Annotated in this window: 59 protein-coding genes (1 of these 59 only partly in view); 40 read left to right on the plus strand and 19 right to left on the minus strand. The window is 70.3% G+C overall.

Annotation, left to right across the window (positions count from 1 at the left end; all coding sequences use genetic code 11):
• Window positions 1-211: 211 nt before the first annotated feature.
• Window positions 212-844, minus strand: a complete 633-nt coding sequence (locus ACK4S2_RS03555) for a TetR/AcrR family transcriptional regulator (protein ID WP_409620386.1) — start codon at window positions 842-844, stop codon at window positions 212-214.
• Between the two features lie 128 nt (window positions 845-972).
• Between ACK4S2_RS03555 and ACK4S2_RS03560 the strand changes: the two genes are divergently transcribed.
• The 3 genes from ACK4S2_RS03560 to hydA all read left to right on the plus strand — a co-directional run bounded on the left by ACK4S2_RS03560 (window position 973) and on the right by hydA (window position 4,237).
• The gene (locus tag ACK4S2_RS03560; protein ID WP_409620388.1) at window positions 973-2,223 is read left to right on the plus strand and encodes a Zn-dependent hydrolase; all 1,251 of its coding nucleotides are present in this window, start codon (window positions 973-975) and stop codon (window positions 2,221-2,223) included.
• Window positions 2,224-2,385: 162 nt separating this feature from the next.
• Window positions 2,386-2,670, plus strand: a complete 285-nt coding sequence (locus ACK4S2_RS03565) for a GIY-YIG nuclease family protein (protein WP_409620390.1) — start codon at window positions 2,386-2,388, stop codon at window positions 2,668-2,670.
• Window positions 2,671-2,785: 115 nt separating this feature from the next.
• On the plus strand, window positions 2,786-4,237 hold the full coding sequence (gene hydA, locus ACK4S2_RS03570) for a dihydropyrimidinase (protein ID WP_409620392.1): 1,452 nt from the start codon (window positions 2,786-2,788) through the stop codon (window positions 4,235-4,237).
• On the opposite strand, the gene ACK4S2_RS03575 is transcribed toward hydA, so the two are convergent.
• Window positions 4,234-4,629: a cupin domain-containing protein gene (locus ACK4S2_RS03575; protein WP_409620394.1), complete on the minus strand. Its 396-nt coding sequence runs from the start codon at window positions 4,627-4,629 to the stop codon at window positions 4,234-4,236. The genes hydA and ACK4S2_RS03575 overlap by 4 nt on opposite strands.
• Window positions 4,630-4,697: 68 nt before the next feature.
• Here ACK4S2_RS03575 and ACK4S2_RS03580 point away from each other — a divergent pair, with 68 nt between their 5' ends.
• Complete coding sequence (locus ACK4S2_RS03580) at window positions 4,698-5,393, plus strand: SDR family oxidoreductase (RefSeq protein WP_409620396.1); 696 nt, start codon at window positions 4,698-4,700, stop codon at window positions 5,391-5,393.
• A 5-nt stretch (window positions 5,394-5,398) separates the two neighbouring features.
• On the opposite strand, the gene ACK4S2_RS03585 is transcribed toward ACK4S2_RS03580, so the two are convergent.
• Complete coding sequence (locus ACK4S2_RS03585; protein ID WP_409620398.1) at window positions 5,399-5,530, minus strand: hypothetical protein; 132 nt, start codon at window positions 5,528-5,530, stop codon at window positions 5,399-5,401.
• Between the two features lie 135 nt (window positions 5,531-5,665).
• Here ACK4S2_RS03585 and ACK4S2_RS03590 point away from each other — a divergent pair, with 135 nt between their 5' ends.
• Genes ACK4S2_RS03590 through ACK4S2_RS03605 form a run of 4 tightly spaced genes read left to right on the plus strand, consistent with a single transcriptional unit; the run spans window position 5,666 to window position 9,219 of the window.
• Window positions 5,666-6,466 (plus strand): ABC transporter ATP-binding protein, encoded by an 801-nt coding sequence (locus ACK4S2_RS03590; RefSeq protein ID WP_409620399.1) that lies wholly within the window; start codon window positions 5,666-5,668, stop codon window positions 6,464-6,466.
• A gap of 3 nt (window positions 6,467-6,469) precedes the next feature.
• On the plus strand, window positions 6,470-7,354 hold the full coding sequence (locus tag ACK4S2_RS03595; RefSeq protein ID WP_409620401.1) for an ABC transporter permease: 885 nt from the start codon (window positions 6,470-6,472) through the stop codon (window positions 7,352-7,354).
• A complete protein-coding gene (locus tag ACK4S2_RS03600; RefSeq protein ID WP_409620403.1) occupies window positions 7,351-8,202 on the plus strand; it encodes an ABC transporter permease in 852 nt (283 codons plus the stop codon). The genes ACK4S2_RS03595 and ACK4S2_RS03600 overlap by 4 nt, the downstream gene beginning before the upstream one ends.
• 24 nt (window positions 8,203-8,226) lie before the next feature.
• The gene (locus ACK4S2_RS03605) at window positions 8,227-9,219 is read left to right on the plus strand and encodes an ABC transporter substrate-binding protein (protein ID WP_409620405.1); all 993 of its coding nucleotides are present in this window, start codon (window positions 8,227-8,229) and stop codon (window positions 9,217-9,219) included.
• A 140-nt stretch (window positions 9,220-9,359) separates the two neighbouring features.
• Here ACK4S2_RS03605 and ACK4S2_RS03610 read toward each other — a convergent pair whose 3' ends face one another.
• The 3 genes from ACK4S2_RS03610 to ACK4S2_RS03620 all read right to left on the minus strand — a co-directional run bounded on the left by ACK4S2_RS03610 (window position 9,360) and on the right by ACK4S2_RS03620 (window position 11,932).
• On the minus strand, window positions 9,360-10,346 hold the full coding sequence (locus ACK4S2_RS03610; RefSeq protein WP_409620407.1) for an adenosine kinase: 987 nt from the start codon (window positions 10,344-10,346) through the stop codon (window positions 9,360-9,362).
• Window positions 10,343-10,987 (minus strand): endonuclease III, encoded by a 645-nt coding sequence (gene nth / locus ACK4S2_RS03615; protein ID WP_409620409.1) that lies wholly within the window; start codon window positions 10,985-10,987, stop codon window positions 10,343-10,345. Before nth ends, ACK4S2_RS03610 begins: the two co-directional genes overlap by 4 nt.
• A gap of 426 nt (window positions 10,988-11,413) precedes the next feature.
• Window positions 11,414-11,932, minus strand: coding sequence for a helix-turn-helix domain-containing protein (locus ACK4S2_RS03620; protein ID WP_409620411.1), 519 nt, complete (start codon window positions 11,930-11,932; stop codon window positions 11,414-11,416).
• 275 nt (window positions 11,933-12,207) lie between these two features.
• On the opposite strand from ACK4S2_RS03620, the gene ACK4S2_RS03625 reads away from it, so the two are divergent.
• From ACK4S2_RS03625 to ACK4S2_RS03690, 14 genes are all read left to right on the plus strand, one after another.
• Entirely contained in the window at window positions 12,208-12,633 is a 426-nt protein-coding gene (locus tag ACK4S2_RS03625; protein ID WP_409620413.1) for a hypothetical protein, read from the plus strand.
• Between the two features lie 5 nt (window positions 12,634-12,638).
• Window positions 12,639-14,126 (plus strand): transposase domain-containing protein, encoded by a 1,488-nt coding sequence (locus ACK4S2_RS03630; protein WP_409620415.1) that lies wholly within the window; start codon window positions 12,639-12,641, stop codon window positions 14,124-14,126.
• Between the two features lie 75 nt (window positions 14,127-14,201).
• Entirely contained in the window at window positions 14,202-14,951 is a 750-nt protein-coding gene (locus ACK4S2_RS03635; RefSeq protein WP_409620417.1) for a hypothetical protein, read from the plus strand.
• On the plus strand, window positions 14,948-15,448 hold the full coding sequence (locus tag ACK4S2_RS03640) for a hypothetical protein (RefSeq protein ID WP_409620419.1): 501 nt from the start codon (window positions 14,948-14,950) through the stop codon (window positions 15,446-15,448). Before ACK4S2_RS03635 ends, ACK4S2_RS03640 begins: the two co-directional genes overlap by 4 nt.
• Window positions 15,445-15,864 carry a regulatory protein GemA gene (locus tag ACK4S2_RS03645; RefSeq protein WP_409620421.1) on the plus strand — a complete coding sequence of 140 codons (420 nt, stop codon included), beginning with the start codon at window positions 15,445-15,447 and terminating at the stop codon, window positions 15,862-15,864. The genes ACK4S2_RS03640 and ACK4S2_RS03645 overlap by 4 nt, the downstream gene beginning before the upstream one ends.
• Before the next feature lie 176 nt (window positions 15,865-16,040).
• Window positions 16,041-16,547, plus strand: coding sequence for a Mu-like prophage major head subunit gpT family protein (locus tag ACK4S2_RS03650; protein ID WP_409620423.1), 507 nt, complete (start codon window positions 16,041-16,043; stop codon window positions 16,545-16,547).
• A complete protein-coding gene (locus ACK4S2_RS03655) occupies window positions 16,450-17,097 on the plus strand; it encodes a Mu-like prophage major head subunit gpT family protein (RefSeq protein ID WP_409620425.1) in 648 nt (215 codons plus the stop codon). The genes ACK4S2_RS03650 and ACK4S2_RS03655 overlap by 98 nt, the downstream gene beginning before the upstream one ends.
• A gap of 64 nt (window positions 17,098-17,161) precedes the next feature.
• Window positions 17,162-17,536, plus strand: coding sequence for a hypothetical protein (locus tag ACK4S2_RS03660; protein ID WP_409620427.1), 375 nt, complete (start codon window positions 17,162-17,164; stop codon window positions 17,534-17,536).
• Between the two features lie 8 nt (window positions 17,537-17,544).
• Window positions 17,545-18,564 carry a phage protease gene (locus tag ACK4S2_RS03665; RefSeq protein WP_409620429.1) on the plus strand — a complete coding sequence of 340 codons (1,020 nt, stop codon included), beginning with the start codon at window positions 17,545-17,547 and terminating at the stop codon, window positions 18,562-18,564.
• Window positions 18,565-18,908: 344 nt separating this feature from the next.
• Window positions 18,909-19,082, plus strand: a complete 174-nt coding sequence (locus ACK4S2_RS03670) for a helix-turn-helix domain-containing protein (RefSeq protein WP_409620431.1) — start codon at window positions 18,909-18,911, stop codon at window positions 19,080-19,082.
• Window positions 19,079-19,468: a hypothetical protein gene (locus tag ACK4S2_RS03675; RefSeq protein WP_409620432.1), complete on the plus strand. Its 390-nt coding sequence runs from the start codon at window positions 19,079-19,081 to the stop codon at window positions 19,466-19,468. Before ACK4S2_RS03670 ends, ACK4S2_RS03675 begins: the two co-directional genes overlap by 4 nt.
• Window positions 19,469-19,580: 112 nt before the next feature.
• Window positions 19,581-20,438: a methylated-DNA--[protein]-cysteine S-methyltransferase gene (locus ACK4S2_RS03680; protein ID WP_409620434.1), complete on the plus strand. Its 858-nt coding sequence runs from the start codon at window positions 19,581-19,583 to the stop codon at window positions 20,436-20,438.
• 127 nt (window positions 20,439-20,565) lie between these two features.
• Window positions 20,566-21,216: an OmpA family protein gene (locus ACK4S2_RS03685; protein ID WP_409620436.1), complete on the plus strand. Its 651-nt coding sequence runs from the start codon at window positions 20,566-20,568 to the stop codon at window positions 21,214-21,216.
• 80 nt (window positions 21,217-21,296) lie between these two features.
• Complete coding sequence (locus ACK4S2_RS03690; RefSeq protein ID WP_409620438.1) at window positions 21,297-22,064, plus strand: FadR/GntR family transcriptional regulator; 768 nt, start codon at window positions 21,297-21,299, stop codon at window positions 22,062-22,064.
• Between the two features lie 819 nt (window positions 22,065-22,883).
• Here ACK4S2_RS03690 and ACK4S2_RS03695 read toward each other — a convergent pair.
• Entirely contained in the window at window positions 22,884-23,615 is a 732-nt protein-coding gene (locus ACK4S2_RS03695) for an SDR family NAD(P)-dependent oxidoreductase (RefSeq protein WP_409620440.1), read from the minus strand.
• A gap of 195 nt (window positions 23,616-23,810) precedes the next feature.
• On the opposite strand from ACK4S2_RS03695, the gene ACK4S2_RS03700 reads away from it, so the two are divergent.
• The 5 genes from ACK4S2_RS03700 (at window position 23,811) to ACK4S2_RS03720 (ending at window position 28,291) form a co-directional block, all read left to right on the plus strand.
• A complete protein-coding gene (locus tag ACK4S2_RS03700) occupies window positions 23,811-24,068 on the plus strand; it encodes a hypothetical protein (protein WP_409620442.1) in 258 nt (85 codons plus the stop codon).
• A gap of 94 nt (window positions 24,069-24,162) precedes the next feature.
• Entirely contained in the window at window positions 24,163-25,035 is an 873-nt protein-coding gene (argB, locus tag ACK4S2_RS03705; RefSeq protein WP_409620537.1) for an acetylglutamate kinase, read from the plus strand.
• Window positions 25,036-25,085: 50 nt separating this feature from the next.
• A complete protein-coding gene (locus ACK4S2_RS03710; protein ID WP_409620539.1) occupies window positions 25,086-25,679 on the plus strand; it encodes a ferredoxin in 594 nt (197 codons plus the stop codon).
• Window positions 25,676-26,185, plus strand: a complete 510-nt coding sequence (locus tag ACK4S2_RS03715; protein WP_409620444.1) for a SixA phosphatase family protein — start codon at window positions 25,676-25,678, stop codon at window positions 26,183-26,185. Before ACK4S2_RS03710 ends, ACK4S2_RS03715 begins: the two co-directional genes overlap by 4 nt.
• A 123-nt stretch (window positions 26,186-26,308) precedes the next feature.
• On the plus strand, window positions 26,309-28,291 hold the full coding sequence (locus ACK4S2_RS03720) for a BTAD domain-containing putative transcriptional regulator (protein ID WP_409620446.1): 1,983 nt from the start codon (window positions 26,309-26,311) through the stop codon (window positions 28,289-28,291).
• 202 nt (window positions 28,292-28,493) lie between these two features.
• Here the strand turns inward: ACK4S2_RS03720 and ACK4S2_RS03725 are convergent, their stop codons facing one another.
• From ACK4S2_RS03725 to ACK4S2_RS03735, 3 genes are all read right to left on the minus strand, one after another.
• The gene (locus tag ACK4S2_RS03725) at window positions 28,494-28,958 is read right to left on the minus strand and encodes a hypothetical protein (protein ID WP_409620448.1); all 465 of its coding nucleotides are present in this window, start codon (window positions 28,956-28,958) and stop codon (window positions 28,494-28,496) included.
• Between the two features lie 85 nt (window positions 28,959-29,043).
• Window positions 29,044-30,696 carry a peroxidase family protein gene (locus ACK4S2_RS03730; protein WP_409620450.1) on the minus strand — a complete coding sequence of 551 codons (1,653 nt, stop codon included), beginning with the start codon at window positions 30,694-30,696 and terminating at the stop codon, window positions 29,044-29,046.
• 21 nt (window positions 30,697-30,717) lie between these two features.
• Window positions 30,718-31,395, minus strand: coding sequence for a hypothetical protein (locus tag ACK4S2_RS03735; RefSeq protein WP_409620451.1), 678 nt, complete (start codon window positions 31,393-31,395; stop codon window positions 30,718-30,720).
• Window positions 31,396-31,563: 168 nt separating this feature from the next.
• On the opposite strand from ACK4S2_RS03735, the gene ACK4S2_RS03740 reads away from it, so the two are divergent.
• Window positions 31,564-32,562 carry a YcaO-like family protein gene (locus ACK4S2_RS03740; RefSeq protein WP_409620453.1) on the plus strand — a complete coding sequence of 333 codons (999 nt, stop codon included), beginning with the start codon at window positions 31,564-31,566 and terminating at the stop codon, window positions 32,560-32,562.
• 4 nt (window positions 32,563-32,566) lie between these two features.
• Here the strand turns inward: ACK4S2_RS03740 and ACK4S2_RS03745 are convergent, their stop codons facing one another.
• Both ACK4S2_RS03745 and ACK4S2_RS03750 read right to left on the minus strand, forming a co-directional pair.
• Window positions 32,567-33,784 (minus strand): porin family protein, encoded by a 1,218-nt coding sequence (locus ACK4S2_RS03745; RefSeq protein WP_409620455.1) that lies wholly within the window; start codon window positions 33,782-33,784, stop codon window positions 32,567-32,569.
• A 95-nt stretch (window positions 33,785-33,879) separates the two neighbouring features.
• Window positions 33,880-34,563 (minus strand): hypothetical protein, encoded by a 684-nt coding sequence (locus tag ACK4S2_RS03750; RefSeq protein ID WP_409620457.1) that lies wholly within the window; start codon window positions 34,561-34,563, stop codon window positions 33,880-33,882.
• Between the two features lie 195 nt (window positions 34,564-34,758).
• Between ACK4S2_RS03750 and ACK4S2_RS03755 the strand changes: the two genes are divergently transcribed.
• The 6 genes from ACK4S2_RS03755 (at window position 34,759) to ACK4S2_RS03780 (ending at window position 39,702) form a co-directional block, all read left to right on the plus strand.
• Window positions 34,759-36,945, plus strand: coding sequence for an ATP-binding protein (locus tag ACK4S2_RS03755; RefSeq protein WP_409620459.1), 2,187 nt, complete (start codon window positions 34,759-34,761; stop codon window positions 36,943-36,945).
• Window positions 36,942-37,592, plus strand: coding sequence for a response regulator (locus ACK4S2_RS03760; protein WP_409620461.1), 651 nt, complete (start codon window positions 36,942-36,944; stop codon window positions 37,590-37,592). Before ACK4S2_RS03755 ends, ACK4S2_RS03760 begins: the two co-directional genes overlap by 4 nt.
• A gap of 103 nt (window positions 37,593-37,695) precedes the next feature.
• Window positions 37,696-37,914, plus strand: coding sequence for a translation initiation factor IF-1 (gene infA / locus ACK4S2_RS03765; protein ID WP_409620463.1), 219 nt, complete (start codon window positions 37,696-37,698; stop codon window positions 37,912-37,914).
• Window positions 37,914-38,489: a Maf family protein gene (locus ACK4S2_RS03770; RefSeq protein ID WP_409620465.1), complete on the plus strand. Its 576-nt coding sequence runs from the start codon at window positions 37,914-37,916 to the stop codon at window positions 38,487-38,489. The genes infA and ACK4S2_RS03770 overlap by 1 nt, the downstream gene beginning before the upstream one ends.
• A complete protein-coding gene (locus tag ACK4S2_RS03775; RefSeq protein ID WP_409620466.1) occupies window positions 38,486-39,526 on the plus strand; it encodes a ribonuclease E/G in 1,041 nt (346 codons plus the stop codon). The genes ACK4S2_RS03770 and ACK4S2_RS03775 overlap by 4 nt, the downstream gene beginning before the upstream one ends.
• Window positions 39,523-39,702, plus strand: a complete 180-nt coding sequence (locus ACK4S2_RS03780; protein WP_409620468.1) for a DNA gyrase inhibitor YacG — start codon at window positions 39,523-39,525, stop codon at window positions 39,700-39,702. The genes ACK4S2_RS03775 and ACK4S2_RS03780 overlap by 4 nt, the downstream gene beginning before the upstream one ends.
• Before the next feature lie 4 nt (window positions 39,703-39,706).
• Here the strand turns inward: ACK4S2_RS03780 and ACK4S2_RS03785 are convergent, their stop codons facing one another.
• Both ACK4S2_RS03785 and ACK4S2_RS03790 read right to left on the minus strand, forming a co-directional pair.
• Window positions 39,707-41,566: an adenine deaminase gene (locus ACK4S2_RS03785; RefSeq protein ID WP_409620470.1), complete on the minus strand. Its 1,860-nt coding sequence runs from the start codon at window positions 41,564-41,566 to the stop codon at window positions 39,707-39,709.
• Window positions 41,559-41,738 (minus strand): hypothetical protein, encoded by a 180-nt coding sequence (locus ACK4S2_RS03790; protein WP_409620472.1) that lies wholly within the window; start codon window positions 41,736-41,738, stop codon window positions 41,559-41,561. Before ACK4S2_RS03790 ends, ACK4S2_RS03785 begins: the two co-directional genes overlap by 8 nt.
• Window positions 41,739-41,874: 136 nt before the next feature.
• Between ACK4S2_RS03790 and ACK4S2_RS03795 the strand changes: the two genes are divergently transcribed.
• Both ACK4S2_RS03795 and ACK4S2_RS03800 read left to right on the plus strand, forming a co-directional pair.
• Window positions 41,875-42,786, plus strand: coding sequence for a nucleoside hydrolase (locus ACK4S2_RS03795; protein ID WP_409620474.1), 912 nt, complete (start codon window positions 41,875-41,877; stop codon window positions 42,784-42,786).
• Window positions 42,783-43,472 carry a phosphoribosyltransferase gene (locus tag ACK4S2_RS03800; protein ID WP_409620476.1) on the plus strand — a complete coding sequence of 230 codons (690 nt, stop codon included), beginning with the start codon at window positions 42,783-42,785 and terminating at the stop codon, window positions 43,470-43,472. Before ACK4S2_RS03795 ends, ACK4S2_RS03800 begins: the two co-directional genes overlap by 4 nt.
• On the opposite strand, the gene crtB is transcribed toward ACK4S2_RS03800, so the two are convergent.
• Together crtB and ACK4S2_RS03810 are read right to left on the minus strand one after the other, a co-directional pair.
• Window positions 43,457-44,467, minus strand: a complete 1,011-nt coding sequence (gene crtB / locus ACK4S2_RS03805) for a 15-cis-phytoene synthase (RefSeq protein WP_409620478.1) — start codon at window positions 44,465-44,467, stop codon at window positions 43,457-43,459. The two genes, ACK4S2_RS03800 and crtB, sit on opposite strands and share 16 nt — an antisense overlap.
• Window positions 44,464-46,032: a phytoene desaturase gene (locus tag ACK4S2_RS03810; RefSeq protein ID WP_409620480.1), complete on the minus strand. Its 1,569-nt coding sequence runs from the start codon at window positions 46,030-46,032 to the stop codon at window positions 44,464-44,466. Before ACK4S2_RS03810 ends, crtB begins: the two co-directional genes overlap by 4 nt.
• Before the next feature lie 155 nt (window positions 46,033-46,187).
• On the opposite strand from ACK4S2_RS03810, the gene crtA reads away from it, so the two are divergent.
• From crtA to bchO, 4 genes are read left to right on the plus strand one after another with little or no spacing between them, the layout of a single operon-like run.
• A complete protein-coding gene (gene crtA, locus ACK4S2_RS03815) occupies window positions 46,188-46,907 on the plus strand; it encodes a spheroidene monooxygenase (RefSeq protein WP_409620482.1) in 720 nt (239 codons plus the stop codon).
• On the plus strand, window positions 46,904-47,905 hold the full coding sequence (gene bchI / locus ACK4S2_RS03820; RefSeq protein WP_409620484.1) for a magnesium chelatase ATPase subunit I: 1,002 nt from the start codon (window positions 46,904-46,906) through the stop codon (window positions 47,903-47,905). Before crtA ends, bchI begins: the two co-directional genes overlap by 4 nt.
• A gap of 44 nt (window positions 47,906-47,949) precedes the next feature.
• Window positions 47,950-49,632: a magnesium chelatase subunit D gene (locus ACK4S2_RS03825; RefSeq protein ID WP_409620486.1), complete on the plus strand. Its 1,683-nt coding sequence runs from the start codon at window positions 47,950-47,952 to the stop codon at window positions 49,630-49,632.
• Window positions 49,629-50,519 (plus strand): alpha/beta fold hydrolase BchO, encoded by an 891-nt coding sequence (bchO, locus tag ACK4S2_RS03830; RefSeq protein ID WP_409620488.1) that lies wholly within the window; start codon window positions 49,629-49,631, stop codon window positions 50,517-50,519. Before ACK4S2_RS03825 ends, bchO begins: the two co-directional genes overlap by 4 nt.
• 13 nt (window positions 50,520-50,532) lie before the next feature.
• Here bchO and idi read toward each other — a convergent pair whose 3' ends face one another.
• The 3 genes in view from idi to ACK4S2_RS03845 are tightly spaced (at most 2 nt apart) and all read right to left on the minus strand, a layout consistent with a single transcriptional unit that may run on beyond the window.
• Window positions 50,533-51,084, minus strand: a complete 552-nt coding sequence (gene idi, locus ACK4S2_RS03835; RefSeq protein ID WP_409620490.1) for an isopentenyl-diphosphate Delta-isomerase — start codon at window positions 51,082-51,084, stop codon at window positions 50,533-50,535.
• On the minus strand, window positions 51,081-52,262 hold the full coding sequence (locus ACK4S2_RS03840) for a geranylgeranyl diphosphate reductase (RefSeq protein ID WP_409620492.1): 1,182 nt from the start codon (window positions 52,260-52,262) through the stop codon (window positions 51,081-51,083). The genes idi and ACK4S2_RS03840 overlap by 4 nt, the downstream gene beginning before the upstream one ends.
• Before the next feature lie 2 nt (window positions 52,263-52,264).
• On the minus strand, window positions 52,265-53,325 hold the 3' portion of the coding sequence (locus ACK4S2_RS03845) for a BCD family MFS transporter (protein ID WP_409620494.1). Its footprint extends 217 nt past the window's final position; only the last 1,061 of its 1,278 coding nucleotides appear in the window; its start codon lies off the right edge, out of view; the stop codon is at window positions 52,265-52,267.

Here is a 53,325-nt window from a genome sequence, read left to right on the forward strand (position 1 = left end):
CCCCGCGCCCCCCCGCCCGCCGCCCCGCGGGTGCCCCCAAGGCCCACCGGCCTGCGCCTGCCCGGGCGGGCGCTACTCGCCCGCCCGGGCAGGCGCTGGCCTCTGTCACTCTCGCTGACACGGTCCGGCTGCACCGTGGTCGCGGCGGGCGGGGAAAGGCAGTGCCTTTCCTGATCCGCCCGGACGCGGTTTGCCAGGTGGCAGCCCCCCCTCACCCCACCCCGATGCCGCGCAGGATGATCGCCTTGACCGAGGCCTTGGCCTCGGCCCATTGCCGGTCCGACAAGGGCTTGCCGCCGTTCAGCGTTTCGATCTGGTGGCCGAAGTCGGCATAGTGCTGCGTCGTTGCCCACAGCATGTAAAGCAGGTGCCGCGGATCGACCGGCGCCATCTGGCCGGCGTCGATCCAGCGGCGGATCACCGCGACACGGCCTTCGGTCCAGTCGCGCAAGGTGGTTTCCAGGTAATCCTGAATCACCGGCGCGCCGTGCATCACCTCGGATGCCCAGACCTTGGACCCGAACGGGTGGCGGCGGCTGATCTCCATTTTCGCGTCGATATAGGCGGCAATGCCTTCGGCCGGGCCGGGGGCTGCGTCGAAGGCATCGGCCGCGTGCAGCCAGATCTCGAAGATGTCGCGCACCACGCGGCGATAGAGCTCCTCCTTGGTGGCGAAGTAATAGTGCAGGTTGGCCTTGGGCAGCCCCGCCATGTCGGCGATCAGCTGCATGGTGGCGCCGCCGAACCCGGCCTCGGCAAAGACTTTTTCCGCTGCCTGCAAAATGAGCCGCTCGTTCTGCTGGCGAATGTCCTGGCGCCGCAGCGGGCGGGCGGGGTCGGTCATGGCGCCGGTGTCCTCAAGAAAATCGTTGACCGTCTGGTCAGGTTGTGGTGCCTTTACGTTGACCATACGGTCAGGATCGGATTCGGGGCAAGGGGCGAGAAAAGACCCCGGCCCACAGGGAGAAAACGATGGTACCAGCAGGACAGAACCTGCGGATCGATTCCGCGCGGCTGTGGGACAGCCTGATGGAGATGGCGCAAATCGGCCCCGGCATCGCCGGGGGCTGCAACCGCCAGACCCTGACCGATGCCGATGGCGAAGGCCGCCACCTGTTCGCCGCCTGGTGCAAGGCCGCCGGCCTGACCATGGGCGTGGACAGCATGGGCAACATGTTCGCCACCCGCGCAGGGACCGACCCGGAGGCCTTGCCCGTCTACATGGGCAGCCACCTCGACACCCAGCCCACGGGCGGCAAGTACGATGGCGTGCTGGGCGTTCTGGGCGCGCTCGAGGTGGTGCGCACGATGAACGACATGGGGGTGAAAACCCGCCGCCCCATCGTCGTCACCAACTGGACGAACGAGGAAGGCACCCGCTTCGCCCCCGCCATGCTGGCCTCGGGCGTCTTTGCCGGAATGCACACGCAGGACTGGGCCTATGACCGCCGCGATGCCGAGGGCAAGCGCTTCGGCGACGAACTCGCCCGCATCGGCTGGGTCGGGGACGAACCTGTCGGCGCGCGAAAGATGCACGCCATGCTGGAGCTGCACATCGAACAGGGCCCGATCCTGGAGGCGATGGGCAAGCAGGTCGGCGTCGTCACCCACGGGCAGGGCCTGTGGTGGTTGCAGATCACGCTGACCGGCAAGGATGCGCATACCGGATCGACCCCGATGCACATGCGGGTGAACGCCGGCCTCGGCATGGCGCGCATCACCGAACGCGTCCACCAGATCGCCATGAGCCACCAGCCGAACGCCGTGGGCGCCGTCGGGCATGTGCAGGTGTTCCCGAACAGCCGCAACGTGATCCCCGGCAAGGCGGTGTTCACCGTCGATATCCGCAGCCCCGACCAGACCAAGCTCGACACCATGCGCGCCGAGGTGGAACGCGCCGCCCACGCGGTGGCCCGCGAACTGGGCGTGGGGTGTGAGGTGGAGCCCGTGGGCCACTTCGACCCCGTCACCTTCGATGCGGGCCTGGTCAAGGTGGTGCGCGGCGCGGCCGAGCGGCTGGGCTACAGCCACATGGACATCGTTTCGGGCGCCGGCCACGATGCCTGCTGGATCAACCGCGTGGCCCCCACGGTGATGATCATGTGCCCCTGCGTGGACGGCCTGAGCCACAACGAGGCCGAGGAGATCAGCCCCGAATGGGCCGCGGCCGGCACGGATGTGCTGCTGCACGCCTGCCTCGAGGTGGCGGAGGTGGTGGGGTGAGGCACCACGGCAACCCCGCCCCGGGCTCGACCCGGGGCCCCGCCCCGGGCCTGAACCGGGGCCCCGCCCTTCGCGCCTCGGGCCAGGGTGCAGCCGGAGGCCCCGGGTCGAGCCCGGGGCGGGGTTTACCCGGCATTAACCGTTCTGCACCAGACTGCCGGCATGGCGCAGTTCGTTTACATCATGGCCTCTCGCCCTGCCGGGGCGATCTACATCGGCCGCACCGGCAACCTGACCGCCCGCGTCGCGGCGCATCGCGCCGGTCTGTCTGCGCACACGGCGAAATACAACATCCGCACGCTGGTCTGGTTCGAAGTGCACGAGGATTTCGCCACCAGCCTGAAGCGCGAACGCGCGATCAAGCGCTGGCCTCGCGCCTGGAAGAACGCCCTGATTGCCGAACGCAATCCGCATTGGCAGGACATCAGCGGACACATTCCGTTCTAGGGCGCGCCCGCCCCGGGCTCGACCCGGGGCCTCGCCCCCTGCCGCGCGCCCGCCCGAACCACAGGCCCCGGGTCCAGCCCGGGGCGGGTATTTCCCTCCCCTGCAGGAGCCGCCCATGACCACCATCATCCGCAACGGCACCATCGTCACCGCCGACCTGACCTACAAGGCCGATGTCCGCATCGAGAACGGCACGATCGCCGAGATCGGGCAAGGCCTCAAGGGCGGCACCGAACTCGACGCCACCGGCTGCTATGTCATGCCCGGCGGGATCGACCCCCACACCCATCTGGAAATGCCCTTCATGGGCACCTACAGCGCGGATGACTTCGAATCCGGCACCCGGGCTGCGCTGGCGGGCGGCACCACGATGGTGGTGGATTTCGTGCTGCCGGGGCAGGGCCAGGGCCTGATGGATGCCGCGCAGATGTGGCACAACAAGTCGGGCCGGGCGACCTGCGACTACTCCTATCACATGGCCGTCACCTGGTGGGGCGAAAAGGTGTGGGAGGACATGGCCGCCAGCGTCAAGGCCGGCATCACCAGCTTCAAGCACTTCATGGCCTACAAGGGCGCCCTGATGGTGAACGACGACGAGCTGTTCGCCAGCTTCCGCCGGGTGGGCGATCTGGGTGGCCTCGCCATGGTGCACGCCGAAAACGGCGATGTGGTGGCGGAACTCACCGCCAAGCTGCTGGCCGAAGGCAACCGCGGCCCCGAAGGCCACGCCTATTCCCGCCCCCCCCAGGTCGAAGGCGAGGCGACGAACCGCGCCATCATGATTGCCGACATGGCCGGCGTGCCGCTCTATGTCGTCCATGTCTCGTGCGAGGATGCGCACGAGGCGATCCGCCGGGCGCGGTCGCTTGGCAAGCGGGTCTGGGGCGAACCGCTCATCCAGCACCTCACGCTGGACGAATCCGAATACTTCCACCCCGACTGGGACCATGCCGCGCGCCGCGTGATGTCGCCCCCCTTCCGCAACAAGCAGCATCAGGACAGCCTGTGGGCCGGGCTGCAATCGGGCTCGCTCTCGGTCGTGGCGACCGACCATTGCAGCTTCACCACCGAACAGAAACGCTTCGGACTGGGCGATTTTTCCAAGATCCCCAACGGCACGGGGGGCCTTGAGGACCGGATGCCGATGCTGTGGACGCATGGGGTGAACACCGGGCGGCTCACGCCCAACGAATTCGTCGCCGTCACCAGCACCAACATCGCCAAGATCCTGAACTGCTATCCGAAGAAGGGCGCGGTTCTGGTGGGGGCGGATGCCGACCTGGTGGTGTGGGATCCCGAAAAGGAAAAGGTCATCGGCGCGGCCAGCCAGCAATCCAGGATCGACTACAACGTGTTCGAAGGCCAAAGGGTCAAGGGCCTGCCGCGCTTTACCCTCACCCGCGGGCATGTGGCGATTCACGATGGCGAGCTGCGCACCCGCGAAGGCCACGGCCAGTTCGTCGGCCGCGAGGCGCGCCCCGCGGTGAACCGCGCGCTGAGCGCCTGGAAAGACCTCACCGCCCCGCGCCCCGTGGTGCGCACCGGCGTGCCGGCAACGGGGGTCTAGGGCACCAGATGCTCCAGCTCGGGCAGCAGCACCACGCTTTCCTGTTCGTTCGGGTCGGTCCGGGCGATCACGGCCGTCACCGGATCGGGGCCGGGGTTGACGGGCAGGTGCGGCACATCGGCGGGAATGTAGATCAGGTCGCCCGCCTCGGTGTCCATCCGGTGTTGCAGCCGGTCGCCCCAATACATCACCGCCCGGCCCGAAAGCTGGTAGATCGCGGTTTCATGGCTGGCGTGCTTGTGCGCGCGGGCACGCCCGCCGGGCGGCACCGTCAGCAGATGCATGCAGATGCCCGCCGATCCGGCACTTTCGCGCGAAATGCCTTGCAGATAGGCAAATCCCTGCTTGCCGTCATGGGCGGTGTGGGGGCGCAGCTTGCGGCATTCGGTCATGGTGCGGTCCTTTCGCGGGCACACGGGTCGCGGGCATCCGGGGCAGCATGGCACGGAAAGGCAGGGGCATGAAGGTCGCTCTGGTCATCGGCGGCGGGTCCGGCATGGGCGCAGCTTCGGCCCGGGCGCTCGCGGCCGACGGGTTTGCGGTGGGCATCCTGACCGCCTCGGGCAAGGGGGCGGCGGTGGCCGAGGCGCTGGGCGGAATCAGCGTGCAGGGCACCAACCGCAACGAATCCGACATCCGTGCGCTGGTCGATGCGGCGCTGGCGCGCTGGGGGCGGGTGGATGCGCTGGTCAACAGCGCCGGCCACGGGCCGCGCGCGCCGCTGCTGGAGCTGACCGATGAGCAGTGGCACGAGGGGGTGGAGGTCTATTTCCTCGGCGTCGTGCGCGCGGCGCGGGTGGTGACGCCGGTGATGGCGGCGGGCGGGGGTGGGGCGATCGTCAACATCTCTACCGCCTGGGCCTTCGAGCCGAGCCCCATGTTCCCCACCTCGGCTTTCGCGCGGGCGGGGCTGGCCAGCTTTACCAAGCTTTACGCCGACGAATATGCCGGCCAGAACATCCGCATGAACAACGTGTTGCCCGGCTGGATCGACAGCCTGCCCCGGCAGGAGGCCCGCGCCGCCGGCGTCCCGATGCGCCGCTACGGCACGGCCGAGGAAATCGGGCGCACCGTGGCCTTTCTGGCCTCGGACGGGGCAGGCTACATCACCGGGCAGAACATCCGGGTGGATGGCGGCCTGATGCGGGGGGTATGATGCGCCTAGGGTTCGCCCTGTTCGGGTTCCTCGACCGCTTCGGGGTCGGCGGGCAAGGCCAGGATCGGCGCCTCGAAATAGTATTCCTCGAGGTCGTCCGGCTGCGGGGCGAAGGCGAGGGTGGTTGTCGTGGTCATTGAATCCTCCTGTGGCGCCAAGGTGGGAACAGGGTCGAAACGGCGCAACCATGACGCGCAGATGCAACGGCGATGTGAAGACCGCCCGGCCCGCGCCCACGATGGCGTGAACGGCCCCGCGGCAAGGGTGACAGGATGAAGGACATGGCCGAAACGGCCCCCCCCGTGATCGAGGCCAAGGGCCTGAATCTGGTGTTCGAAACCGCCGACGGCCCGGTGCAGGCCCTGCGCGACGTGAACCTGACGATCCGCAAGGGCGACTTCGTGTCGTTCATCGGGCCGTCGGGCTGCGGCAAGACCACCTTCCTGCGCTGCGTGGCCGCGCTGGAGCACCCGACCGGCGGCACGCTTACCGTCAACGGCCTGACCCCGGACGAGGCGCGCCGCAAGCGTGCCTACGGCTATGTCTTTCAGGCCGCGGGGCTTTACCCCTGGCGCACCATCGCCGGCAACATCAAGCTGCCGCTGGAGATCATGGGCTTTTCCCGCGACGAACAGGACGCCCGCGTTGCCCGCGTGCTGGAGCTGGTCGAGCTGAAGGGCTTCGGCAACAAGTTTCCCTGGCAGCTATCGGGCGGCATGCAGCAGCGCGCCTCCATCGCCCGCGCGCTGGCCTTCGACGCCGACATCCTCCTGATGGACGAACCCTTCGGCGCGCTGGACGAAATCGTGCGCGACCGGCTGAACGAGGAACTGCTCAAGCTCTGGGCCGCCACCGGCAAGACCATCGGCTTCGTCACCCATTCCATCCCCGAGGCGGTGTATCTTTCGACCAGGATCGTGGTCATGTCGCCGCGCCCGGGCCGCATCACCGACGTGATCGACAGCCCCCTGCCGCGCGAACGCCCGCTCGACATCCGCGACAGCCGCGAATTCATCGAGATCGCCCACCGCGTGCGCGAAGGCCTGCGCGCCGGCCACGGCGACGAGGTCTAGGCCATGACCCGCAGCTTGCCTGTCCTGACCGTGCTGGGGCTGATCGTGGCGATCTGGTATGCCGGCGCCGTGCTGATGAACATGGCCTGGACGCTGGATCAGGCCGCGCGCTCGGGCCAGGATCTGACCTTCGGCCAGATCGTCGCCGATACCATGACCCAGCGCCGCCCCCTGCTGCCCCCGCCGCATCAGGTGGCCCAGGCGCTGTGGGATGGCGTGGCGGGCGAAGCCGTCACCTCCAAGCGCAGCCTCGTCTACCACGCGCTCATCACGGTCGAGGCCACGCTGTCGGGCTTCGTGCTCGGCATCGTGGTGGGCATCGCGCTGGCGGTGGCCATCGTCTATTCGCGCGTCTTCGACGCCTCGGTGATGCCCTGGGCGGTGATCTCGCAGACCATCCCCATCGTGGCGCTGGCCCCGATGATCGTGGTGCTCTCGAACTCGCTGGGCCTGGGCGAACGGCTGGGGCTCGACAACCGCCTGGTCTCCAAGACCATCATCGCCGCCTACCTCAGCTTCTTTCCGGTGCTGGTCGGCATGGTCAAGGGCCTGCGCAGCCCCGACGCGATGCAGACCGACCTGCTGGCGACCTGGAACGCCACCGGCTGGCAAAGCTTCGTCAAGCTGCGCCTGCCGGCCTCGATGCCCTATTTCTTCGCCTCGCTGAAGGTCGCCATCGCCGCCGCGCTGGTGGGGGCCATCGTCGGCGAATTGCCCACCGGCGCGGTCGAGGGCCTGGGCGCGCGGATGCTGGTCGCCAGCCAGTTCGGCCAGCCGCTCTTGATGTGGGCCTCGCTGTTCATGGCGGCAATCGTGGCGGGGCTCTTGATCCTCGCCGTGGGCGGGATCGAACGGGCGGCCAACCGGCGCATGGGGGTGCGGGCATGACGGGCGCGGCAGCACAACCCGGCTGGCTGTGGGGCGCGCTGGCGGTCTGGCTTGCGCTCTGGGCGCTCAACGCATGGCTCGCGCGGCGGATGCCCTGGCCGGTGCCGGCGATCTTCGGCATCGCCGTGCTGGTGCTGTGGGAAGGGCTGGTGCGCGGCCTCGGCGTGCCCGAGGTCATCCTGCCCGCCCCTTCGGTGGTGGCGGCCACCTTTGCGGCCAACCTGGGCGTGCTCTGGGGCGATTTCGTGCAGACCATCCTGATGGGTGCGGTGCCCGGCTGGCTGATGGGCTGCGGGGCGGCGGTGGCGGTGGCGGTGGCCATCGACCGTTCGCCCTTCCTCACCCGTGGCCTGCTGCCGGTGGGCAACTTCGTTGCGGCCTTGCCGATTGTCGGCATCGCGCCCATCATGGTCACATGGTTCGGCTTCGGCTGGCAATCCAAGGCGGCGGTGGTGTTTGCGATGGTGTTCTTCCCCGTGCTGGTCAACGCCGTCGCCGGGCTTCAGGCGGCAGACCGGATGCAGCGCGACCTGATGCACACCTGGGCCGCCAGCTACGGGCAGGGCCTTGTCAAGCTGCGCCTGCCCGCGGCCATGCCCTTCATCTTCAACGGGCTCAAGATCGCCACGACCCTTGCCCTGATCGGCGCCATCGTTGCCGAATTCTTCGGCTCTCCCACCCGCGGCATGGGATTCCGCATCTCCACCGCGGTGGGTTCGCTTGCGCTGCCGATGGTCTGGGCCCAGATCGTGGTGGCGGCCCTCGCGGGCACGATCTTCTTCGCATTGGTGGGGGCCGTGGAACGGCGCATCACCTTCTGGCATCCGTCCCACCGGGGGCGGAGATGACAACGACAACACGGAGGTAGAACGATGAAGAAACTGATCGCAGGTGCGGCGCTCGCCCTGCTGTCCGCCACCGGCGCCTGGGCGCAGGATGCGGTGAAGCTGCAACTGAAATGGGTGACCCAGGCCCAGTTCGCCGGCTACTACGTCGCCGCGGCCAAGGGCTTCTACACCGAGGAAAAGCTGGATGTCACCATCCTGCCCGGCGGCCCCGACATCGCCCCCGAACAGGTCATCGCCGGCGGCGGCGCCGATGTCATCACCACCTGGATGCCGGCCGCACTCGCCGCGCGCGAACGCGGCGTGCCGCTGGTCAACATCGCGCAGCCGTTCAAGAACCAGGGCCTGTCCTTCGTCTGCCGCAAGGACATGGGCGTGAACTCCACCGCCGACTTCCCCGGCAAGACGCTGGGCGTGTGGTTCTTCGGCAACGAATACCCGTTCTACGCCTGGATGGCCAAGCTGGGCCTCAAGACCGATGGCAGCCCCGGCGGTGTCACCGTGCTGAAACAGGCCTTCGACGTCGAGGCCCTGCTGAACAAGCAGGCCGCCTGCATCAGCGTGATGACCTATAACGAATACGGCCAGGTGCTGGATGCGGGCCTCAAGCCCGAGGAGCTGACCTTCTTCTCCTACGCCGACCAGGGCGTGAAGGTGATGGAGGACGGGCTTTATGTGCTCGAACAGAACCTCGCCGACCCGGCCTTCGCCGACAAGATGACCCGCTTCGTGCGCGCCTCGATGAAGGGCTGGAAATACGCCGAGGCGAACCCGGCCGAAGCCGCGCAGATCGTGGTCGATGCCGACCAGACCGGCCTGCAGACGCTGGAGCACCAGACCTACATGATGGGCGAGGTCGCCAAGCTCACCGCCGGCGGCAACGGCGCGCTGGACCCGGCCGATTTCGAGGCCACCGTCGCCGCGCTGCTGGCGGCTGTCAGCCCGGAAAACCCGGCCATCACCAAGGCCCCGGATGCCGGCGCCTGGACCCACGCCATCAGCGATGCCGCGCTGAAATAAGCGATCCCGCCAAGGCCAGGGGCCGGACGAACCGTCGCCGGCCCTTCACCTTGCCGAAATATCCCACGGGGGTTGCGATCGGTTCGCCATCGGTTCGAGAACCGATCGGCAACGGGGTGTGACACCCCCGGTTCCCCGGTTCAGACCAGACCGGCGGCCCGGAACAAGGCGCGGACATCCGTTTCGGGCCGGGCGCCGAAATGCGAAATCACCTCGGCCGCGGCCACGCAGCCCATGCGGCCGGCGATCTCCAGCGGTTGCCCGGTGGCCAGGCCATACAGGAACCCGGCCGCAAACTGGTCGCCCGCCCCGGTGGCATCGACCGGCACCACGCGGTGCACCGGCACCGTCACCTCGGCCTCCCGCGCCCGGATCACCACATCCGACCCCGACCTTGTGCAGACCACCAGCGGGCAATCCGCCGCCGCCTGCGCCAGCGCCGCCCCCAGATCCTCGGTCTGGTACAGCGAGGTCCATTCGTGTTCGTTGCCGATCACGTAATCCAGTTCCGTCACCAGGCGGCGGAAATCGCCCCGGTGGCGATCGACGCAGAACGGGTCCGACAGCGCGATGCCCGCGCGCCCGCCCCCCGCCCGGCACGACCGCGCGGCCTTCAGGAAGGCCAGCTTGCCCGGTGCCTTGTCGAACAGATAACCTTCGAGGAACAGGATATCGGTGTTGCCGGTCACCTCCTCGGGCACGTCCTCGGGTCCGAGCTCGGCCGAGATGCCGAGGTAGGTGTTCATCGACCGCTCACCGTCGGGGGTGACGAAGATCATGCTGCGGCTGGTGGGCAGGTCGGCGCCTTTCACCGGCGGGTTGGGAAAGCCGGTGCCTTCGCCGGCCAGGGCCGCCACATAGAACCGCCCCAGCGCATCGTCGCGCACCCGTCCCACGAAGGCCGAGGACAGCCCGAGGTTGCCGCACCCTGCGATGGTGTTCGCCACCGACCCGCCCGGCGCCTCGGTCCGGTCCTTCATCGCGGCATAAAGCACCTCGGCGCGGTCGCGCTCGATCAGCTGCATGATGCCCTTGGTGATGCCCATGTGGTCCAGGAACATCTCGTCGGTCTGGGCCAGCACATCGACGATGGCGTTGCCGATGCCGGTGATGGCGGTGCGGGTCATGGGGATTTGTCCTCGTAGGGGCAAAGGTCGCGGATCAGGCAGTCGGCGCAGCGGGGCTTGCGCGCGGTGCAGATGTAGCGCCCGTGCAGGATGAGCCAGTGATGGGCATGAAGCTGGAATTCCGCCGGCACGTGATCCTCGATGGCGCGCTCGACGGCTTCGACGTCGCGGCCCGGGCAGATGCCGGTGCGGTTGCCGACGCGGAAGATATGGGTATCGACCGCCTGCGCCGGCAGGTGCCACCACATGTTCAGCACCACGTTGGCGGTCTTGCGCCCCACGCCCGGCAGCGATTGCAGCGCCGCGCGGCTGGAGGGCACCTGCCCGCCGTAATCGCGCACCAGGATTTCCGACAGGCGGATCACGTTCTTCGCCTTGTTGCGGAACAGGCCGATGGTCTTGATGTGTTCGATCAGCCCTTCCTCGCCCAGGGCCAGCATCCTTTCGGGCGTGTCGGCGATGGCGAACAGCCCGGCGGTGGCCTTGTTCACGCCCTTGTCGGTGGCCTGCGCCGACAGCGCCACCGCCACCAGCAGGGTATAGGCGTTGGTATGGTGCAGCTCGCCCTTCGGTTCCGGCTCGGCGGCGTGGAACCGGGTGAAGATCTCGCGGATCGTGGCATAGGGAAGCTGCGCGGCCATGCGGCGGTTCTAGCGGGGCGCCTGCGGCCGGGCAATGCGCAAAATCCGGGTCGCGGGGCGGGCCGTGGCGCGGTATCACCCAAGGCAGGCGCGGGGGGGGGGGGGGGGGGGGGGGGGGGGCGGGGGGCCCCCCCGCCCCCCCCCCCCGCCCCGAGGGGGCTTTCTGACGCGTTTACAGTGAATTGATACCGACGCGCGATGCGGTGTCAATGTTTTCAAGGGGTTGCGGGCGGGCGTTTAAGGTGGATTTGATACCGTCGGGGCAGTTTCGCGGGGTTCTGGGCGAATGCGCGCGACACCGCAAAACCATGTGTCACAGATTTATTCCGGTATATCAACCGCTTGTCAGGGGGTGGCGCGCAAGTTCCGGCGGGCGATTTGCGCAAAACGGCAACTGGCGAGTTGCCGATTGCCGAGTCAACACCGCTACTTTTCCGACCTGAAATCTCGCGCAAGCAGAGACTTCATGTCCTCAAAGAACGCCTGCCGGTCTAGCCCATAAGCGTCAGAGTTGTTGGCGAACGCTTGAAGCCGCTTCATGTAAGCAAACATGGCCTTCGCGGCGATCTCTGACCCGTCGAATCCGGCTATTCGGTCATTGTGGATCAACTCGCCGCCATGCTTCCCGCTCTCTGCCTGTAGCCATTGCAGGACGCCGAAAACCACATTGAAGCAAGCGACAGCGTAATCCTTCTCCCCGAGTTTCAAAGGCAAGCTGCTTTCGGCCCTGCCTACGAGCCAATCAAGGGAAACCTGCATCGCATCGGCTATGGCTATCAGTGCATCGACGCCGGGCCGCTTGGCACCGGACATCTTCATGTAGCTTTCAAGGGTGCTTTTCGGCAAGCCGCACGCTTCGGCCATCTGCTGAATGGTCAAGCCCCGTTCGATCCGCAGGCGATGAAGCCGCTGCACAAGTTCGCTAGGTCGCTCAACGTCAGTCATTGACAGAACCCAAAAGTGTTCTTGGCCTACCATTGTAGGTTAAATGAGGGCGGAACACTCCCAACGTCAGGCAATAACACACCGTTGCCCCTTGACCAAGCCGATTACAACCGGATCAAGGCGGCTTTCGTTGCCCGTGGGACAACGCTCAACGCCTAGTGCAGAGCAAGCCGGGTTCATATCCAGAACATGCGGGATGCGGCCTTCGGGCGCTGGCGCGGTGCTGGTGCGGCTGCGCTCATGGCAAAGGTCATCGACTCCGCCGGGGCGCAAGAATGATGCTCACTGTGTCGGATATCGTAGGCCTGCCCGGCTTGCCTTCAACCAAGTTCGGGCTTCGCCAGTGGCTCAAGCGTCTTGCGATTCCGCTGGTAGAACAGGGGAACCGCTTCACCTTCGCGCTGTCGGACCTTCCAGCGCCCGTGCGGGCTGCGTTCCTGGACCGGGAAGCGGCGGAGTTCGGACTTGATCCCGGGCAGTATGACGAAGCGGCGCATGCGCGGCTTGAGGATGCGACGCCCCGGATGCGGGCGCGGGCGGAAGCGGATGCCCGGATCGTCTATTTCATCCAGGCGCGGGTGCAGGCGGGGCTTTCGCAGGCCGAGGCGTTCAAGGCGGCGCGGGCGAAGTTCGGGGCCAAGGGCACCAGCCGGGCCACGCTCTTGCGCAACATGAAGGCGGTCAGGGGGTTGAACCGGTGAACTTCGTGCCCGCGCTGCTGACCGATCACAGCCGGGAACGCGGGCGCAAGGGGCCAATGGCAGGCGAGTCGCCCGAGGCTTGGGCCTATTTCCTGCACCGGATCAGCGAAGCGCACCCGGAATGGCCGCTTGCCGCCGCCTATGACGAGGTGGAGCGGATCAAGGAACCGATGGGCTGGCACTGGCCTTCACGGGCGACGATCTACAACCGCTGGAACGCGCTGCCGCACTCGGTGCGGCTGACGCTGCGGTTCGGTTCACAGAAGGCGGCAGAGTTGATCCGGCAACCCGTGCCGCGCACGCGGGACGAATTGCCTGCCATGCACATATGGTCGCTGGACGGGCAGACACGCAACGTGATGGGCCGTTTTGAAGACGGCACCGAAGGTCGCCCGATCGAACTGCGGCTGGTGGACGTGGGTTCGGGCAGGATTGTCGGCTGGCGACTGTGCAAGACGGAAAACGCCATCGACACGGCGGCGCTGATAATTGAGGCAGTGCGCAAGCATGGTGCGCCGAAGTTCATCTATACGGACAACAGCAAGGCGTTTTCCTCGCACCGGTTTGCGGGCGGGGTGACGTTCAAGTTCCGCAAGCGCAAGGACGCGGCGGGCCGGATGGAACCGCCGTGCGTCTGCCAAATCCTTGGGATTGAGGTCTTTTACCACAAGCCCCGGAACGGGCAGGCGAAGTATGTCGAACGGACCTTTGCCGAGACGCAGCGTCGCGTTGATGCGGGGCCTGAGTTCACCGGGGCGCATACCGGGTCCAACACCCTGAGCAAGCCGGACGGGGCAATCAAGGCGGTGCCGCTGGCGACGATTGCCGAAGTGTCCGAGCGGGAATACCGGCATCACAACGCCCGGATTCGGCGGGGCGGGTTCGCCAAGGGGCGCAGCTTCAACGCCATCTTCGAAGCCGGGACAAAGGATGCGCCTTTGCGGATGCCCACGGAACGGCAGTTCTATCGCGCCTCGTTGGCCTATAGGCCGGTATCGGTGGACCGGAACGGGCGGTTCGAGGTGGAAGGCTGGATCTACGGCGGGCCGGATACACAGGACGCGCTGCTTGCCTGGCACGGCAAGGGGCAAGTCCTGGTGGGCATCAACCCGCATGATTTTGAGGCCCCGGCTGTCGCCTATGACCCGGACGGGCGGTTGATTGTCGAGGGTATCGAAGCGGTCGTGCCTGGCGAATACCAGTCCATGAAGGGGCTGCAAGCCTACAAGCGGTATGACAAGGCCGCGCGCAAGGCCACGCAAAAGGCCAAGGAGTATGGCGAACTTGCCGGGGCGGCGCTGCTGGAAAAGGCGCGGCTTGCACAGGCGGCGGCAACCCCGACCGAACCGGAAAGCCCGCGTTCAAAGGTGGTTCAACCGCCCTTTGGCGGGCCGCTTATCGACACCCCGCGCCACCCGGAAAGCGCGATTCTCCCCCGGCATCGGGCAGCTTTTGCAGAGTTCGTCGGCAGACCGAAAGGGACTGTCGGGTAAGGCGGTCAAGAGGGCGTTGCCGCGCCCCCTTGACCATTCATCGCGGGCAAGCCCGCAAACGGAGTGGAAAGCAACATGGCAGAAGTCTTGAAGCTGAGCAAGACAGCGGCAACGCCGGTAACGGAAGGCCCGCCGGGCTTTGTGATGACAAAGACGGCACGCGAGGTGTCCGACGCCCTGAGTTTTGTCGAACGGCTGTCAGGCCCGCGCCTGGGCATGATCGCCGGGGCATCGGGCGTGGGTGTCAGCACGGCGGTTGCGGCCTATGCCTATGGCCGGGGCGACGTTGATGTGTTCCCCTGCGTGCAGTCCGAAGGGGACACGCGGTCCTTCGCCGAGGCGTGGTGCCGGTCTTGGGACTGGAACGACAAGGGCAACATGAGCCTTCCGGCAAGGCGGGCGGCGATGCTTCCGCGCGTTCGCGGGCGGCTGACCATCTTCGACAATGCGCACCATCTGGAACCTTCGGCCATCGAATGGGCCTTGGGGGTGGCAGATCAGGCAGGCGGAAACGTGGCGTTCTGCGGCGGCTTGAGCCTTCGCTGGACGTTCATCGAAAATGACCAGTTGCGCGGGCGGATGCTGATGCCCTGCGTCTTCACCGCGGCGAAGAAGGGCGATGTGTCGGCGATTGTCCGGGCCGAAGGTCTGGCCCGTGACGGCATTCCTGACGCCCTGGGCGGGGTGTCGCGGTTCGGCGGTACGCTGCGGAACGTGTTCAACGTGGTGGAGCTGGCGCGCGTCTTCGCGAAAGGCGCGCCGGTGGGGCTGGCAGACGTGAACGCCGCTATCGAGGCACTGCAATTCGGCAAGGGGAGCAAATGATGAAGTCCTATCCGAGCATCGAACATGCGCTGTCGGAACAGTCGGACCATCTCATGCAGGCGGTTCACGCCTTCCGCTATGGCGAGATCGACGCGGACGAGGTGCGTTATCGCATGGTTTCTTGTGCCGACGCTCTGTCCCAACTGCAAATCCATGCCGACCGGCGGCGCGAGAAAGAAGCGCGGGGCGGCTATCTGACGGTGACGTTCGACACCGAAGGCCCCGAACTTGCCGAAATCTTCGCGGCGGCACCGGCCTTGCTGCACCTTCTGCGCAACACCGAGGCGGCTCTTGGGATGGTGACGGATGGTCTAGAAGACATGGGCGATATCATCGTGTCCGGGCATGTTGCGGTGCTACAGCTTGCCGGGCAAGCCCTGCGGTCTTCGATAGACCGGGATATCGGCCCTGTCATGCGTCTGCACCACAAGCTTTCGGCGGCAGCTATCCAGCATCGCGAAACGAGAAACGCCCTGGCGGAAGGAGTCGCGGCATGACGATCACCAAGCGGCAGGTTGCCCTTCTGCGCTTTGGGCAAAGGCAACTCGGATGGTCCGATGCCATCTGGCGCGTCACCTTGGCGGAATTGGGCGGGGTGGAAAGCACCACGGAACTTGATCAGGCGGGCTTCGAACTGCTCATGGCCTTCCTGGAGTATTCCGGTTGGCGTCCGGCACAGGCGAAGGGGCCAGACTATGGCAACCGGCCCGGCTTTGCCAGCTTCGCGCAACTGGAACTGATCCGCACGCTCTGGCGGGAATGGACGCGCGGCGAAGGCACGGCCGAGGGCTTGAACGCCTGGTTGAACCGGACGTTCAAGGTGACGCATCCGCGCTTCCTGACGGCGAAGGACGCACAGAAGGCCATCGGAGCCTTGCGCCGGACGAAGGCGCGCCCGCCGCGCGCGGCCTGACAGGCGGGCAGGCATCGAAGGGGCGGCGCGGGCATGCGCCGCCCCTTTTGCATGAAACCGCGCCAGAGGGCCGCACAGGCCCGTTTCCGGGCCTTGGGCCATCACTCCCCGCGAAAGCCCCGCACCCCCTTTAAAAACGCCGGAAACCCCGTTTAACGGGCGCGTTGCGGGGGGCCTTGCCGCTCTGCCACCCGGAAAAAATCCCCGCACACCGTTGCGCATATTTCCGCGCTTCCGCGACTGATACCCCTTTTTCCAGACATCGCCGCGCTTCGCTTGAGGCACGGCAAACCGGGAAAAGGACCGCGCCTATATTCATCAACGCCGCCAATCTGGACCTTGCTTTCAGGGGCTTCCAGACGATCTACGACGAATCCCGTCTTGCCGCGCCTTCGCACGCGATGGAGATCGCGATGAAGGTGCCGAGTTATGCCCGTGATGAAACTTATGGGTGGCTGGGCGCGTTCCCGCAACTGCGCGAATGGATCGGGCCGCGCCATGTGAAGAACCTGACCGCACGCGGCTTCACCATCGAAAACCGCAAGTTTGAAAGCACGGTGTCCATTTCCCGAGTGGACATCGCGGATGATCGCCTGGGCGTGTTCAAGCCGATGTTTTCGGAAATGGGCACCATCGCGGCGCGACACCTGCGTCGGATCGGCCTGCCGATCCGACGGGGATGAACTGGTCTTCGGTCTGCTGAAGGCCGGTTTCGACTCGACGTGCTTCGACGGGCAGAACTTCTTCGATACCGACCACCCGCTTGAGGATGCGAGCGGCACGCCCGTCGCCGTGTCGAACATGCAGGCGGGCGCGGGGCCGGCCTGGTATCTTCTGGACGTTTCGCGCGGGGTGCGCCCGATCATCTGGCAGGAACGCGAAGGCTACGAGTTCACGGCGGTGATGCAGAACAACGACGCCCATGTGTTCACGCATGACGCCTATCTGTATGGCGTCCGGGCGCGGGTGAATGCCGGGTTCGGCCTGTGGCAACTGGCCTTCGGGTCCAAGGCCGCGCTTGACCCCACCAACCATGCCGCCGCGCGCGCCGCCATGATGAACTTCCGCAGCGACGGCGGCAAGGTGCTGGGCATCACGCCTTCCGTCCTGATCGTGCCGCCCGCGCTGGAAGAAGCCGCACTGCACCTGCTGAACACGGGAACCATGGACGGCGGCGGTTCGAACCCCTGGAAGGGCACCTCCAAGCTGATCGTCACCCCCTACGTCGCCTGAAGGAGTTCGCCATGGTTGCCCTGACTTCCGACCGCAACACCCCCTTTCGGCTTGCGATACGCGCGTGCAACCCGTTGCCGCCGGGGTTCTGATCTTCGCCGGGGCGCTGGTCATGCGCAACGCATCCGGCTTCATTACCAAGGGCGCAATCGCAACCGGGGCGGTTGCCGTCGGGCGCGCGGAAAGCAAGGTGGACAATTCCGGCGGCGCGGCTGGCGCGGCGATGGTGGAATACCGGCAGGGAGTCTTCGCCTTCGAAAATGCCGGGGCTGATCCGGTGACACAGGCCGGGGTCGGCAATCTCTGCTTCGTTCTGGATGACCAGACGGTTGCCGCGACGGACGGGGCAGGCACCCGGTCCCGTGCCGGGATCGTGGACGGGCTGGACGGTGGACGGGTCTGGGTTCGCCTGGACGAAGCCATCACGCGCGGAGCTTGAGGCAAGCCATGTTTGATAATCAACTTGCCATCTGCGAAGCGGCCTTGCCGCCGGGTGCAGCCCCGGAATGGGTTCACCTCTTGCCGCCAAAGGGGCGCATCACGGCGCGCGACGGACGGAAGTTCATCAGCCGCAAATCCTGCGGATTCGCGGGGGACGATCCGGCGGCGCTGGTGGCGGACTTCAACGCACGTGCGGTGGACGCGGCCGTTGACTTCGCTCACCAGTCCGAACTTGCCGACGCCAAGACAGGCGGGCCGGTTCCGGCGACAGGCTGGATCGAGGAACTTCGCGCCGATGCCACCGGCCTTTGTGCCTTGGTGGAATGGACCGCCCGCGCCGCCGCGCTGATTGCGGCGCGGGAATACCGCTACCTTTCGCCCGCCTTTCTGCACGACAAGGCGGGCGTCATCACGCGGCTCAAATCGGCTGGCCTGGTGCATAACCCGGCCTTGCAGCTTACCGCCCTTGCCAGTCAGGAAGACGTGATGACACCGGATACCATTCCGCCGAAGGGCACCCCGGAACCCGACCTTGCTGCGCGCCTTGCGGCCTTGCTGGGCCTGCCCGAAGGCACGAGTATGGAAGACGTGCTGGCGATGATCGCCGCGCGCCTTGCCACCCCGGCGAAACAGGGCAGCGACACAGCCCCGGCCATGGCGGCGGAAGTCACGCCGGACCCGGCCCGCTTTGTGCCTGTCGAGGCGATGCAGGCCCTGCTTGCCGAGCGCAACAGCTACATCGCCACTGCGCGCGAGATCGAAGCAACAGCCAAGGTGGAGCGCGCCTTGCTGGACGGGCATATCACGAACGGGATGCGGTCCTGGGCCTTGGCCCTTTGCACGCAAGACCCGGCCAGCTTCGACGCTTTCCTGTCGAAATCTCCGGCGCCCTACAAGCACCTGTTCGACAATACGCCCCCGCCGCTCTACCACAAGACCGGCCTCGGGCAAGAGCCTGCGGCCAGTGCCGCCGCCGCTTCCATCTGTGCGCAACTTGGCCTGCCGCCGGGGGCGCTGAACGAATGACGAAATCCGGCCCGGTCCTCAGCGGGCAGGATGATCGCTACCTTGGTTCCTGGTCTCGGGATGCGGTCTGGGCCTCTCCGGTCGGCGAAGTCGTGGGCGCCGACCGGGGGGCAACCCCATTTCCCTGCCCGCGCCCCACGGCGCAAATCGAAGCCTTTGTGCAGGGGCGCAGGCCAGACCTTGCTGCGGCCTTCCTGTTGCGGTTCGGGGGGGGCCGAACTGATCCTGTCCGAGAACCCGCGCGAAGACGGCGCACGCGGCAAGCCCTGGTCGGGCTGGACAACGCCCGCGCGCTTGGCCAGCTTCTCCGCGTGCCCCGGCGTATCCCGCTGGCGAAGCCGTGGTTGACCGGCTACCTGCGGTCGCGCGGCTATCCCCTGGCCGAGATCGCCCGGACGCTGCATGTGTCGGACGTGTCGATTCGTCGCTGGATCAAGCAGGCGGCAGAACGCGCCGAACGCCTGGCTGAAGAACAGGCGGCGCGCGCGGCCAAGCGAGGCGGACGGGGCAAGCCATGACGGGCACCGCTCTGCGCCTCGCCCGGGCCGAAGCCCGCGCCGCGCGCGACCAGTCCGCCGCGCCGGTGTCGGGACTGGACCGGGCGATTGCCGCTCTTGAACAGGCGGTTGAAGGCAGCGTTCAACAGGCCATTCAAGCCCTGCCCGAAACGACCGCGCCGCACTGCCCGCACCGTGCCGCGCATCGCCCCGGACGCGCCCGGCTGATCGACAATGACCCCGAGTTGCGGGCGTTCATCACGGCGCGGATTGACCGGCTGACCTTCTGCCAGCTTGCCGACGCGGTGGCGGCGCACTTCCCGCCCGAACGCCACGTCAAGAAGACCGCGATTCACGCTTGGTGGAAACGGCAGCGGGCCGCACGAAAGCCGGACCATTCCGGATAGCCCCCGGACTCTCTCCGTCTTCCGGTATCAGAACGACTTTTGACGGGGGATCAGGGTAGATTATACGTTACATCGGGACACCCCCGAGGATATTTGCGTCAAGGTGAAGCGCATGGACGACCTGCAAGGCGCCTATCATTACCGTGTCATCGCCCGGGCGCTGGCCGAACTGGATGCCGCCGGCCCGGGCCTCACGCTCGAGGCGCTGGCCGCGCGGATGGGGATGAGCGCCGCGCATTTCCAGCGCGTCTTTTCCGCCTGGGTGGGCGTCAGCCCCAAGCGGTATCAGCAGTATCTGGTGCTGGATCACGCCAAGGCGCTCTTGCGCGCGCGGATGACCGTGCTGGACACGGCGCAGGAAACCGGCCTGTCGGGCGGTGGCCGGCTGCACGACCTGTTCCTGACCCGGGAGGCGATGGCGCCGGGCGATTATGCCCGCGCCGGCGCCGGGCTGACCATTGCCGAGGCCTGGGTGCCCACCCCCTTCGGCGAGGCGCTGGCGATGGCCACCGACCGCGGCCTGTGCGGCCTGGGTTTCGCCGAGCAAACCGGGCGCGCGGCCACGCTTGCCGACCTGCGCGGGCGCTGGCCCAAGGCGCGCTTCGTCGAGGATGCCGCGGCGGTTGCCCCGCTGGTGGCGGCGGCCTTCGGTGGGGCGGGGCGCTTGCACCTGATCGGGGCGCCTTTCCAGATCAAGGTCTGGGAGGCGCTGTTGCGCGTGCCTTCGGGCCATGTGACCACCTATTCCGAACTGGCGCGCGCCGTGGGCAACCCGCGCGCGGTGCGCGCCGTGGGCACTGCGGTGGGGCGCAACCCCGTCAGCCTGTTCATCCCGTGCCACCGGGCCTTGCGCCAGACCGGGGCCTTGGGCGGCTATCACTGGGGCCTGCCGGTCAAGCGCGCGATCCTGGCCTGGGAATCGGCGCGGGCCGACGCCGCTGCCGACGCGGGGGCCGACACGGCGGCGTGATCGCGCGGCCCGCGACTGGGCGGAAAGCTGCCCGCCCGCGCGCGGCGGCTTGGCAGCGCCGGCAAGCGGTGCCTATATCGCATCGGACCCATGCCCCCCCGCGGGGCGACAAGACACGAGGCCGACCATGAAACTTGCGACCCCCCTGATGCTCGGGACGCTGGCTGCCTTTACCCTGGCCGCCTGCGACCCCTATCCGCAAGGCGACCCCAACAACGCCCGTGCCCGCACCGGCGCGCTGACCGGCGCGCTGATCGGGGGTGCCATCGGCGCCGGGTCCAACAGCAGCACCCGCCCGCTGGCCACCGTGGCCGGGGCCGTGGCGGGCGCGGCCATCGGCGGCGCCATCGGCAGCGCGCTCGACCGGCAGGCGGCCGACCTGCGCGCCCAGACCTCGGGCGCCATCGGCGTGGTCAACGCCGGCGACCGGCTGGTGGTGACCATGCCGCAGGATCTGCTGTTCGCCACCGACAGTTCCGCCTTGCGCCCCGACCTGCAGGCCGACCTGCGCGCCGTGGCCGGCAACCTGCTGCAATACCCCAACAGCCGGATCGAGGTGATCGGCCATACCGACAACACCGGCGATGCCGCCTATAACCGCAGCCTGTCGCAGCGCCGCGCGGCCTCGGTCGCCTCGGTGCTGATCGGGTCTGGCGTGCCGGCCGGGCGCATCGTGACCATCGGCCAGGGCGAGGACATGCCGATTGCCTCGAACCTGACCCCCGAAGGCCGCGCGCAGAACCGGCGCGTGGAAATCGTGATCCGGCCCACCGGCTGACCCGGCAAACCGATCCGGCGAAGGGCGTTGCGAACCGGCACGTGTGGTCATAATATCTGACCAGTCCGTGCAGGTTTGCGATGCCCTTTGAAAAGATCCCTTCCGAAAAGCTGTCCCAGGCGGTCGTCCGGCAGATCGAAAGCCTGATCCTGAACGGCGTCTTGCGGCCGGGCGAACGATTGCCCGCCGAACGCGACCTGTCCGAGCGGCTCGGCGTCTCGCGCCCCAGCCTGCGCGAGGCGGTGGCCGAATTGCAGGATCGCGGGTTGCTGGCCGCGCGGGCCGGGGCCGGCATCTATGTGGCCGATGTGCTGGGCTCGGCGTTTTCGCCGGCGCTGGTGGGGTTGTTCCGCAGCCACGACCAGGCGGTGTTCGACTACGTCGCCTTTCGCCGCGACATGGAGGGCCTGGCCGCCGAACGCGCGGCGCGGGATGGTTCGGAAACCGATCTCAAGGTCATCGACGCCATCTTCCGCAAGATGGAGGCCGCCCACGCCAAGCGCGACCCCAGCGACGAGGCCGCGCTGGACGCCGATTTCCACATGGCGATCATCGAGGCCAGCCACAACGTCATCATGCTGCACATGATGCGCTCGATGTACGACCTGCTGAAGGAAGGCGTGTTCTACAACCGCCAGGCCATGTTCCGCCAGCGCACCACACGCGACCAGCTGCTGGACCAGCACCGCGCCATCAACACCGCTATCCAGGCCCGCGATGCCGCCGCCGCCCGGGCCGCGGTCGAGGCGCACCTGAACTATGTGCTGTCCTCGCTGACCGATGCGCGCCAGTCCGAACGCCACGAGGCCGTGGCCCGCCAGCGGCTGGAACACGAGGCCGAACGCTGACGACTCCCGCCCCTGCGGCAATGCGCACAGCCACCGCTCGGGCCTTTGCGGCCGGGGCGAAGGGTGGCAGCCGTGGCAAGCGGGGGGTTTTCCACCCCCCGCACCCCCCGGAGGATATTTGGACAAGGTGAAGGACAGGCGGGGCGGTGCGCGGCGGGGGGCGGCTGTTGCCCGCTGCCGCGCGTGAACGCCCGTGGCCGGTTGCGCGGCGGGGCCGGGGCAAGCCTGCCCCGGGCGGGGCACCGTTCCGGCTTGTCCGGTGCCCTTTCCTGTGCCGGGTCCGATGCGGCGGCCGGCGTCGGCGCCGGCATCTGTGCGGCTTTTCCTGCCGGGTCTCGGCGCTGTCTGCGGACCAGCCGGGGCCGGGATCCCGCCATCGGGCCCGGGGGGGCAGCGCCCGCGACGCGGGTGCCTTCGGCGCGACCCGCCTTGTGCAGGGGGGCCGCGGCCCGGTTTCGGCGGTGGGGCAGGGGATCGGAACCCGGGGGCGTCGCGCCGCGCTCTGGCCGCCCCCCCTCCGCGTCGGGTGCCGGAGCCGGCATGTCATCGCCGGCCGGGGGCGTCGGCCCCCGCGGATCGGGCGGCAGCACCGGCGGCCGTCCCCCGGCAGGACCGCGCCGCCGCCGCAAGGCTTGCCGCGGCGGATTGCGCAAGACCCGCGGCCGGCGGGCCCCGGCAGAAGCCCCTGCCGGCAGGGGCGGGGCAGGGAGGGGCGTCGGTCCTGTCGGGGCGCGAGTTAACAATTCGTGAAAACGCACCGACAAGTGGTTGATTTCAAAAGGGTGCCATCCTGTCCCTCGCAGGGACGGGGCCGGCGGCTCAGACGTGCTGGCCGCCGTTGATCTCGATTTCCGTGCCGGTGATGTAGCTGGACTGGTCGTTGCAGAGGAACCAGATCGCCTCGGCCACCTCGTGCGGCTGGCCCAGGCGCCGCATCGGCAGCGCGGCGACGATGCGGTCGGTCCCGGGCGAGAGGATGCTGGTTTCGACCTCGCCGGGGGCGATGGCGTTGACCCGCACGCCCAGGGGGCCGAAATCGTGCGCCATCTCGCGGGTCAGCGCGGCAAGGGCCGCCTTGGAGGTGGCATAGGCCGCCCCCGCAAAGGGGTGCACCCGGCTGCCCGCGATGGAGGTCACGTTGACGACCGAGCCCCGCGCGGCGCTCAGCTCGTCCTTCAGCCCGCGGGCCAGCACGACCGAGGCGAAGAAGTTGACGTGGAACACCTGCCCCCAGGTCCGCAGGTCGGTATCCAGCGTGCCCAGCCGCGCGCCCCCCGGCCCCTTGGGCGAGATGCCGGCATTGTTGACCAGCGCGTGCAGGCGGCCGTTGATCCTGCTCTTGATGACGCCGATGGCCTCGATGGTCTTGTTGGGGTCGGCCAGATCCAGCTGGATGTGGTTTTCCTCGCCGCCCGGCCAGGGGCAGCGCGGGTCGAAGGGGGCGCGCGAACAGGTCAGCACCCGCCAGCCTTCGGCCGAAAAGCGCTTGACCGTGGCGTGGCCGATCCCGCGCGAGGCGCCGGTGAGCACAAGGGTCTTCTGGTCCGACATGGGGCTGCTCCGCTGCTGGATCAGACCCTAGGCGGCGGCGCGGAAAACGCAAGGGCGGGCGCCGGTGCCGGGGGCTTGCGGCGGGGGATGCCGCGTGAAAGGGTCGCGCGCGGCGCAAGTGCGGGCAGCGGCCGGCAGGCGCGCACCAAGGCAGGAGCAGGCAGGCTGACACGGGCGCAGGCGGGGTTGCTGCTGATGCTGGGCGACGGGGAGGGCAAACTGACGGGCGATCTGCTGGCCCCGGACTGTATGCTGCTTTGTTCCGCCATCGTGCTGATCGCGCGGGGAAAGCCCGGGTTCGACATGCTGAGGGTGCTGTGCGTGACCATGCCTCTGGCTGGGCTGGCAGCCTGGCCGATGGCGGATTTCGCAGGGTTCACGCCGCGCCAGTGGGGGTGGCTGGCGCATCTGGGCTGGACGCTGACCCGGCCTGCGGCCCGCGCCGCGGCGTGACCTTGCCCTTGGCACCGGCGCCATCCCGCTTTACCAAGGCGCCACGCCTGCCACCCGCCCCGCCCCGGAGGGCCCGATGAAAAAGCTGATGCCCATGCGCAACCCTGCCGAAACCGCCCGCACCCTGTCCGAAGCCCTGCCCTATCTGCAACGCTATGCCGGGGCCGTCGTCGTCGTGAAGTTCGGCGGCAACGCCATGGGCGACGAGGCCGCGATGGCCGAATTCGCCCGCGACATCGTGCTGATGCGGCAGGTGGGGGTGAACCCGGTTGTGGTGCACGGCGGCGGGCCGATGATCAATGACCTGCTGAAACGCCTCGGCATCCAGTCCGAATTCGTGCGCGGCAAGCGCGTGACCGACAAGGCCACGGTCGAGGTGGTGGAGATGGTGCTGACCGGCCTGGTCAACAAGCGCATCGTGCAGGCCATCATGGACGAAGGCGGCCGCGCCGTGGGCCTGTCGGGCAAGGACGACGACCTGATGGTGTGCGAGCCCGACGACCCGGAACTCGGGTTCGTCGGCAAGCCGGTGGAAATGAACGTGCAGGTGCTGCGCGACCTGTTCGATGCCGGGATCATCCCGGTTGTCGCGCCGGTGGCCACGGGGATGAACCCGAACGAAACCTTCAACGTCAACGGCGATACTGCCGCGGGCGCCATTGCCGGCGCGCTGAAGGCCGACCGCCTGCTGCTGCTGACCGATGTGGCCGGCGTCAAGAACCAGGCAGGCGAGATCGTGACCCAGATGACCCCCGACGAGGTGCGCGCCATGATCGCCGATGGCACCATTTCCGGCGGCATGATCCCCAAGACCGAAACCGCCCTGGCCGCGGTGGAACAGGGCGTGCGCGCGGTGGTCATCCTCGATGGCCGGGTGCCGAATGCCTGCCTGCTGGAGCTGTTCACCGACCAGGGCGCGGGCAGCATGATCCGCTCTACCGAGCCGCGCATCAAGCCGCGCCGGTGAGCGGGCTGGCCGAGATCGCGGCCCGGCTGGCCGAACACCGGCTGGCGGTGATGGGCGGCTTTCACCCTGCGCCCGAGGATGGTGCGCCGCCGGGCACGCAAACCCTGCTGCTGGTCGGCCCGGCCGAACCGGGGTTCTGGGCGCATCTGACCGTGCAAGCCGAATGGCTGGACGGCGCCCCCGACCCGGTGGACCGCTGGTCGCGCCGCATTCTTGGGCGGCTGGCCTGCGACCTGGGCGCCAAGGCGGTGTTTCCCTTTGGCGGGCCGCCCTTTGCGCCGTTCCAGCGCTGGGCCAAGGCGACGGGCCGGGCCTGGGAAAGCCCGGTGCGGCTGCTGGTGCATGACGTGGCGGGGCTGATGGTCAGCTATCGCGGGGCGCTGGCGCTGAAGGCGCGGCTGGACCTGCCGGCAACCGGCCCGCGCCCCTGCGACAGTTGCGCCGCGCCCTGCCTGACCGCCTGCCCGGCGGGGGCGCTGACCGGGGCGGGCTACGACGTGCCGGCCTGCCACGCCCATCTGGACCGCGACGGCCAGGCCTGCCTTTCGGGCGGATGTCTGGTGCGGCGGGCCTGTCCCTTGTCGGCAAGCTATGGCAGGGTGGCAGAACAATCCGCCTATCACATGAGGCAGTTCCACCGATGAGCACCCTGCGCCTGATCCTGACCCGGCACGCCAAGTCCAGCTGGGACGACCCCACCCAGCCCGATCACGACCGCCCGCTGAACGCGCGCGGCATCCGTGCCGCCGGGCTGATCGGGGGGTGGCTGGCCTCGCGCGGGGACGAGCCGGGCGAGGTGCTGTGCTCCGATGCCTTGCGCACCCGCCAGACCTGGGAGGGGATCGCCCCCCACCTGTCCGGCCGGCCCGAGGTGCGGTTGAAGCCGTCGCTGTATCATGCCGGGCCCGATGTGATGCTGGCAGTGCTGCGCGGCGCGACGGCGCCGGTGGTGATGATGCTGGGCCACAATCCCGGCATCGCCGAATTCGCCGCCCGGCTGCTGGCGCAGCCCGCGGTGGCGCCCGAGTTCCTGCGTTACCCCACCGGGGCCACGGCCGTGATTACCTTCGACCAGCCCGCGTGGGAAAAGGTCGGGTTCGGCACCGGCGCCTTGCTGGATTTTCTGGCCCCGCGCATGCTGGAGGCCTGAGCACCCGCGCCGGCCGCGCCGGCAAATCCGCGGCTTCGGCGGAAAACCGCTGGACAGTCGCGCCTTGCGCCCACAAACAGGGGGCGGGGTATTTGCAACATGCGACAGGACTTGCGGCCAGGGGTGACGCGGGATTCCGGCCCGGCGGGGCGGCCGGCCGTGGGCCTGCGTCTGGCCTTGCTGGGCGGGTGCGAAATCGCCGGCCCCGACGGGCGGGCGGTGGTGCTGGCCTCGCGCAAGGCGCGGGCGGTGCTGGCGGTGCTGGCGCTGGCCGATGGCATGGTGCTGGGGCGCGACCGCATCTGCGGCCTGCTGTGGGCCGAGGCGGCCGAGGAACAGGCCCGCGCCTCGCTGCGCCAATGCGTCAAGCTGATCCGGCAGGCGCTGGGCCCCGCGCTGGAGGCGGTGTTTCGTGCCGACCGGCTGAGCCCGGCGCTGGACCGCCAGGCGGTGGCGCTGGATGTGGCCGAGGTTCTGGGCCGGGTGGCGGCGGGCGATGTGGCCGACCCCGCGCTGTTGCGCCCTGAGCTGCACGACAGCCTGCTGCAGGGGTTCGAGGGGCTGGACCCCGGGTTCGATGCCTGGCTGGCGGTGTGGCGCGAAAGCCTGCGCCGGCGGGTGCAATCGGTGCTGGAGGCCGCCATCGCCGCCGATCAGCCCCCCGCGCGGCAGGAACAGGCCGCGCAGGCGCTGATGGCGCTGGACCCGGTGCACGAACCGGCCTTGCGGATGCTGATGCGCCTGCGCGCCGCCCGCGGCGACCGGCCCGGCGCCTTGCGCCTGTTCGAGGCGTTCCGCGCCCGGCTGAAGGCCGATTACGACGCCGACCCCGACCCCGAGACCCTGGCCGCCGTGGCCGCCTTGCGCGAGGATGCGCCCCCCCCGGCCGCGCCGCCGCCGGGGTCCGTGCCCGCGGCGCCGTCGCCCGATGCTGCGGCCACGGTCATTGCCGTGGTGGCCGAACGGTCGGGCGATGCGGCGGCCGACGCGGCCTGCCGGTCGTTCGCTCTGGCGCTGGGGGGGATGTTGGCGCGGTTCCGGCACTGGACGGTGGTTGCGGCCACCCCGGCCGAGGTGGCGGCGCTGCCGCCGGGGGGGCATGTGCTGCGGCTGGCGCCCTTGCCCGCGCCGCAGGGGCTGGCGCTGGCGGTGCAGCTGGCCGGGGCCGGGCCGGGGGGCGCCACGCTGTGGACCCGCACGGTCGACATGGCCACCGGCGCGGCGCTGGCCAGCCAGGAAACCGTGCTGCGCGGCATCTGCGGCGCGCTGGACGTGTATCTGTCGCAAGCGCGGCTGGCGCAGCTGCGCCTGCGCGCGCCGCATTCGCTGAACGCGCTGGAAAAGTGGATGCGCGGCCAGCAACTGATGGATCAGTGGGATCCGCAGGCCGATGCCCGCGCCGAAGCGTTGTTCCAGGAGGCGATCCACGCCTGGCCCGATCATCCGACGCTGCTGGCCAACCTGGCCGATCTCTACAACTCGCGCCACCTGATCTATCCGGGCGTGCGCCGCCGCCCCGATCTGGAACGCAAGGCGATGCAGCTGGCGCGCCGCGCGGTGGCGATCGACCCGCTGGACCCGCGCTGCCATGTCACGCTGGGCTGGTCGCTGGCGATGGCGGGGCGGGTGGAACAGGCCGGGCACAGTTTCCTGCGCGGGCACGAGCTGAACCCGGCCGACCCGGCCATCGCCATGTCGGCGGCGCATGGCCTGGGCGTGCTGGGCCGGCTGGACGAGGCGTTCCGCCTGTGCGGCGCGGCCTTTGCCTGCCACCCGGCGCCGCCCTGGACCTTCTGGGGGTTCGAATCGAACCTGCGCTTCCTGGCCGGCGATTACCGCGGCGCGGTGGACAGCGCCGAACGGTCGGGCGAACTGGTGGCCAATATCCTGGGCTGGAAATGCGCGGCCCTGGGCATGCTGGGCGACCCGCGCGCCGCCGCCGACGGGCGCGAGTTTCTGGACCGCATCCGCGATGCCTGGGTGCCGCCCGACCCGCCCGACGATGCCCTGGCGGTGCAGTGGTTCGTCGAAATCTTTCCCTTTGCCCGGCCGGCGCAGCGCGCGCATCTGTGCGAGGGGTTGCGGCGCGCGGGCCTGCCGGTGTGAAGGCCCTGCGCCCCTGCGGGACCGCCCGGCATCCCGCAGGATACCGGGCGGCTGCCCCGAGGCGGGGAGGGGAGCTGCGCCCTTCCCGAGGCGGTGGCCGCAGGGCGCGCCTGCCCCTTGGCCCAATGACTTGTGGTAAAAAGGTCTGCCTGAAAATCCTTGTGGCGGCCCCGGTGGCGGGCGGGGCCGCGGTCCGGGCTGCCTAGCGGCAGTAGCTGAGCGTGTAGTCGCCCACCCGGAACTGGTAGAACTCCTCGCGGCTGGCGCTGCTGTTGCCCGATGCCCATTCGGCGTATTCCTGCGGCAGCGGGTAATCGGCGCCCGGCTGGCGGAAGCGGCACAAGGCGGCCTGCGCCATGTCGGCCGGCGGCACCATCGCAATGAACGTCCTGGGCGGGCGGGGGACAAAGCGGATGTCCCAGTCCGCGGGCACGTCGATGCCGAAATCGGCCAGCACCGCGCGCATCACGTCGTCGGGGATGCGCGCCGGGTCCAGCTCGCCCAGGGCCATCTTGAGGATCAGCCGCCCGAACCCGGCGAAGCTGGCCGAGCCGGGCACCTGCCGCAGCAGCGTGGGGTCGGCGCTGGCGCAATCGAGCGCATAGTCGCGGGCAAGGATATCTTCGACCTCGGCCTTGGTCATCGGTGCGGGGGTGTCGGGGGTCATGGCTGTCTCCTCTCGGTCGGGGCGGTGGCGCTTTTGTCGGGGTTCGCGCGCCCGGGCTGCGCCTGCCCGGGGTATGGCAGGGGCGTCAGGCCGGCGGCGGGCCGGCGGCAAAGGCGACCAGATCGGGCAGGGTGGCGGGCAGCGGCTGGCCGGGCGGGGCCAGTTCGCGCCACAGCGCATCGGCCGCGGCATCCAGCCCGGGTTCGCCGCCGAAGCCGGGGTCGGCCAGCGCCATCGCAAAGGTTTCGGCCAGCAGCGCCCCGCCAAGCGGGCCAAGGCGGGCGCCGTCGGCGAAATGCGCGGCTTCGGCCAGCACATACCAGAACAGCGGCGTGCGTTCGGACAGCAAGGCGATGTCGGCTTCGGACGGGCACTGGCCGGCGGTGCAGGCGGCGGTGCGCCCGGCGCGCAAGGCGGCGGCAATGGCGGCCGGGCTCATCACCGCGTCGGGGCCGATCCAGCCGGCGGCCTGCGCCTCGCGCGCGACCGCCTGTGCGGTGGGCAGGCGCGCCATCAGCCCCTTGGCCATCGTGCGGAACGCCAGCCCCAGGCGGAAGCCGGCCAGCCCCGGCAGCTCGGCCGGTGGGGCGATGCGGGTGCCGGGGTGGTTGCGCAGCGGTTCGGCCAGTGTCGGCCCCAGCCGGCGGGCATGGTTCATGCGCGGGTGCGGCGGCTGGCCGGGCAGGGCCAGGAACAGGCCCCAGTCGATGACCCAGCTGTCGTCCACCGGCAGGTCGCGGCTCGGGCGCATGCCGAAAAAGTCCATCAGCCGTTCCAGCCCGGCGGCGCCGGCAGGGCCGGTTTCTGCGTGCACCGCGTTGAAGTCGTAGCGGGGTTGCACCAGCGCATGACCGAAGCGCAACACCGCCAGCGCGGCTTCGAGGCTGACCGAAGGGTGCGGCCGGGTCTCGGGGGCAAAGGCACGCGCCAGCGTTTCGGGCGCCACCAGCCGGGGCAGGAAGTCGTGCCGCAGGATGCGCCGGTAGGAGGAGGTGAGAAGGCAGCGCGCCGCCTCGAACGGGCGGGCCAGCAGGCGGTGGTGGGCGTTGCCGGCGACGGCGCGGGCATGGGCCAGGTCGTGCAGGCGGTTGTGCGCCTTCATGAACAGCACGGCAAGCTGGCTGAGGATGAGGTTGTCGGCGTTGCGGGTGTCGGCCAGCAGCGGGTCCATCCGGGGATCGTCCGGTGCGTCGCCGGTGGCGGGGCCGAGGGGGATGCGCGGGATATCCTCTTGCCGGGTGGGGCGGCCGGCGGAGTCGCGCATCCAGCCCAGGCGAAAGCGCGCGCGGTGTTCGGTTTCCTCGGTCGGTTCGAAAAAGGCGGGGCTGCCGCCCGGCCCGCCACCGTAAAGCGAGGCAAGATCCAGCGCCGGCGACTGGATATTGCCGAACAGCCGCCGCGGCAGGTTGCGGTCGCGGGTGGTGCGAAAGCCTGCGGAATTGACCAGATCGTGCACCGCGAACTGCCCGAGGTAGGTATAGGCCGCCGGCAGCGGGCCGTCGGGCGCCACGCGCAGCGCGCCAAGGTGCATCTGGGTGGCCAGCCGCGCCAGCACCGGCAACCATTCGGTCGCGCCGGGGCCCGGGCCGGGCGCATCCAGCAGGTCGCGGGGGGTGTAGTCGAAGCGCGGCTCGTAGCGGGCAAAGCCGGGCTCGGGCTCCGCCTGGGCCGTTTCGGGCTGGCCGGCCAGGCGCAGCCAGTCCTGCAACATCAGATCGAACCCTTGGCCGTGGCGCATGGCGGGTTTCCCTTGTTCGCTTCAGCCGGTTCGCAAGGCGGGTTCGGCCCGGTCCGGGCGGCCCAGCATCGCCAGCGGCGTGGCGCAGGCCACCAGCTCCGGCAGATCCTGCGTCGGCGGTTCGGTCGTCGCGCGGGCGAGGGCAGGCCAATCCAGCGCCGAAGGCGGTGTCGCCGGGTCGATCTCGGACCGGCAGATCACCAGCCCCAGCGCAGGGTAGCCGGCCCAGAGCTGCCGCACCAGCATCGCCAGCATCGCCACTTGCCAGGCCGAAGGTGCGGCGCCGGGCCGGGCGGCATCGGCCGCCAGCAGCACCGACAGGCAGGCGTGGTTCAGCCGCGGGCGGCCGCCGGCGATGGCCGGGTGGGTCAGGTGCCGCGGCAGATGGCGGGCGCTGCGGCCTTCGGGCGCGGCCGACCAGATGAAATGCGCGTGCTGCGGTTCGGGCCGGGCAGGGACGATCCAGTGCCAGCTGGCGCGCCCGGCCTGCATCAGCGCCATCGCGGTTTCGGTGCCCGAGCGTTGGGCCACATGCACCACCAGCGCCTCGACCCCGAACACCGCATCGCCGATCCGCCGCGCGCTGGCCCGGCGCCACAGGCTGCGGGCGCCCGGATAGGGCTCGACCGGGGCCGGGGGGGCGCGCAGGGGGCGCTGCGCGGGCGGCAACGGAAACTGGCGGGCCCACAGTCGGGTCATGAACATCCGGCACCTTTCGATTCGACGTGCCGGCGGCGGTGGTGGTGCCGCCGGCAGGATCCGATTCGCACAAGCACCGTGAATGCAGCGTGATTGCACCGGCCTTGCAGTGCTGGCAGGCTGCGGGAAACGGCCGGGCACACCGGCGCGGGCGGGAGGGGCGGCAGGATGCAACCGGCGGATTTCGCGCAAGCCGCCCGGGCGCTGGCGCAAGGGGCGGGCGGCGTGCAGGTGCCGGGGCTGGCGCAACCGCTGGGCCCGCCGGATGCGGCGCTGGCGCGGCTGGCGGGGCTGTGCGACCGGCTGTTCCTGGTGCGCCCGCCGGGCGCGGCGGGGGCGGTGCTGTGCGCTGCCAGCCACAGCCCCGCGCCGGGGCAGCGCGCCCATGCAGCCGGGCTGGGGCCCGACGGGCGCAGCGCCTGGACCCGCGCCCTGGGCGAGGTGGCCGAGGCGCGCGCACTGGTCCGTGCGGCCGACGACTCGCGGTTGCAGGCGGGGCAGCTGCCCTTGCTGGACGCCGACCTTGCCCCGGCCGGCACGATTCCGGCGGACCTCGTGCTGCGCGCGGCCGGCGACCGCGCGACGGTGCATGGCGTGGCGGCCGGCGCCGACCTGGCGCAAGCCGCCCGTGCTGCCTGGTCCGAGGCGGTCGAGCGGCATGCCGTGGCGCTGTGGCTGGCGGGCGCCGCCCCCGCCCGGCCGCTGGACCCGCCCGCCAGCCTGCGACGGTTCGAGGCCGCGTTGCGCGGCGGCGCGGTAGCGGCCCCCTTGCGGTTCCTGCGCTTGCCGGGGGCGGTGCCGGGGCTGGCGGTGGTGGTGGCCCTGTCCGATGCAGGGCCCGGCCCGGTGGCCGGCTATGGCTGCGCGCCCGACCCCGTTGCCGCGGCCTGCAAGGCGGCGACCGAGGTCGTGCAAGGCGAATTCGCGTTGTACCTGGAAACGCAGGCCTTGCCCGCAGGCGCCGCGCCCGTTGCGCCCGACGGGTTTGCCGCCCGCGCGGCCCGGCTTGCGGCGCGGCCCGACCTGACCCGTCCCGTCGCCGGCGCGCTGGAACCGGGGCCGACCGTCCGGCCGTGCTTTGCCGTGCTGACCCGTCCGCAGGACGGGGTTCCGGTGCTGCGGGTCGTGGCGCCCGGGTTGATGCACCCCCCGGCAGGCATGGTCTGACCTTTCAGAACTCACGCGAAAGCCCGAAGGACATGCGCGCGTTGCGAAAGCTGTGCAGCGCGAGGGTAGAGCGTTGCCGGTCGATGCCCAGTTCGAGCACCGGGGCAAAGCCTTGCAGGCTGATGGCGCGGTGCAGGACACGCGCGGTCAGGCTGGTGCGCCGGTCTTGCCGGACGAGGCCGAACAGCGGGTCGGCGGCATCACGGCGGGCGCGCACATGCGTCAGGTCGAGGCCCAGCATCAGACCCCCGGCAAAAAGCTTTTGCACCCCCAGCGTCAGCCCCGCGCTTTCGCCGGCGTTCCAGGGGGCGCGGGCACTGGTGCGTTGGGCAAACAGGCTGGCGCGCAGCAGCACATCGGGCCGCGGTGCCTGCACCCAGGTTGCCGACACGCCGAGGCGCCGGCCATCCTGCGCGGTCAGCGCGGGGTGGCGCCAATGCTCCGTTTCGGCCCGAAGGCGGAACTGTGCGGTCTGACCGACAGGTTGCGCCCACTCGGCGCGCAGCCCCAGAGCGCGCCCCAGCGTGGCGCCGCCCGTCTTGCGGTGCAGAGCATAGAGGCCAAGGGCGCGGACCCCCCCCGCAGGCCCGGTCGCCTGCAGGCCCAGATCCCCGCGCAGGATCACGTCGTTCAGCGCGGGCTGCCGGAACAGCCGTGCATCGACCGATGCCCCGAGCCGCAGCCGCATGCCCGTATCCCCGACCCGCGGCAACAAGGCCCCGCCAAAGGCCAGATGCAGCCCGGTATCGGCCCGCGGGGCGGCGCCGGGATTCAGCCGGAACTCCAGCCCGCCGATCAGCAGGCTGTCGCCGTCCATCCGCTGCCCGGGGTTCGATTCGGGCACGATGGCCAGCCGGACCCAGGCCTCCCAGGCCTTGCCGCCGTCGATGCGCTGCAACAGCCGGTCCAGCCGCGCCCGATCGGCAGCGGTCATGCCCCGGGCGCTGCGGGCCTGCACCAGATGGAACCGCGCCCGGTCGCGCTGGCCGATGGCCAGCAAGGCGCGGGCCAACTCCAGCCGGTAGGAGGGGTTGTCCGGTTCGGCAGAGACCAACCGGTCCAGCAAGGCTGCTGCGGCATCCGGGCGCCCGGAATCGGTCAGTGCCACGGCCTGCGCCCAATCGGCCGATGCGGCGGCCCCGGCTTGTTGCGCGCCGGCGGGCGTTCCGACCCAGCACGCCAGCAAGGCCAGCACCGCCAAGGGCCATGCGGCACGGCGCAAGCGCGCGCTCCGCGACACTGGCGGCCGGGCAACCTCGATGGGGAAGGTTGCCCGGCCCCACGTCCGGCACGGGGACTGGCCGAACATGGATCGGATTACTTTTCGGCGTACCAGGTGCCTGCCACGGTATAGCTCGACGGGCCCATCGGCCCCCACCAGGAACCGCCGGCCGGCCCGCTCATCGCCTGGCCGCCGGGGCCGAAGAAATTGCCGCCGGTCTGCAGGATGACAAGGCCCTTTTCGCCGTTCACTTCCAGCTCGCCGGCCATGTTGGCCATGATGGCGCCGGTGCGCAGCGTGGTGGTGCCCACGACCGGAAGCGTCATCGTGGTTTCGGTGATGTCGACCGCTTGCGGCAGGCTGCGGGCCTTGCCCTCTGCCGTGGTGACTTCGCCGGCAAAGGCGACATCTTCACCGTTGACGGTGCCGCGGAAATTGCCGGCCTTGCCCGACATTCCGGTCGTGCGGTCGGCAGAGGCGGCGCCCAGGTCGATGGTATATTCCAGATCCGCCAGAAGATCGCCGATCTTGGTGCTGCCTTCGTTGAGCGCCAGCTTGGCTGCGCCGGAGTAGGTGGCGGTTCCGGTCGCAGGCATGTCGCTGGTGGGCGCAAGGCCGGTGATGCGATTGTAGGCGGCATCGAATTGCGCGACGGTTGCGCCACCACCGCCGCCGCCACCGCCGCCACCGCCACCGCCGCCCGTGTTGAGGCAGCCGGACAGCGCCATGCCTGCCCCGAGAACGAGGCAGAGGTGGATCCTGCGTCGCGCGAAAGTCATCCGGGTCTCCTTGTCTTGCAAAGTCTGACGGTGTCATGCGGGGCGGCTGGCGAGCAGGGCCGAGGGCAGCCCCACAGGACAACGCGAAATTGGCGCAGCGGGCCGGCTGGGTCTGCCCCCTATTCAGGGGGGGATGCGTGGCAAGGATTTCGGTTTAGGCTCGGAACCCGAGTCGTCTTCTTGCCGGAACCGCCGATGCCGCGCCCGTTGCCCCGTTCGCTGACCACGCCGCTTGCGCTGCTGACGCTGGCCTTGCTGAGTGGCCTGGCGGTGGCAGGTGCGGTGCTGTGGCTGGCGCTGGCGCAGCCCTGGCTGGGTGTGCGGCTGGCGCCCGGCACCGACCAGGCGGGCGTGATGGTGGCCGGCATTGCACCTGGCGGCCCGGCGGCGCAGGCGGGGCTGCGCACCGGCGACCGGCTGTCCGAATTGGCGGGGGTGGTGCTGGAACCCGGCGATCTGGCCGAAGAACCCGACATGCTGGAAAGCTTTGCCGCCTACGACCGCTTTCTGGCCCGGCAAGGCGCGCTTGCCGCCGCGTTGCGCGCGCCGATCGGGGTCGGCTTGCGGCTGGCATCCGGCGAGGAGTTGCGGCTGGCGCCCGCGCCCTGGCGCCCGGTCGCCACGCTGCCGCTGGCGTTCTGGGTGCAACTGGGCGTGGGGCTGTTCGGCTTCTGGGTCGGCGGCATGGTGCTGGGCCTGCGCCGCGGCGGCTGGGCCGAAACCTGCCTGTTCCTGGCCGGGGTTTCGCTGATGGTCTCGGCCCATGCGGCGGCGATCTATTCCACGCGCGAGCTGGCGCTGCCCGAGGCACAGTTCCGCGTGCTGTCGGCGGCGAACCATCTGGGGGCGCTGGGGTTCGGCGCGGCGATGATCTGCCTGTTCTGCAGCCACCCGGTGCCGCTGATCCCGGCGCGCTGGCGGCTGGTGCTGGCCGGGGTGCCGCTGCTGTGGTGGCTGGGCAATACCTTGCGCCTGTTCCCCGACCCGGCCACCGGGTTCCAGTTGCCCGTGCTGCTGGCCTTGCTGGCCATCGCGGTCTGCATCGGCTTGCAATGGCGCGCCACCCGGACCGATCCGCGCGCCCGCGCTGCCTTGCGCTGGTTCGGGCTTGCGGTGCTGATCGGGGCGGGGGCCTTTGTGGCGACGGTGATCGTGCCGATCCTGATCGGGGTCGAGGCGGCGTTGCCGCAGGGGCTGGCCTTTCTGTTCTTTCTGCCGATCTATGGCGGGCTGGCGCTGGGGGTGGCGCGCTATCGGCTGTTCGAGCTGGAGGACTGGGGCTTTCGCATCCTGTTCTATCTGGGCGGGATGGTCTTGCTGGTGGCGCTGGATGCGGTGCTGATCCTGCTGGTGGCGGTGGACCGTGCGCCGGCCTTCGGGCTCGCGTTGCTGGCGGTGGCGCTGCTTTACCTGCCGATGCGCGATGCCCTGGCCCGCCGCCTGTTGCCGGGGGCCCGGCCGCGCCCCGAAGGCACCCTGTTCGGCGCGGTGACCGATGTGGCGCTGGCCCCGCCCGGCATTTCGCAGCAAGACCGATGGCGGGCCCTGTTGCAGGCCGAGTTCGAGCCCTTGCGGATCGAGCCGGCACCCGGCGCCCCCGACCGCCCGCGCCTGGCCGAGGACGGGGCGGCGCTGGACCTGCCGGGGGTCGATGCGCTGCCGGCGCTGCGGCTGGTCTGGGCGCGCGGCGGGCGCGGGCTGTTTTCGCCGCGCGATCTGGCGCGGGCCGGCGAGATCGCGGCGATGCTGGCGCAAGCCAGCGCCAGCCGGCGTGCCTATGAAACCGGCGTGGCCGAAGAACGCGCCCGCATCGCGCGCGACATGCACGACAATATCGGCATTCAGCTGATGGGGGCGCTGCATTCGCCCACGGCGGCGCGCAAGGATGCGCTGATCCGCGAAACGCTGGGCGACCTGCGCGACATCATCTCGAACGCCAACCGCGGCGATCTGGCGCTGTCCGACCTGCTGGCCGACCTGCGCGCCAGTCTGGGCGAACACCTGTCGTCGGCCGGCATCGCCTTGCACTGGCAGGCCGACGACGAAGGCCCGGCGCATCTGCCGCAGCGGCACGCCCATGCGCTGCGGTCGATCCTGCGCGAGGCGGTCGGCAATGCGATCCGCCATTCGGGGGCCGCGCGGGTGGAGGTGCGGGTGCACCAGACGGCGGCCGGGCTGGAGCTTTCGGTGCAGGACGACGGGCGCGGGCTGCATGCCGCCGGTGCCGCGCAAGCCGGCGGCGGGCACGGGCTGGCCAACATGCGCGCCCGGGCCGCCGGTCTGGGCGGGTCGGTGCATATCGAGCGGGCAGCCAGCGGGGGCACGCGGCTGCACGCGCTGTTGCCGCTGGCGGGAACGGCAGGCGAAAGGGCAGTCGGATGAACGCGGTCCTGATCGTCGAGGATGTGGCCGAAACCCGCCGCTGGCTGGGCGAGCTGGTGCTGCAGGCCTTTCCCGGCGCCCGCCTGACCGAGGCCGCCACCCAGCGGGCCGGCCTTGCCGCGCTGCGCGACAGCTTCGACCTGGCGCTGATCGACCTTGGCCTGCCCGACGGCACCGGGCTGGAGGTGCTGCGCGCCTTGCGGGCCCAGCAGGCCGGGGCCTTGTGCGTGGTGACCACGGTGATGGGCGACGATGCCAGCATCGTCGCCGCGCTGTCGTCCGGCGCCGACGGTTACCTGCTGAAGGAACAGCCCGTCGAGGTGCTGGTGCGCCAGTTGCGCCAGCTGTCGCTGGGGGTGCCCGCGCTGTCGCCGGCGGTGGCGCGCCGCATCATGGACCATTTCCGCCTGACCGGCCCCGCCGCCGCCCCCGAGGCCGAACTGACTGCGCGCGAAACCGAGGTGCTGGGCCTGATCGGCCGCGGCATGCGCAACAGCGAGGTGGCGCAGGCCCTGACGCTGGCCGAGTCGACCGTGGCGGGCTACATCAAGTCGATCTACCGCAAGCTGGGCATCTCCTCGCGCGCCGAAGCCTCTTGGCACGCGACCCGGATGGGCCTGGGCACGCGGCCGAAGGCCGATGGCTAGGGGCGGGTGCCGGCGATCGGGCCTTTGCCCTTGAAATTTTTCTTGACTGCGCGCATTAGCATGCGTGTCCGCGCCGATGCGGACGACTCAAGTCGGAGTGACCATGGCCAAGGAAGAACTGCTCGAATTCCCCGGCGTCGTGAAGGAACTCCTGCCGAACACGACGTTCAAGGTCGAGCTGGAAAACGGCCATGAACTGATCGCGACGATGGCAGGCAAGATGCGCAAGAACCGGATCCGCGTGCTGGCGGGCGACCGCGTGCAGGTGGAAATGACGCCCTACGATCTGACCAAGGGCCGGATCAACTACCGCTTCAAGTGATGCGGCTGATCCTCGGGTCGGCCAGCCCGCGCCGCAAGGAATTGCTGGCGCAGATCGGTGTCGTGCCCGACGCGGTGCTGCCCCCCGACATCGACGAAACCCCGCGCAAGGGCGAACTGCCGCGCCCCTATTGCGCGCGCATGGCGGCGGAAAAGGCCGCGGCGGTGCCGGCCGGGCCGGACGATGTGGTGCTGTGCGCCGATACCACCGTGGCGCTGGGGCGGCGCATCCTGGGCAAGCCCGCCGACGCGGGCGAGGCGGCGGCCTTCCTGACCCTGCTGGGCGGCCGGCGGCACGAGGTGGTGACCGCCGTGGCCGTGCGCCGCGGCGACCGGATGTGGACGCGCGAGGTGGTGTCGGTGGTGCGGTTCAAACGGCTGTCCGATGCCGAGCTGAACGGCTATCTGGCCAGCGGCGAATGGCAGGGCAAGGCGGGGGGCTATGGCATCCAGGGCCGGGCTGGTGCCTTTGTGCCGTGGATGCAGGGGTCGTTTACCGGGGTCGTGGGCCTGCCGGTGGCCGAAACCGCCGCCTTGTTGCAAGCGGCCGGATGGCCGGTCTGGAGCGTGGCATGAAGGGTCGGGTCGTGGTGCTGGACCAGTGGAAAGGCCGCGATGCGGCTGCGCTGGTGGTCGATGGGCGGCTGGAAGACCTGTGGATCGATCCGCCCGGCGACGACGGGTTGCAGCCCGGCGCCATCCTGCGCGGGGTGGTGGACCGGCCGGTCAAGGGGCAGGGCGGCGTTTTCGTCAAGCTGCCGGGCGGCATGGGGTTCCTGCGGCAGGTGTCGGGCCTGGCGCCGGGGCAGCGGGTCATCGTGCAGGTCACCGGCGCGGCCGAGGATGGCAAGGCGGTGCCGGTCAGCCTGCGGGTGCTGTTCAAGTCGCAGCTGGCGATCGTTACCCCCGGGGCGCCGGGGCTGAACGTCTCGCGCCGGATCAAGGACGAAGACACCCGCGCCGCGTTGCAGGCGCTGGCGGCCGAGGCGATGCAAGGCGCCGCCGCCGATCACGGGCTGATCCTGCGGTCGGCCTGCGAGGGGGCCAGCGACGCCGAGATCGGCGACGACATCGCCGCCATGCGCGACCTGGCGGCGGCGGTGATGGCCGACCTGTCGGGCGGGCCGGAACTGCTGGTCGAGGCGCCCGGGGCGCACGATCTGGCCTGGCGCGACTGGTCGGACCCGGCGCCCGACGCGGTGGAACAGGGGCGCGGGGTCTTTGACGCGATGGAGGTTCCGGCGATGATCGACGCCTTGCGCCGGCCCGAGGTCGAACTGCCCGGCGGCGGCGGCATGGTCATCGAACCCACGCGCGCGCTGGTGGCGGTGGATGTGAACACCGGGGCCGACGGGTCGCCCGCCGCAGGGCTCAAGGCCAATATCGCCGCCGCCCGCGACCTGCCGCGGCAGTTGCGGCTGCGGGGCCTGGGCGGGCAGGTAACGGTGGATTTCGCGCCGATGCCCAAGAAGGATCGCGGCACGCTGGAACAGGTGCTGCGCGCAGCTTTCAAGGGCGAGGGCGCGGAAACCACCCTGGCCGGCTGGACCCCGCTGGGCTGTTTCGAGTTGCAGCGCAAGCGCGACCGGCTGCCGCTGGAGGCGCTGCTGTGAAGGGCTGCCCGATCTGCGCCCGGCCGGCCAACCCGGCCTATCGCCCGTTCTGTTCGCGCCGCTGCGCGGATGTGGACCTGGCGCGCTGGCTGAACGGCAGCTATGCCATCCCCGCCGATGCGGCCGAAGACGAAGCGCCGCCGCCACCCCCAGCGCCGCCCGAACGCCCGGTCTGACCCGCTACCACACCACGGGGTGCGACTGGCCGGTGGCCACGTTCACAAGGCCGGTCGGGGCCTTGTCGTTTGGTGCCACCAGAACCCAGGCCCAGGGCGCGCAGGTCAGGGTGGCGAATTGCAACCGCTCGGGAAAGCCGGGCGACCAGCGCGGCGAGAATGTGGGCTCGTACATCCAGTCGATGCGCTGCGCCGTGGTCAGGAACGCCTGCCATTCGGCATCGTAGCTTTCGGCCGGCCGCGCGGTCATCAGGCCGGCAACCTCGTGGCGCACCTGCGCCACCACCTGCCCGCCGGTCGCCAGCGCCCAGCCGCCCTGGCTGTCGCGCAGCGCATTCACCGCCAGCGCCATCGCCGCATCGGACGACCCCACCGCCCAGATGTTGTGGCTGTCGTGCGCGACCGAACAGGCCAGCCCGGTTTCGGGGGTGGCGGGGCCGGTGCCCAGCCAGAACATGCGCCCTACCGCGCCGCTGCCCGAATGCCGGTCCACCACGGCGAATTTGGTGATGCGCCGGGCGGTGTCGCGTTGCACCGCGCCGTCCGCGACCGGCAAGTCCGCCTCGATGAAATCGGGCGCCCAGTGAAACGGGCGCAGCAACGCGGCGCGGGCGGTGGGGCCGGGGCCGGGCGCGGCAATGGCAAAGTCGGCCGCGGTCAGGGGGCGCGGCAGGTGCACGGTGCGCGTGGCCCAGTCGGGCCAGTCGATGCGCGGCAGGGGGCCGATGTAGCGCCGGCCCTCCGAGGCCGGGGCGCCATCGGCCCAGACCTCGGCAATGTCCAGCGCCGCCACGTCGGACAGCATCACGATATCGGCATAACGCCCCGGCGCCAGCGCGCCGACCCAGGGCGTCAGCCGCATGTGGCGCGCAGGGTTGATGGTGACGCACTGGATGGCCGTTTCGGGCTTGAGCCCCGAGCGGATCGCCAGCCGCACGTTGTGGTCGGTCGCGCCGATCCGCAGCGTTTCCGAGGCGCCGCGGTCATCGGTGGCAAAGGCGACCTGGCTCCAGTCGCGCAGGCCGCGTTCCAGCAGGCCGCCGATGATCTCGGGCATGGAATGCGGGCGGATTTCCAGGAAAAGCCCGCGGCGCAGCTTGTCCCAGGCTTCTTCGGCCGTCCAGGCCTCGTGGTCCGAGGCCATGCCGGCGGCGGCAAAGGCGTTGATCCGCGGCAGGTCGCGGATGCCGGCGGCGTGCCCTTCGACCACGCCGCGCGCGGCGAAGGTGGCGCGGATCATCCCCCAAAGCCGGTGGTGCGAGGGGTTTTCGGGGTTCCAGACCGCGGGCCAGTCCATCACCTCGTCCAGGCCGGCGACCATCGGGTTTGCCATGAAGTCCGCCTGTTCCGCCGCGCCGAAATGCCCGCCCGAAACCTCGTAGCCGGTGGGCGGCACGGCAGAGCCGGGCAGCGGAAAGATCTTCAGCGGGCTGCCGGCGCGCCGGGCCATCAACCAGAAATCCAGCGTGCGCGGGCCGTTCACGTTGGAAAACTCGTGGCTGGCCTCGCAGGTCCAGGTGTTGCCGAAGGGGATGACCAGCGCGGCCTCGTGCTCGGGCGTCAGGTGCGAGGATTCGATGTGCTTGTGCACCTCGCCAAAGCCGGGCACGGCGGCCAGGTGGCGGCGGTCCACGGTTTCGCCTGCCGGACCGGGAAAGCTGCCTTGCGGCCCGACAAAGGCGATGCGCCGGCCCTTGATCGCAATTTCGGCATCGTCGATCCAGGTGCCGGTCGGCGCATCGAACAGCCGGCCCACCCGGATCAGCCGGTCGGCGGGCCGATGGCCCAGGGCCACGCGCACCAGATCCTGCCGGATGGCGGTTTCGGTTTCGGGGTTCAGGTCGGTGTCGGGCGCCTCAGCCATGATCGCGCCGCGGGTCCAGGTCGGCCAGCTGGCGGGCGGCCAGGGCGCGCACCCGGGGGTCGGAATCGTGGGCGGCTATGTGGCGCAGGTAGATCAGCCAGCTTCCGCTGCTGTCGCCGCGCCCCAGACGCTGCGCAAAGACCCAGACCTTGCGATCGCTGTCGATGACCATGCCGCACCTTTCCGCCCGACTCGCCCGAGTATAGGCGGGCGCACCGGCCGGCGACAGGGGCGGGGTGCCGGCGGCTCGGCCCTTGCAACCGGCGCGGATCGCAGGCTTTCTGAGGCGCAAGCTGCAGGAGGCCGCCATGACGATACGCGCGATCATCGACACGGACCCGGGGATCGACGATGCGGTGGCGATCCTGCTGGCGCTGGCCAGCCCGGCGTTCGAGATTCTGGGCATCACCACGGTGGCCGGCAATATCGGCATCGCCACCACCACGCGCAACGCCGGCCGCATCTGCGCGCTGATGGGGCGGGAGGTGCGGATCGAGGCCGGCGCAGCGGCGCCGCTGGCGCGCAAGGGCTTCGATACGGCCGAAATCCACGGCGCCGATGGCCTGGGCGGCGTGGCCTTTCCGCCCGCCGCGCGGCCGGCAGGGGCGGATGCCGTGGGGTTTCTGGCCGAAACGCTGTTGCGCGAACCCGCCGGGTCGGTCTGGCTGCTGACGCTGGGGCCGCTGACGAACATCGCCCGGCTGGTGACCGACCATCCGGCGGCCGCCGCGCGCATCGGCCGGGTGGTGGCGATGGGTGGGGCCGTGCACGACCGCGGCAACATCGGCCCGCGATCCGAGTTCAACATGGCGGCCGACCCGGAAGCCGCCGACATCGTGCTGGGCGCGGGGTTGCCGCTGGTGCTGATCCCGCTGGACGTGACGCGCCAGGTGCGCGCCAGCCCCGAGGATTGCGCCGCCCTGCACGCCGCCGGAACGCCGCAGGCCGAATATTCCGCCCGGCTGATCGAGGCCTATTTCCAGTCGACCACCGTGACCGGCCCGGGCGCCGAAAGCCGCCCGCTGCACGACCCTTGCGTGATGCTGCAGGCGCTGGACCCCGGCCTGTTCGGGCTGGAGCCGATGGGCCTTGCGGTGGACCTTGGCCCCACGCGCGATGCCGGGGCGCTGACGCCCGATGCGGCGCGGCCGCCGGTGCAGGTGGCGCTGCGCGTGCAGGGCCGGGCGGCGGTGGCGCGGCTGATCGCGGGCCTGTCGTGACGCTGGCGCCGCACGAATTCTGGCAGCAGCTTTACCCGCCGGGGGCCTTGCCGGGCGACGATGCCGGGGGGTATCTCGGGCATTACCCGGCGGCCTTGCCCGACGGGCGCTGCATCGCGCTGCCCATCCGGGTGCTGCCGGGCGATGGCACGCAGGCGGTGGCCTCGCTCATCCTCAACCAGGCGTCCTTTGCGGTGGCCGATGCGCTGGCCGATGTGCTGGCGGCGCGTCTGGCCGGGTTTCGCCCGGACGTCGTTGTGGGTGTGCCGACGCTGGGCCTGGCGCTGGCCGATGCAGTGGCGCGGCGGCTGGGCCACGCGCGCATGGTGGCGCTGGGGACCAGCCGCAAGTTCTGGTATGATGAGGCGCTGTCGGAACCGCTGCGGTCGATCACCAGCCCCGATCAGGCCAAGCGGGTGTATCTGGACCCGCGCATGCTGCCGGTGCTGCAAGGTGCCCGGGTGGCGGTGATCGACGATGTGGCCAGCACGGGCGCCACCTTGCGGGCGGTGCTGGCGGTGCTGGCGCGGGCCGGGGTGCAGCCCGTGGCGGCAGGGTTCGCGATGGCGCAGGGGCAAGGGCACGCTGCCATGCTGCCGCCGGGCATGGGGTTTGCGGCCGCCATCGCCTCGCCCCGGTTGCAACTGGGGGCCGATGGCCGCTGGCGCCCTCAGGCGCGGGACTGACGGTCGTTCTGTGCCAGCTGGGCCAGGATTTCCAGCATGGCCTCGGATCGCGGCGCCCGCGCCGGCGCATCCTGCCGGGCGGCGTTGACCAGGAATGCAACCTCGGGCGTCGGGCGGGCGTGCAGCGTGGCCGGCCAGGGCAGGGCCTGCGCCAGCGCCGCCCCGGCAAAGGCGCGCAAGGCCAGCACCAGCTTGCGGCCCCCGCTGGTGCGGGCGCGGCGGGTGATGCTGTCGTGCCCGTTCTGCGCCACACGGGTGCCGATGGCGGCATAGATGTGCCGGGCGGCAGCGATGCCCGGGCGGCAATCCAGCGGCAAGGCCGCCACCCCGGCATCGGCGCGGGCGTAAAGACGGTCGGCATGGTCCAGAAGGCGGCGGGTCAGCGCCGCAATCTGCGGCGAGGGCCGCGGATCGGCCAGAAAGGCGCCCGGATCGACCCCGGCCTGGTCCAGCCAGTCGAGCGGCAGGTATAGCCGGCCGGCGCGCGCATCCTCGCCCACGTCGCGGGCGATGTTGGTCAGCTGCATCGCCAGCCCCAGATCGCAAGCCCGTGCCAGCCGGTCAGCATCGCGCACGCGCATCAGCACGCACATCATCGCGCCGACCGCCGCCGCAACCCGCGCCGAATAGGCCAGCACCCCCGACAGGTCGGCATAGCGGCGCCCCTCGGCATCCCAGGCGAAGCCTTCGAGCAACGCCTCGGGCAGGGCCTGCGGCATGCCCCATTCGGCGATCAGGGCGGCAAAGGCGCGATCCTCGGGCGCGTTCAGCGGGCGCCCCTGATAGCACAGGTCCAGCCGGTCGCGCAGGCGCAGCACCGCAGCCCCCTTGGCGGCGGTTTCGTCCACCGCATCGTCGGCCAGCCGGCAAAAGGCGTAAAGCACCAGCGCCGGGTCGCGCACCCGCGCCGGCAACAGCCGCGATGCCGCGTGGAACGAATGCGACCCGGTGCGGATCGAGGCGGCGCAATGCGCAAGGTCGGCAGGCGCGATCATTCGGCGGCCATCCTTTCGGGCAAGGGCGCGCGGATCCGGCCGGGGCCGTCGGGCACAAGTTGCGCCAGCACCTCGGCGCTGCCCACCACGCCGGGCAGGCCTGCGCCCGGGTGCGTGCCGGCCCCCGCCAGCCACAGGCCCGGCAGTTCCTCGGACACGTTGTGCGGGCGGAACCAGGCCGATTGCAGGATGCGCGGTTCGATGGAAAAGCCGGTGCCCATCGGCGCCAGATAGCGCGACTGGAAGGTTTCGGGCGTGAACACCAGGCTTTCGGTGATATGGCGCGACAGGCCGGGCAGCAGGCGGTCTTCCAGCATGGCCAGCATCCGGCGGCGGTAGGGTTCGGCCTCGGCCGCCCAGTCCACCCCGTTGTCGTGGCCCAGATGCGGCACCGGCGACAAGGCATAGAAGGTGTCGCCGCCGTCGGGCGCGCAGCCCGGGTCGGTGACCGAAGGGCGGTGGACATAAAGGCTCATGTCCTCGGCCAGGCGCCCGGTCTGGAAGATGTCGCGGATATGGGTGCGGTAGCGCGGGCCGACCAGAATGGTGTGGTGCCCCGCCTCGGGCCACAGGGCACGGGTGCCGCGGGTGCCGAAATACCACACGAACAGGCTCATCGACCAACGGGTGCGCTTCAGTCGCGCACTGGTCCAGCGCCGGCGCGGGTGGTTGCGCAACAGCCGGTCGTAGGTGTGCCCGGCATCGGCGTTGGACACGACGACCTCGGCCGCAATCGCCTCGCCGGTCGTCAGGCGCACGCCGGCGGCGCGGCCGTTCTGCACCAGAATCTCGTCCACCTCGGCGTTCTGGACCACGGCGCCACCCTGATCTTGCACCACGTCGGCCATCGCCCGGGCAATCGCCTGCACGCCGCCCATCGCGTAATGCACGCCGAACGCCTTTTCGAGGTGGTTGACGAGGATATACATCGACGTGACGTGAAACGGATCGCCGCCGATGAACAGCGGGTGGAACGACAGCGCAAAGCGCAGCCGCGGGTCGCGCACGCGGGCGGCGGCATGGGCATGGACCGAACGGTCCGCCCGCAGCATGGCAAAGCGCGGCAGCACCTTCAGCAGGTCGGCGAAACGGTGCATCGACCGGCGCCCGAGGTCTTCGTAGCCGAACCAGTAGCGCGCCTCGGATTCGCGCAGGAAACGGTCGTAGCCCGGCACATCGGCGGGCGACAGGCGCGCCACCTCGGCCCGCATCGCGGCCGTATCCTGCCGGGCGGTGAAGCTGCTGCCGTCGGGCCAGGTGATGCGATAGAACGGGTCCATCGGCACCAGCTTCACATCCTGGTCGAAGTCGCGCCCCGTCGCCGCCCACAGGTCGCGCAGGCCCTGCGGCACCGTCACGATGGTCGGCCCGAGGTCGAAGCGGTGCCCGCCTGCGTCGATGCTGGAGCCGCGGCCGCCCGGGCGGTCCAGCCGGTCGAGCACGGTGACCTGCCAGCCTTTGGCCCCCAGCCGCATGGCCGAGGCCAGGCCCCCGATTCCCGCCCCGATCACCAACGCGCGACCGCGCCCTGCCTGCGAATTGGGCAACGTGCTGTGCTGAAGCATCGACTCGGGTGTCCTTTGAGTGGTGTAAATATGAGTTTACAGTTTGCCGCCGGCATTTCAACCCGAATACCGCTTTCGGATTGCCTTCTTGCCGGAAAGTGACAATATAAGTTTACACTTTGGGCGCTGACTCGCGCCGACCCTCGGGGCCACAGATGCAGACCGCCGTTCTCAGCCTTTACCGCTTCGAGTCGCGTCTTTCGCGGCTTTGGGCGGTGGTGCAGATGGGGGCGGCACGGCTGCCGCTGATGCGCATGCCGGGCCTGCGGTTCTGGAAGCTGTGCGGCACCGGCACCGGCGAAGGGTTCACGCCGCGCCCGAACACCGCGGTCTGGGCCATTCTGACCGTCTGGCAGGACGAGGCCGCGGCCCGCGCCGGGCTGGCCGCACGGGCGCCCTTCGGCCGGTGGCAGGCGCGGGCGGCCGAGGATTTCCACATCTGGCTGGAACCGCGCAGCGCGCGTGGCCAGTGGTCGGGCGTGGCGCCGTTTCAGCCCGAAACGACCGTCGCAGCCGATGGGCCTGTTGCCGCCATGACGCGCGCCACCGTCCGGCTGCGCCGTGCCGCGCGGTTCTGGGCCCGGGTGCCCGACATTTCCGCCCGCATCGGCGCCGACCCGGCCGTGCTGTTCAAGATCGGCATGGGCGAGGTGCCGCTGATCCACCAGGTCACCTTTTCCGTCTGGCCCGATACCGCCAGCATGGCCGCCTTTGCCCGCAAGGGCGCCCACGCCGAGGCCATCCGCGCCGTGCGCGACGAAGGCTGGTTCAACGAGGAACTCTACGCCCGGTTCCGGGTGATCCGCACGCAAGGCAGCTGGGGCGGGCGCAACCCGCTGGCGGTGCCCGACCAGACACAGACGAGGATTGCATGAGCGTCTTTCCCTTTACCGCCATCGTCGGCCAGGACGAGATGAAACGCGCGATGATCCTGACCGCGATCGACCCGACCATCGGCGGCGTGCTGGTGTTCGGCGACCGCGGCACGGGCAAATCCACCGCCGTTCGGGGCCTGGCGCAGCTGCTGCCGCCGATCCAGGCGGTGGCGGGTTGCCCGGTCAACTCCGCCCGCCCCGAGGATTGCCCCGATTGGGCCGAGGTTTCCGACCGTTCGATGGTCGCCAGACCCACCCCGGTGATCGACCTGCCGCTGGGCGCCACCGAAGACCGGGTGACCGGCGCGCTGGATATCGAACGCGCGCTGACACGCGGCGAAAAGGCGTTTCAGCCCGGGCTGCTTGCGCGGGCCAACCGCGGCTATCTGTATATCGACGAGGTGAACCTGCTGGACGATCACATCGTCGATCTGCTGCTGGATGTGGCGCAGTCGGGCGAAAACGTGATCGAGCGCGAGGGCCTGAGCATCCGCCACCCGGCGCGCTTCGTGCTGGTGGGCTCGGGCAACCCCGAGGAAGGCGAGCTGCGCCCGCAGCTGCTGGACCGTTTCGGCCTGTCGGTGGAGGTTGTCAGCCCGCGCGACGTGGAAACGCGGGTCGAGGTGGTGCGCCGCCGCGATGCCTTCGACCGCGACCGGGCCGGCTTCATCGCGCAGTGGGCGCCCGAGGAAGCCGCCTTGCGCGCCCGAATCCTGGCGGCCCGCGCCCGCCTGGCCGACATTGCCACGCCCAACACCGCCTTGCACGATTGCGCCAGCCTGTGCATTGCGCTCGGCTCGGACGGGGTGCGGGGCGAGCTGACGCTGCTGCGCGCCGCCCGCGCGGTGGCGGCCTGGGAAGGGGCCGGTTCGATCGGCCGGGATCATCTGAAATCCGTGGCGCCTTCGGCCTTGCGCCACCGCCTGCGCCGCGACCCGCTGGACGAGGCCGGGTCCTCGGCCCGGATCGCGCGGCAACTGGACGAGGTGCTGCCCTGAGCCCCTTCGACCTGACCCGGGGGCGCGGCGAAGGCCCCGCCCCGGTGACGCCATCCGACCGGGCGGCGCGTGCGGTTGCGCTGTTTCGCGTGGCGCCGTTCGATCTGGGCGGGCTGTGGCTGCGCGGGCGCGCCGGGCCGGTGCGGGATCGGGTGCTGGCGGCGCTGGCGCCTATGAGGCCGGCCAAGCTGCATCCTTCGATGCCCGAGGACGCGGTGATGGGCGGCACCGACCTTGCCGCCACGCTGGCGGCCGGGCGGCTGGTGCGGATGGCGGGCCTATTGGAACGCGCGCCCGTGCTGGTGTTGACGATGGCCGAAGCTTGCCCGGCAGGTCTGGCGGCGCGCATCGCGCAGGCGCTGGATGCCGGCGGGCGCGCCGTGGTGGCGCTGGACGAGGCAGCGGAGGAGGGCGAGGGCCTGCCGCGCAGCCTGGCCGATAGGCTGGCGCTGTTCGTGGACCTCGACGGCATGTTGCCCAGCGATTTCCGCCTGCCCCCGCTGGCCGATGCGGCGGTCGCGGCGGCGGCCGCGCGTTACCCGGCCGTTACCGTGCCCGATGGCGCGCTGGTGGCGCTGGTGCGGGCGGCGGCCGAGATGGGCATATCCTCGTTGCGGGCGCCCTTGCTGGCGCTGTCGGCGGCGCGGGCGGCGGCGGCCTTGCGGCAGGCCGATACGGTGGCGCCGGAAGATCTGGAACTGGCCGCGGAACTGGTGTTCGCCCACCGCGGCCTGCCGCCGATGGAGGCTGCCGAGGACAGCGCCCCCGAACCGCCCCCGCCCCCCGCCGAAACGCCCGACACCGGCCCGTCCGACGACAGCGACCAGACCCCGCAGGATTTCCCGGCCGAAATGCTGGTCGAGGCCGCGCGCGCCGTGCTGCCGCCCGACCTGCTGGAACGTCTGGCCCAGGGCCGCACCCGCAAGGCCGGGGGCAGCGGCGCGGGGGCCGCGCGCAAGGGCAACCGGCGCGGCCGGCCCTTGCCCGCCCGCGGCGGCCCGGCCAGCCCGGATGCCCGCATCGACCTTGTGGCCACCTTGCGCAGCGCGGCCCCCTGGCAGGCGGCGCGGGCGCGCATGTATCCGCGCCTGATCGAGGCCGGGCGGCGGCTGATCCTGCTGCCGGGCGACCTGCGCGCGCGGCGCTATGAGGACAAATCCGACCGCGTGCTGATCTTTGCCGTGGATGCCTCGGGATCCGCCGCGATGGCACGCCTGGGCGAGGCGAAGGGCGCGGTAGAGCTGCTGCTGGCCCGCGCCTATGCCGAACGCGACCATGTGGCGCTGGTCGCCTTTCGCGGCGTTGCGGCCGAACTGGTGCTGCCGCCCACCCGGTCGCTGGTGCAGACCAAAAAGCGGCTGGCGGGCGTGCCGGGCGGGGGCGGCACGCCGCTGGCATCGGGCCTTCGGGTGGCGATGCTGGCTGCGCGCCAGGCCCAGGCCCGCGGCATGGCACCGACACTGGCGATCCTGACGGACGGGCGCGCCAATATCGCGCTGGATGGCACCGCCAACCGCGCGCAAGCCGCCGAAGATGCCGGGCGCCTGGCCGCACTGATCGCCGATGCGGGTCTGCCGGCGGTGGTGATCGACACCGGGTTTCGCCCGACGCCCGCGCTGCAGGATCTGGCCCGCCGCATGGGCGCGCGGTGGCTGGCGCTGCCGCGCGCCGACAGCGGCGTGATGGCGGCGGCCCTCTCGGCCAGCATGGAAGGGAAACGGCGATGAGCGCCGACCACATCCCCGACGACTGGCCGCGCCGGGTGCACTCGTTGCGCATCCGGGCGATGCCGCACCACTGGCATGTGCAGGTCAGCGGTCAGGGGCCGGACGTGCTGTTGCTGCATGGCGCCGGTGCCAGCGCGCACAGCTGGCGCGGTCTGGCGCCGCTGCTGACCGGGTATCGGGTGATCGCGCCCGATCTGCCGGGGCATGGATTTACCCGCACGGCCGAACGCGGGCGGCTGACGCTGGATGCGATGGCCGACGACCTGACCTTGCTGTGCCAGGGCCAGGGCTGGAAACCTGCCGCGATCATCGGGCATTCGGCCGGCGGGGTGCTGGCCTTGCGCATGGCCGAACTGCTGCCGCGGGCACCGGCCACGCTGGTGGGCATCAACGCGGCGCTGGGTCCGTTCGAGGGGTTTGCCGGCTGGCTGTTCCCGAAACTCGCGCGGCTGATGGCGGTGTCGCCCTTCATGCCGCATCTGCTGTCGGGGCTCGCGTCGAACCGCAAGAAGGTGGAAAGCGTGCTGGCCTCGACCGGGTCGCACCTGGCGCCGGGGGATGTGGAGCTTTACCGCCGCCTTCTGGCCATGCCGCAGCATCTGGAAGGCACGCTGAACATGATGGCCAACTGGCAGCTGGACCCGATTCTGGCGCGGTTGCCGCAGATGGCGGTGCCGGTGCTGCTGTTGACGTCGGCCGGCGATCTGGCCGTGCCGCCGGCGGTATCGCGCAAGGCCGCAACGCTGCTGCCGCGGGTGGAATACACCGAATTGCCCGGTTACGGCCACCTCGTGCAGGAGGAAGCACCCGAGGCTGTGGCGGCCGTGCTGCTGCCGTGGCTCGCGCGGCACGTGGCGCCCGGTCCGGCGCGGGCAGTGGCGCGCTGACCCTCGCGGACCCTCAGCGCACCGACAGGTGCATGTCCGCCAGGTGCGGCGCAAAGATGCGTTCCATGTGGTTCGCGAGGTAGATGCGCAGCCAGGGCGTGAACCGCCCCGGGTGGCGGCGCGTTTCCGCCGCCAGGTCGTAAAGATCGACCCAACGGGTTTCCGCCACCTCGTCGGGGTTGGGCAGAACCGGCAAGGCCGCCGGCGCCCGGGCGGTAAAGATCTGCACCACCTCGTGTTCGATCAGCCCGCCGCCCACATCGGCGCGGTATTCCACCTCGCCCGCGGGGGTCAGGGTCAGGCCGGCGATGCCCAGTTCCTCGTCCAGCCGGCGGGTGGCGCAGACCTGCGGGTCTTCGCCCCAGTGCGGGTGGGTGCAGCAGGAATTGGCCCAGAGCCCCGGCGTGTGATACTTGGTCAGCGCCCGACGCTGGATCAGCGTGCGCCGCCCGTCCATCACGAAGACCGACACCGCCGGGTGCCGCAGCCCGCGGCGGTGCACCTCGAGCTTGTCGAGCGCGACTATATCGCCATCCAGCCAGGCGGCGATCAGGGTATCGGTCATGTGTGCACCGGCGAAACGAGCCCCAGCAGATGTGTCAGGTTCTTGAACCCGATCTTGATATGCGCCAGCGGGCGGGCCTTGACCAGCTTCTTGTTCATGTAGGCCTCGAAGGTCAGGCGCTGCACGTCGATGTCGTGGCAGAGGCTGACGAAACGCTCGCGCCGTTCGTCGCTGCGGTAATAGGCATCCTGCATCGATCGCAACACCCGGAACACGGTCTTGTGGTCGCGCATGAACAGCTTGCGCGCCAGTTGCAGATCGCGCGCGCGGCCCGATTTCAGCATCGCCTGCGCTGCGGTGGCGGCAACGCGCCCGCCCACCATCGCGTAATAGATGCCTTCGCCGCTGGAAGGCGCCACCACCCCGGCGGCATCGCCGGCCAGCACCACGTCGCGGCCGTTGTCCCAGCGGTCGAGCGGGCGCAGCGGAATGGGCGCGCCTTCCTTGCGGATGGTCTGGCAATCGGTCAGCCCCGACATGGCGCGCAAGGCGGCGGTGGCCTGCTTCAGGTCGACGCCGTCCACCTCGGTGCCCATCCCGACGCTGGCATGGGCCCCGTGCGGAAAGACCCAGCCGTAGAAATCCGGGCTGATGCGGCCGTCATAGACCACGTCGCAGCGGCTCGGGTCGTAGCTGGCATTGGCCGCGGGGGCGGCGATGATTTCGTGGTAGGCGATGACATAGGGAATGGTGCTGCCGCCCGGCACCTCGGCCCGCGCCACGTTGGACCGCGCGCCATCGGCGCCGATCACCACCCGGGCAGTGCTGCGGCGCTCTTCGCCGCTGGCCTTGTCGCGCCAGACCACGTGGGTGCCCGCGGCATCGCGTTCGACCCGCAGAAAGGTGCCGGTCAGCCGTTCGGCGCCGTGGCGGGCCGCGCGGTCTCGCAGGTATTCGTCAAAGCGGTCGCGGTCCACCATGCCGACAAAGCCGTTTTCGATGGCGATGTCCACGGCGCGCCCGGTGGGCGAGATCATGCGCGCGGTGTTGATGCGCGCGACGATCTGTTCGTCGGGGATGGCGAAATCGGCGATCAGCCGCGGCGGAATGGCGCCGCCGCAAGGCTTGATGCGGCCGGCGCGGTCCAGCAGCGCCACGCGATGCCCGGCGCGGGCCAGGTCGTCGGCCGCCGTCGCCCCCGAAGGGCCGCCGCCGACCACGAACACGTCATAAGGCATGGTCATTCTCCTGGAACGAGGCGCGCGGCCGGGGCAGGGGCCCCGCCGATCACGCGGGCGGCGACAAGGGCGGACAGCAGGAACAGGCCCGCTTCAAGCAGAAAGGTTGCACCGAAGGCGGTGGCATCGGGCGAAACGCTGCGCAGCGCATCGGCCAGCGTGGCGCCCAGAAGCCCGCCGAACCCGGCCGCAATCGCCTGCGCCGCGCCCCACAGGCCCATCCGGGTGCCTTCGCGGGCAGCGCGGCCTTCGCCGGCCAGTTGCATCATCGACCCGATGGCCGCGACCGCGAACACGCCGTTGAACATCCCCAGACCCACCACCACCGGCACCAGCGGCAGCCCCAGCGGCGCGGCCAGCGCCACCCCGGCCAGCGCCAGCGCCGACCCGAGGCACCCCACGATCACCCAGCCGCGCAGCGACCCCAGCCGCAGGCCCGTGGCCGCGATGCCCACCAGCACCATGCCGGCAAACACCCCGCCGTTCTGCGCGCCCGACAGGCTGGTGGTCTGGCCCGGCGTAAAGCCGAAGACGAGGCCGGCGTAAGGTTCCAGGATCAGTTCCTGCATGAAGTAGGCCGTCATCGACAGGAACACGAACAGGGTAAAGGCCCGCGCGCGCGGCTCGGCCCAGATCTCGGCCAGGCCCTGGCGAAACGGCAGGGTGCCCGGCTCGGGGCGGGCCTGCACCCGCGCCTCGATCCCGGCGATGGCCAGCGCGGTCAGCGCCACGGCACCGGCGGCGATCACGCCCACCACCTCCAGCAACCGCGCGTGGCTGTAAGGGTCCAGAAACCGGCCCGCCACGGTGGCGGTGACGGCGATGCCGAAGATCATCATCAACCAGGTGATCGTGGCCGCCGCCGCCCGGCGGCGGGGCGCCGTGGCCGTGGCCAGCAGCGCCAGCAGCGACGTGCCCGAGGCGCCGACCCCCAACCCGATCAGCCCATAGGCCAGCACCGAGACCCCAAGCCCGACCACGGGCTGCGCCTCGATCAGCGGCAGCGCGGCCGCAGCCATCAGCCCGCCCGCAGCCAGCACCGCCATGCCGCCCAGAATCCAGC

Origin of the sequence: Gemmobacter sp., from assembly GCF_046292685.1 — a bacterium.
Classification (GTDB): Bacteria; Pseudomonadota; Alphaproteobacteria; order Rhodobacterales; family Rhodobacteraceae; genus Wagnerdoeblera.

Excerpts from the sequence above, each read along its gene's own strand:
- ACK4S2_RS03555 (WP_409620386.1), bottom strand. The coding sequence starts at position 844 with ATGACCGACCCCGCCCGCCCGCTGCGGCGCCAGGACATTCGCCAGCAG.
- ACK4S2_RS03560 (WP_409620388.1), top strand. The coding sequence starts at position 973 with ATGGTACCAGCAGGACAGAACCTGCGGATCGATTCCGCGCGGCTGTGG.
- ACK4S2_RS03565 (WP_409620390.1), top strand. The coding sequence starts at position 2,386 with ATGGCGCAGTTCGTTTACATCATGGCCTCTCGCCCTGCCGGGGCGATC.
- hydA (WP_409620392.1), top strand. The coding sequence starts at position 2,786 with ATGACCACCATCATCCGCAACGGCACCATCGTCACCGCCGACCTGACC.
- ACK4S2_RS03575 (WP_409620394.1), bottom strand. The coding sequence starts at position 4,629 with ATGACCGAATGCCGCAAGCTGCGCCCCCACACCGCCCATGACGGCAAG.
- ACK4S2_RS03580 (WP_409620396.1), top strand. The coding sequence starts at position 4,698 with ATGAAGGTCGCTCTGGTCATCGGCGGCGGGTCCGGCATGGGCGCAGCT.
- ACK4S2_RS03585 (WP_409620398.1), bottom strand. The coding sequence starts at position 5,530 with ATGACCACGACAACCACCCTCGCCTTCGCCCCGCAGCCGGACGACCTC.
- ACK4S2_RS03590 (WP_409620399.1), top strand. The coding sequence starts at position 5,666 with ATGAAGGACATGGCCGAAACGGCCCCCCCCGTGATCGAGGCCAAGGGC.
- ACK4S2_RS03595 (WP_409620401.1), top strand. The coding sequence starts at position 6,470 with ATGACCCGCAGCTTGCCTGTCCTGACCGTGCTGGGGCTGATCGTGGCG.
- ACK4S2_RS03600 (WP_409620403.1), top strand. The coding sequence starts at position 7,351 with ATGACGGGCGCGGCAGCACAACCCGGCTGGCTGTGGGGCGCGCTGGCG.
- ACK4S2_RS03605 (WP_409620405.1), top strand. The coding sequence starts at position 8,227 with ATGAAGAAACTGATCGCAGGTGCGGCGCTCGCCCTGCTGTCCGCCACC.
- ACK4S2_RS03610 (WP_409620407.1), bottom strand. The coding sequence starts at position 10,346 with ATGACCCGCACCGCCATCACCGGCATCGGCAACGCCATCGTCGATGTG.
- nth (WP_409620409.1), bottom strand. The coding sequence starts at position 10,987 with ATGGCCGCGCAGCTTCCCTATGCCACGATCCGCGAGATCTTCACCCGG.
- ACK4S2_RS03620 (WP_409620411.1), bottom strand. The coding sequence starts at position 11,932 with ATGACTGACGTTGAGCGACCTAGCGAACTTGTGCAGCGGCTTCATCGC.
- ACK4S2_RS03625 (WP_409620413.1), top strand. The coding sequence starts at position 12,208 with ATGATGCTCACTGTGTCGGATATCGTAGGCCTGCCCGGCTTGCCTTCA.
- ACK4S2_RS03635 (WP_409620417.1), top strand. The coding sequence starts at position 14,202 with ATGGCAGAAGTCTTGAAGCTGAGCAAGACAGCGGCAACGCCGGTAACG.
- ACK4S2_RS03640 (WP_409620419.1), top strand. The coding sequence starts at position 14,948 with ATGATGAAGTCCTATCCGAGCATCGAACATGCGCTGTCGGAACAGTCG.
- ACK4S2_RS03645 (WP_409620421.1), top strand. The coding sequence starts at position 15,445 with ATGACGATCACCAAGCGGCAGGTTGCCCTTCTGCGCTTTGGGCAAAGG.
- ACK4S2_RS03655 (WP_409620425.1), top strand. The coding sequence starts at position 16,450 with ATGATCGCCTGGGCGTGTTCAAGCCGATGTTTTCGGAAATGGGCACCA.
- ACK4S2_RS03665 (WP_409620429.1), top strand. The coding sequence starts at position 17,545 with ATGTTTGATAATCAACTTGCCATCTGCGAAGCGGCCTTGCCGCCGGGT.
- ACK4S2_RS03675 (WP_409620432.1), top strand. The coding sequence starts at position 19,079 with ATGACGGGCACCGCTCTGCGCCTCGCCCGGGCCGAAGCCCGCGCCGCG.
- ACK4S2_RS03680 (WP_409620434.1), top strand. The coding sequence starts at position 19,581 with ATGGACGACCTGCAAGGCGCCTATCATTACCGTGTCATCGCCCGGGCG.
- ACK4S2_RS03685 (WP_409620436.1), top strand. The coding sequence starts at position 20,566 with ATGAAACTTGCGACCCCCCTGATGCTCGGGACGCTGGCTGCCTTTACC.
- ACK4S2_RS03690 (WP_409620438.1), top strand. The coding sequence starts at position 21,297 with ATGCCCTTTGAAAAGATCCCTTCCGAAAAGCTGTCCCAGGCGGTCGTC.
- ACK4S2_RS03695 (WP_409620440.1), bottom strand. The coding sequence starts at position 23,615 with ATGTCGGACCAGAAGACCCTTGTGCTCACCGGCGCCTCGCGCGGGATC.
- ACK4S2_RS03700 (WP_409620442.1), top strand. The coding sequence starts at position 23,811 with ATGCTGGGCGACGGGGAGGGCAAACTGACGGGCGATCTGCTGGCCCCG.
- argB (WP_409620537.1), top strand. The coding sequence starts at position 24,163 with ATGCGCAACCCTGCCGAAACCGCCCGCACCCTGTCCGAAGCCCTGCCC.
- ACK4S2_RS03710 (WP_409620539.1), top strand. The coding sequence starts at position 25,086 with ATGGGCGGCTTTCACCCTGCGCCCGAGGATGGTGCGCCGCCGGGCACG.
- ACK4S2_RS03715 (WP_409620444.1), top strand. The coding sequence starts at position 25,676 with ATGAGCACCCTGCGCCTGATCCTGACCCGGCACGCCAAGTCCAGCTGG.
- ACK4S2_RS03725 (WP_409620448.1), bottom strand. The coding sequence starts at position 28,958 with ATGACCCCCGACACCCCCGCACCGATGACCAAGGCCGAGGTCGAAGAT.
- ACK4S2_RS03730 (WP_409620450.1), bottom strand. The coding sequence starts at position 30,696 with ATGCGCCACGGCCAAGGGTTCGATCTGATGTTGCAGGACTGGCTGCGC.
- ACK4S2_RS03735 (WP_409620451.1), bottom strand. The coding sequence starts at position 31,395 with ATGACCCGACTGTGGGCCCGCCAGTTTCCGTTGCCGCCCGCGCAGCGC.
- ACK4S2_RS03740 (WP_409620453.1), top strand. The coding sequence starts at position 31,564 with ATGCAACCGGCGGATTTCGCGCAAGCCGCCCGGGCGCTGGCGCAAGGG.
- ACK4S2_RS03750 (WP_409620457.1), bottom strand. The coding sequence starts at position 34,563 with ATGACTTTCGCGCGACGCAGGATCCACCTCTGCCTCGTTCTCGGGGCA.
- ACK4S2_RS03755 (WP_409620459.1), top strand. The coding sequence starts at position 34,759 with ATGCCGCGCCCGTTGCCCCGTTCGCTGACCACGCCGCTTGCGCTGCTG.
- ACK4S2_RS03760 (WP_409620461.1), top strand. The coding sequence starts at position 36,942 with ATGAACGCGGTCCTGATCGTCGAGGATGTGGCCGAAACCCGCCGCTGG.
- infA (WP_409620463.1), top strand. The coding sequence starts at position 37,696 with ATGGCCAAGGAAGAACTGCTCGAATTCCCCGGCGTCGTGAAGGAACTC.
- ACK4S2_RS03770 (WP_409620465.1), top strand. The coding sequence starts at position 37,914 with ATGCGGCTGATCCTCGGGTCGGCCAGCCCGCGCCGCAAGGAATTGCTG.
- ACK4S2_RS03775 (WP_409620466.1), top strand. The coding sequence starts at position 38,486 with ATGAAGGGTCGGGTCGTGGTGCTGGACCAGTGGAAAGGCCGCGATGCG.
- ACK4S2_RS03785 (WP_409620470.1), bottom strand. The coding sequence starts at position 41,566 with ATGGCTGAGGCGCCCGACACCGACCTGAACCCCGAAACCGAAACCGCC.
- ACK4S2_RS03790 (WP_409620472.1), bottom strand. The coding sequence starts at position 41,738 with ATGGTCATCGACAGCGATCGCAAGGTCTGGGTCTTTGCGCAGCGTCTG.
- ACK4S2_RS03795 (WP_409620474.1), top strand. The coding sequence starts at position 41,875 with ATGACGATACGCGCGATCATCGACACGGACCCGGGGATCGACGATGCG.
- crtB (WP_409620478.1), bottom strand. The coding sequence starts at position 44,467 with ATGATCGCGCCTGCCGACCTTGCGCATTGCGCCGCCTCGATCCGCACC.
- ACK4S2_RS03810 (WP_409620480.1), bottom strand. The coding sequence starts at position 46,032 with ATGCTTCAGCACAGCACGTTGCCCAATTCGCAGGCAGGGCGCGGTCGC.
- crtA (WP_409620482.1), top strand. The coding sequence starts at position 46,188 with ATGCAGACCGCCGTTCTCAGCCTTTACCGCTTCGAGTCGCGTCTTTCG.
- bchI (WP_409620484.1), top strand. The coding sequence starts at position 46,904 with ATGAGCGTCTTTCCCTTTACCGCCATCGTCGGCCAGGACGAGATGAAA.
- bchO (WP_409620488.1), top strand. The coding sequence starts at position 49,629 with ATGAGCGCCGACCACATCCCCGACGACTGGCCGCGCCGGGTGCACTCG.
- idi (WP_409620490.1), bottom strand. The coding sequence starts at position 51,084 with ATGACCGATACCCTGATCGCCGCCTGGCTGGATGGCGATATAGTCGCG.
- ACK4S2_RS03840 (WP_409620492.1), bottom strand. The coding sequence starts at position 52,262 with ATGCCTTATGACGTGTTCGTGGTCGGCGGCGGCCCTTCGGGGGCGACG.